Here is a 57,671-nt window from a genome sequence, read left to right as displayed (position 1 = left end):
TTCCCACTCAGTAGCAAGTCCTTCGATGATTTCGTTTTCGTCATTACGATTTACAAGTGTTTCATAAATATTATTTTGGACAACAGAAGATGGTACATCGTTTGAACCGGCTGGATCAAGCGATGATGCATCAGATAGAACTGCTAGTGTAAGATCTCCACCAGTTTCAGTTTCCGCGCCGCTTTCTTTCTTATCTTCGTTTTTGTCCTCGCCTTTTGAATCTGAACCGCCAGCGCAAGCTGCTAAAACTAGCGACATTGCAAAAACAATGACGAATAGCCATTTAAGATTGCCTTTTTTACTCATTTATTATTCCCCCCGTTACGTTTTCTCTATTGTAAAATACAATAGATACTAGAAATATAGCACATAACAAGAATTCATACAATCAGAAAATAAGGAAAACCCTGTTATATCGTCAAGAACGACATAACAGGGTTTTGCAAACGGTAAATTTAGTCAACGAACTCAACATTTTGTAGCTGATAATAACCCGAACTATCAATCCAATACCCTTTAATTTGATTGCTGACACCTGTTAAGAATGCTTGGTGATGCACATAAATCAATGGGGCATCTTCAATCAAAATACTTTGAATCTCATCATAAATAGCTAAACGTGCACTTTCATCTATTTCTTCGCGGGCCTCGTCTAGTAATTGATCTAGCAGTGGATTGTCATAAAATGAGTTATTTCCACCGGCTCCTTTGGATGCTGAATGGAATAAAGAACGTAGGAAGTAATCGGCATCGCCAACGGGATTTGTTAGTCCTAATATAAATAAGTCATGATCCCCACTATCGACTTTATCTAGATAAGCGCCCCATTCTAGGATTTCGATATCAACATCAATATTCGCTTCTTTTAGTGCTTGTTGAAGAACAACGGCGGTGTCAACACGTTGTGGATTATCATTTGTCCAAACAACTGTTTTAAAACCGTCTTCATAACCAGCCTCTTTCAGAAGCTCTAATGCTTTTTCAGGGTTATGAGAAATAGTTTTCTTATCTTCTATATATCCAAATACACCGGGTGCTAAAGGGCCATTGGATTCAAGGCCGAATCCATCATAAATACCTTCAAGGATTTCTTCTTTATTAACGAGCATTGAAATTGCTTGTCGTACTCGAACGTCGTTAAATGGTGCTTTGGTTACGTTAAATCCTATATATGAAAGGGAAGAGGAAATTTCTACATCAATCTCGGCTTGTTCCGATTCAGTTACAAGTGGAACTTCCGATGGTTGAACCGGTTCGATAATATGTGCAAAACCCGTTTCAAGCTCGGCTAACCGTGTTCCGCTTTCAGGAATGACTTTGAAAGTTACTATATCTACATGGGCAAGATCTCCCCAATACTCTTCATTTTTGACGAGAATGATTTTCTCACCTGGTTCCCAACTATCAAATTTAAAGTAGCCGGTTCCAATAGGATTCTCGCTAATGATGGAGCCAGATGTTGCGCCGTCTTCCATTGCCGCGTAATCTTCGTCAATTGACTTGGGACTTATAATGACTCCCGCCGGATGCGCTAAGTGAGAGAGTAGGGGTGCGAATGGATAGTCAGTTGTCATTTGGATTGTGAAATCATCAATAACTTCTATGTCAGAAATCATTTCAAATATAAAGAAACGTGGAGAAGCTACTTCGGGATCACGGATACGATCCAAACTTTTCTTAACTGCTTCAGCACTGAAGGATTCACCGTCATGAAACTTAACGTCTTCACGAAGTTTAAACTCCCAAGTTGTATCATCGATTGGTTCCCAACTTTCTGCCAAGCCGGGAATGATTTTTTGGTTTTCATCTTTTTTTACCAGAGTTTCAAAAATATTTGTTTGGATATTTGCAGATGGGACATCCGACGAATTTTGAGGATCAAGTACAGACGCATCGGATGTAACGTCAATGATTAGGTCGCCTCCCACGACTTCTTTGTTATCATCTGTTGTAACTTCCGTTTTCTTATCACTTTCACCTGCGCATGCAGTTAAAACAATTGAGAGAATGAGTGCAAGAGCGATGAAAAGTGCTGGTTTTCGACATATAAACATTAATAATCTCACCTTTTCCATTTATATTAAATGCATAATTATGCGGTATAGTGAATATTGTATCATGGTTGTTGGTCGAAGGCAAAAGAATCTAAAAATAATGCCCGTATATCCGGTATTAAACCGGTATACGGGCATTATTTGTTGTATAGCTAGTTAAATTATTTTACAAATTTGACATGTTGTAGTTGGGAATAACCTGAACTGTCAATCCAATAGCCTTCAATCTGATCGCTAACACCAGTTAGGTAGGCTTGGTGATGGATGTAAACCATTGGAGCTTCTTCAATTAGAATTTCTTGAACTTTTGTATATAGTACTTGGCGTTTACCTTCGTCAATTTCTTGACGTGCTTCTACGAGAAGTTCATCAACTTCGGCATTTTTATAGAATGTTCGGTTTCCAGCAACACCCATGTTTTCTGAATGGAACAATTGAGATAGGAAGTAATCGGCATCACCAACAGGGTTGGATAAACCAAGGATGAACATTTCGTGCTCACCACTTGCTGTCTTATCTAAGTATGCTCCCCATTCAACAACTTCAATAGCTACATCGATATTTGCCTTCTTTAATTCTTGTTGGACAATTACCGCAGTATCCATTCGCTGTTGGTTATCGTTTGTCCATATAGTTGTTTTGAACCCATCTTCTAAACCTGCTTCTGCAAGAAGTGCTTTTGCTGCATCTATATCATATGAAAGTGGTTTCATCGAATCGTCATAACCGAATACACCTGGTGCTAATGGTCCAACAGATGCAACACCATATCCGTCGTAGATTCCAGTAAGAATGTCTTCTACATTAATTAGCATAGAAACTGCTTGACGTACGCGTACATCGTCGAATGGTTCTTTTTCAAGGTTAAATCCAACGTATGAAAGGGAAGTTGAATTTTTCTCATCAACTTTGCCTTTACCAGAATCGTTGACAATGCCAACTTCAGCTGGTTGTACGGGTTCAATAATTTGTGCGTGACCTGTTTCAAGTTCAGCTAGTCTCGTTCCACCTTCAGGAATTGCTTTAAATGTTATCGAGTCTAGTATTGCTAGTTCACCCCAATAGTCTTCATTATTCACTAACTTAATTTCTGTACCAATGTCCCAGCTATCAAATTTCATAAAGCCAGTCCCAATTGGGTGTGGGTTAATAACGGAACCAGGCTCTTTTCCGTCTTTCATTGCTGCATAATCTTCGTCTATCGATTTTGGGCTAACCATTGCACCTACAGGGTGAGTAAGGTGTGAAAGTAATGGTGCAAATGGAAATTCTGTCGTAAGTTGAACTGTATATTCATCTAATACATCTATGTCAGTAATCATTTCAAAAATAAACGAACGAGGTGCTCCGATTTCAGGATCCAAAATTCGTTCTAAGTTTTTCTTTACAACCTCTGCGTTAAACTTTTCTCCGTCATGGAAAGTAACATCGTCGCGAAGTTCAAATACCCATGTCGTGTCATCAACCGCTTCCCATGATGTCGCAAGGTTTGGTATGATTTTCTCATTTTCATCTTTCTTAATAAGACGGTCAAAAATGTTTACGTTAATATTTGCTGAAGGTACATCAGTTGAAAGGTGTGGATCAAGCTTAGCGGCATCTGATAATGTCGCGAAAACTAAGTCTCCACCTGTACTTCCTTCTTCAGTCTTTGTTTTGTCGTCCGTTTTCCCTTCGTCCTTATTATCGCTTCCGCCGGCACATGCAGCCAAAAAAAGTGATAATACAAGGGTAAAGATAAACAGCAGTGAAAATTTACGATTGTTCCTCAATGATAATACTCCTCCAATAAACTATGTTCTTATTGTACCGTGAAAGTTCACAATACTATTGTAAACATAACATAATTCTAGTAATAGAACAATTTAATATTGGAGGAATAGTTGGAAAACAATAGCAATCTTTTTTTTGAGAGTAGTTAGTATTCAAGGACTCTCTTGTGTAGAATATTAAAAATAAACAATCAATTGATATACTAAGAAAGTTTCATTAGTATATAGAACAAGTAAATCAAATTATATGAAAATTAATTGATAAACTATTACGGTAGTTTGATTTTCATGGTATGCTTTTGAAGTAAAATAGAACAATGTAAGCGATGTCAGCTTATTAAGGAAAGGATGTACTGAAGCTATGTCTGAAAAAACGCTTGAGGCAGTTAACCAACCAAAAAGATCGAGTCCCCGAGTTGAGGCTTATAAAGCTTTTTGGAAAAGGTTAAGGAAGAATAAAGCAGCGGTCGTTGGTGGATTTTTCATTTTATTATTTATTGTAGTGTCCATTGTGGGCCCTTGGCTAACCACGTATGATCCAACGGAAGTAGTTGTACTAAATAAGTTACAACCGCCTTCAGCGGAACATTGGTTTGGAACCGATAATTTTGGACGAGATATCTTTACTAGAATTATTCACGGGATGAGCCTAACTTTGCAAGTTGGATTCCTTTCGGTTGGAATGGGTGGTTCAATTGGTGTTGTCTTAGGAATTGTATCAGGATATTATGGCGGTAAAATAGATACGATTATTATGAGAGTGATGGATGTTTTGTTAGCGTTCCCAGGAATTCTATTAGCACTTGCTATTGTTAGTGTGCTTGGTGGAAGTCTAACGAACGTAATCATCGCAGTTAGTATATTCTCTGTACCAGCGTTTGCTAGAATTGTACGGGGATCTACATTGACAGTACGTAAGCTTGAATACATAGATGCAGTGAGGGCACTAGGCGCATCAGATTTCCGAATTATTTTCAAACATATTTTACCAAACGTCATGTCGCCGATTATTGTTCAGGCAACATTACGTATCGCAACTGCAGTATTGACTGCGAGCGGACTCTCATTCCTTGGTCTTGGTGCACAGCCACCTGCGCCAGAATGGGGAGCAATGTTAAATGATGGACGAACTTATATGACGACTGCTCCGCATATTATTTTATTCCCGGGCATTATGATCGTATTAGTCGTATTGGCATTCAACATTTTTGGGGACGGATTGCGTGATGCACTTGATCCGAAGATGAATAGATGACGGAGGTGAAGGTGAATGGCTAAATATATATTCAGACGATTGTTGCAGACAATTCCGGTATTAATCGGTGTATCGATTCTTGTATTCTCACTAATGCACCTTATACCAGGGGATGCTGCGCAAATTATGGCGGGCGAAGCGGCTTCTGAAGAAACCGTCGAGCAAATTCGTGAAAAGTTAGGTCTAAATGATCCAAAACCTGTTCAATACTTTAATTATATTTCAGGCGCTGTCCAAGGTGATCTAGGAAACTCGATTCGAAGTGGACGACCTGTAATGGATGAAATAAGTGGAAGGTTCTGGGTGACCGCGGAGCTTGCGATTTATGCAACGATTCTAGCAGTCTTTCTTGGACTTATCGCGGGAATCATTTCGGCGGTTCGCCATTACACATGGGCGGATGTATCGATTATGATCGTTGCATTGTTCGGACTTTCTATGCCGAACTTCTGGCTTGGACTTGTGCTGATTCAATGGTTTGCAGTGGGCGGAGATTGGCTCCCAGAATTTCTGAAAATGAGACCATCCGGTTGGGGAGACAGTTGGCGACAAATCGCGCTTCCAGTCATTTGTCTTGGAACAAGTGGAGCGGCAATTATTGCTCGTATGACTCGTGCTTCTATGCTTGAAGTTATAGGTCAAGATTATATCCGAACAGCACGAGCAAAAGGTTTGAGCGAACGTGTCGTAACGTATCGACATGCGCTAAAAAATGCATTGATTCCAGTAATTACAGTGGTTGGGCTTGAATTCGGAGCGTTTCTTGGAGGCGCTGTTATTACAGAAACAATTTTCGCAATTAACGGAATGGGTCGTCTAACAATAGATGCAATACGGGAGAGGGATTTCCCAGTAGTGCAAGGAACAATCCTTATTATCTCTGTGTTGTTTGTATTAGTGAATATGCTCGTTGACATTTCATATCGTATGTTAAACAAACGAATTGATCTGAACTAATAGGGCTTCTAGAAGAGAGGGAATACTGAATGGAAACTAATTTATTGGAAGTGCAGGATCTTCGGACATCCTTTTATACAGATGACGGTGAAGTAAAAGCAGTCGATGGTGTAAGTTTTAAACTTCCAAAAGGAAAGACACTTGGAATTGTTGGAGAATCGGGTTCTGGTAAAAGTATTACAGCATTGTCGATTCTTAGATTACTAGCATCTAACGGGAAAATCATCGGCGGTGAGGTTAAATTTAAAGGTGAGAACCTAATCGATTACTCGGATAATCAAATGCGTAGCATTCGTGGGAACGCAATTTCGATGATTTTCCAAGAACCGATGACATCTTTAAATCCGGTGTTTACAGTAGGACAGCAAATAGGTGAATCCTTAATTAAACATAAAATGATGTCGAAACGCGATGCGCAAAATAAAGCGGTTGATTTGTTGAAACTTGTTGGAATTCCATCACCTGAAGCACGAGTGAAGAACTATCCATATGAGCTTTCAGGCGGAATGCGACAACGGGTCATGATTGCGATGGCACTTGCGTGTGATCCAGAAATGTTGATTGCAGATGAGCCAACGACAGCGCTTGACGTAACAATCCAAGCTCAAATTCTTGGCTTGATCAAAGAATTACAGCATCGTTTAGGCATGTCGGTTATCTTTATTACACACGATCTTGGCGTTGTTGCAGAAACATGCGATTATGTAGCGGTTATGTATGCTGGACAAGTTGTCGAATATACGGATGTATACTCGTTGTTCAGGGAGCCGAGACATCCTTACACGATTGGCTTGCTCAACTCATTGCCACGTCACGACGTGGACCAGGAGAAATTGGAGCCAATTCATGGCAATGTTCCGAACGTGAACGATATGCCTGTAGGCTGCCGATTTGCCCCACGTTGTCCAGCGGCAACGGATTTATGTCGAGCAGAATTGCCAGAGTTAATGAAGGATGACGATGGAAATGATGTCCGTTGTTGGATCTATTCCGACAAATGGGACGGCGAATCGGAGGTGACCGTTTATGGCAAAAAAAGAACTGCTCAGAGTTGAAGGGCTAAAACAATATTTCCCCATTAAAGGGGGTCTATTAGGTCGAACTGTAAATCACGTTAAAGCGGTCGATGATATTAGTTTTAAAGTTTACGCAGGCGAAACAGTGAGCATTGTTGGAGAATCCGGATGTGGAAAATCGACAACAGGCCGCGCAATTCTTCGTTTGGAAGAACCGACTGAAGGCAAGGTATATTTTGAAGACGTTGATTTAACCTCCCTTTCAAAAAAGGAAATGAGGAAACAACGGAAAGATTTACAAATTATATTCCAAGATCCCTATGCGTCGATTAACCCAAGACAGACTGTAGCGGATATATTGAATGAAGCAATGACAATTCAAAATTCGGTGCCGGCAAATAAAAGGCGTAAACGTATCATTGAATTACTCGAAACAGTCGGGCTCAATGAATACCAAGCCGATCGCTATCCACATGAGTTTTCTGGGGGCCAGCGACAAAGGATAGGAATTGCAAGAGCTCTTGCTGTAGATCCAAAAATGATCATTTGTGATGAGGCTGTATCAGCGTTAGACGTATCGATACAAGCACAAGTATTGAACCTACTTGAAGAATTACAAGAAGAGTTTAATTTAACTTATTTATTCATCTCACATGATCTTGGCGTTGTTCGTCATATTTCGGACCGCGTGATCGTGATGTATCTCGGGAAAATTGTTGAAATAGGCGACCGTGAAGCGATTTTTGAAAATGCAAGTCATCCTTATACGAAAGCGCTATTGTCAGCAATTCCAGTACCAGATCCAACGCATGAAAAGACACATATTGCATTAAAAGGAGACGTGCCATCGCCGATAGATCCACCGACCGGTTGCCGTTTCCATACACGATGTCCATTTGCTCAGGACAAATGTAAAACAGATGAACCACTTCTTCAAACGCACCAAACTATGGAAGGCGAACATAAAGCAGCCTGTCATTTTATTGAAGAAATTGCGAGTGGAGAACTTTTACCAAGAGACTATTCAATTAAGCCAGAAATGGTGTAAGAAAATTTAACAAAACGAACCCCCTTGCTATCCATTGCAAGGGGGTTCGTTTTGTTATTTAGCTTTATAGCCAACCATATTAATGGGATCTTTAGGTGAAGAGTAGGGCGGTGAATAGCTTAGTTCAAGCGCGGAAAGGTCGTCCACGGTCATCTTGCCCATAATCGCGGTAGCAATTACGTCAATCCGCTTGTCGACGCCTTTATCACCGACCGCTTGTGCACCTAGAATGAGTCGGGAATGCCGATCATAATGTACACGCAACAAAATCGTCCCGTGATCTGGATAGTATCCTGCGTTCGTTCTCCCGCTATGAGTAACGGTATCAAATTCGATGCCTTCATCATTCAGATCTTTTTCGGAAAGGCCTGTCATGCCGGCAGTTAATGTAAATAACTTTGTTATCGATGTGCTAAGGAATCCATTTATTTTGACCGGATTTCCACCAAGATGACTCGCGACGATGTAGGCTTGTCGATGCGCATGCCATGCAAGTTGAACCCGCTTCGGTTTTCCCGTGAACCAATCCGAACATTCTGCGACATCACCAATTGCGTAAATATCTGGATCATCGGTTTGCATGTACTCATTGACAATGATGCCGTTAGTAGAACCAATAGAGAGTCCCGCTTCTTCAGCAAGGCTTGTGTCCGGTATAATCCCGACGCTAGCCGCGATAAAGTCGACTTTAATATTAACACCATTTTTCATGATTAAGTTGTTTCCTTCAATCCGTTCAATTGCATCATTGAAATAAAGGTCGACGCCATTTTCTTTCATTTCTTCATTTAGGATATCAGTCACTGGATAATCCATGACCTTCATAACACGATCATTGCGTTCGATGAGCGCTGTTTTTATTCCTTTAAGAATAAAATTTTCAGCAAGTTCAATGCCTATAAATCCGCCGCCAATCACTGCGCATGATTGTGGTTTTTCACGTTCTATATAGTCTATTATATCTTCCATGTCCGAATAACTTTTTAAAGTAAGCAATGGAAGGTTTCCAAGTCCTTTAAATTCAGGTATCCGTGAATAACCGCCGGGTGAAAGAATAAGTTTGTCGTATGATTTGGTGAAAGTTTCGTTAGTGTCAATGTTGCGTACTTCTACAGTTTTGTTGAGGCGGTCGATTGTGGTTACTTCGTGGCCAGTCAAAGTGTTAATATCTCTTTGCTCACCAAAAGTTATAGGATCGGGGCCTCTTACTTTTGTTTTGTCTTCGATTAATCCACCTATGACATAGGGCAAACCGCATGTCCCGTAACCGATTTCGCGGTCACGGCCAATCAGCGTAATTTCGGCTTCTGGTACGGCTCGTCTAATTTGCGAGGCAACGGTGGAACCACCTGCAACGGCACCTATAACAATAATTTTCATGCAATCATCCTTTTTTAATTAGGTATGTTGAACTAGAGGTTTATACTAAAATAGGAAGTAGTTGATTTCCGTTCCGATTGGACAGTGCGGAAAGTTACAGTACGATCTTTCCCTGACGCTTTCCGCGGGCACGGCTTCAGTCTCCTCGTCGCAAAATACGCTCCTGCGGGGCCTTCAGCCGAGGAAGAGTGAAGTTTCTCTTCCTATCTTTGCACTGCTGTTCCCGCTGGAGTCGCCGATCTACACTCCAATCAACTAGATGTGATATTTTTAGCTCACTCCACTTTAGGTAGTTTATTCAAAAAGTAAACGGAGAATGTTCCGGGGCCGACGTGCGCACCGATAACGGATCCAATGAGGTGGACTTCAATGCTCTTTGGATTAAAGCGTTCTTCAATCAATGCTTTTAATTCGAGTGCAACTGCTTCGTCGTCTCCGTGGCTAATGGCAAGTCGTTGTTCTGACAAGTTGTCGCCGCGTTCTTCCATCAGTTCAAGAAAACGTCGTATGACTTTTTTGCGTCCTCGGTGTTTTTCTATCGGAACTAGTTTACCTTCCTCAACGTGAAGAATTGGTTTTATATTCAATAGACCGCCAACGAATGCGCTTGTTTTGGATACGCGTCCTCCGCGTGCCATATAATCCAAATCATCAACAGTAAAGAGGTGCTCCATGTGAGCTGCCATAAATCTGATTTTCTCTTCTATGGATAGGATACTTTCACCAGCACTACGTAGACGAACCGCTTCTTTGACGAGCAGCCCATAGCCAAGTGAGGCACATTTTGAATCAATAATGACAAGATTTAAATCAGGATATTCTTCTTTCACTTGGTCGCGAATCATGACAGCTGTATTATGTGTTCCAGATAATTCCGACGAAAAAGCGATGTAAATGCCCTCATCACCAGATTTTGCCAGTTCTGTCCACCTCTCTAAAAAGTTTTCAGGAGAGACTTGCGATGTCTTCGGTTGACCACCTTTACGAATGGCTTCATACACTTCTAACGAATCAATTTCAACGATATCTTGGTACTCTTTACCGTCAACCAAAACGTGTAAAGGAACTAATGATACATCGCTATTAACGAAGAAATCTTTTGGTAAATCGGACGCACTATCAGCAAAAATCCTCATTTTATAACCCCCCATAACTTAACTATTTTTACTTCAATTGTAGCTGTTCATTAAGTACTTGTGCAATGCCATCTTCGTTGTTTGAGAATGGCGTAATTATATCGGCAATCGATTTTAATTCGTCAATGCCATTTGCCATTGCGACGCCAAGACCCGCGTACTCAATCATTTCGAAATCGTTGTTTTCATCGCCAAATGCTATAATTCGGTTCTGCGGAATCGCCATGGACTTCGCGACACGGTCAAGTCCAGCGGCTTTGCTTAATCCTTTTTTGAAGACTTCGATGACATGACCCCAAGGAGAATTCCAGACGCGGTGTCCAACAACATTGGCGTGGACATGGCTAAGATGATCACAAATCGCTTTAACGTTGCCTTCATCTGCTTGAATAAGTAAGCTGGTTGGATCATCCTTAAGGAAGTTTTGGATTTCCCCTGTCGTTATTTTTGGTTTACCCATAGTGAAATTATTTAATACTTTTTCATCATGATAATGTACATAGACATCATCCATTACTTCGGCAACAATATTATTCCATGGGAACTCTTGCATCGCTTCCATAACTTCTTTAACAACTGAAAGTTCAAGTGTTTCGTGACTTGTTTTCCATTCACGGTTCCCTGGTTGGTGAACAAACGCACCGTTAAAGTTAACGATTGGCGTCGCCAAGCCAAGTTCATTATAATAAGATTCAGTTGCCCGGTACGGCCGTCCAGTAGCAAACATAACGTGGTGGCCATGCTCTTGAGCCTGAGTTAATGCTAGTGCTGTTTTTGGTGTTATTATTTTATTATCTGTCAGTAAAGTCCCGTCAAGATCAAGGACGATTAAATGTGGTTGCAAAACGAATCCCCCTTTGCTACCAAGTTTACCGTTAATTCAATATCCAAGTCAAAGAAGTCGGTCGTAGAATAAATCCTTTGTTTTTTTAGAATAACTTTGATACGCTCAAATATAATAGGAAAAGGTTGTGATCAAATGATAATAAAAGAAGAACAATGGGGTACAATACCAATCCTACATATAGTGGAAGATGAGTTTAAAGAACAGGATGTTCCAGTGGTCATATTCCATCATGGGTTCACGAGTGCAAAAGAACATAATTTACATTATGCCTATAACCTTGCGAAACAAGGTGTCAGAGTTTTATTGCCTGACGCTCACTTACATGGTGTACGCGATGAAGGTCTTGATGAGGTCCAACTAGCATTACGTTTTTGGGAAATAGTTATGACTTCAATTGAGGAACTAGGGGTTCTTCAACAAGAGCTTAGGGATCGTGGACTTGTGAAAACAGGGAAAATTGGCGTTGGAGGAACATCGATGGGTGGTATTGTATCACTTGGCTCTCTTACGCTATATAAGTGGATTGATGCAACAATTGTCATGATGGGTGCACCTGGTTTTGTAGAGTTAGCGAAAGCGCAAATTGGCAACTATGAAGATGCTGGTTATAAGTTGCCGGTGACAGATGCAGAAAAAGAACAATTATTTGCTGGGCTAGCAACACTTGATCTAACAAAACAAAGTGCTTCACTCGGAAAAAGACCGATTTACTTTTGGCATGGAAAAAAAGATCCTACGGTTCCTTACAAACCAACGTATGCATTTTATAAGTCTGTGAAAGCCGATTATGCCGATGTGCCGGACCGACTTGTCTTCGTTACGGATAAGCAAGCAGCGCACGCAGTAACACGCGAGGGAATGCTCGGAGCGGTAAACTGGCTTGCATCTAATTTGAATGAATGACCTCTGACTGTTATGATTGAAGTATCATCAGAATAGAAAGGGGTATGAACATGAGTCAAGCAATGAAAGATAGTATGATGGGTGCGATTGAAAACGTTATTGACCCTGAACTTGGAATTGATATCGTCAATCTAGGGCTTATCTATGATGTAGAATTAGATGAGGAAGGTACGTCACATGTAACAATGACACTTACTTCTATGGGCTGTCCGATGGGTCCACAAATTGTTGATAATATTAAACAAGAACTTAGGGAACTTCCAGAAGTGAAAGAAGTAGAAGTAAACGTAATTTGGAACCCACCATGGTCAAAAGATAAAATGTCACGCTATGCTAAAATGGCATTAGGCGTAAGATAAAGATAGAAATAAAATTGAGGACTGTATGACTCTTAACGGGGTTATACGGTCTTTTTTATGTAAACAAAAATCTTTACCAATAGAAAAAAACATTATATAATTTAATTAATCAAAGATAGTCAAAGTCAGAGAAGCGGAAGGTGAATTGATATGAGAATGCAAGGCGAACAAGCAGATGAACGGTCTCCATTGGAGAGATTCGGGCGCAATCTCGTTGAAGAAGTGAAAAATGGGAAAATGGATCCAGTAATTGGGCGTGATGATGAAATTCGGGATGTCATTCGGATATTGTCACGTAAAACAAAAAACAACCCGGTGTTAATCGGGGAACCGGGCGTTGGTAAAACAGCAATTGTCGAAGGACTTGCACAGCGAATTGTAAAAGGCGATGTGTCGGAAGGTTTAAAGGGACGCGAAATATTTGAACTTGATATGAGTGCGCTTATTGCAGGCGCTAAATATCGAGGAGAATTCGAAGAGCGCTTAAAAAGTGTCCTAAAGCAAGTGAAAGACAGCGAAGGACAAATCATTTTGTTTATCGACGAAATTCATACAATCGTAGGCGCTGGAAAAATGGACGGTGCAATGGATGCAGGCAACATGCTAAAACCTATGCTTGCACGCGGTGAATTGTATTGTATCGGGGCAACTACGTTAGATGAATATCGTATGTATATTGAAAAGGATCCAGCACTTGAACGTCGTTTTCAACAAGTGCTTGTAAGGGAACCTTCAGTGGAAGATACCGTGTCGATTTTACGGGGATTAAAAGAAATGTACGAATTGCATCACGGTGTACGTATTCATGACCGTGCGATTGTGGCGGCATCGACATTGTCGAATCGTTATATAACGGAGCGGTTTTTGCCTGATAAAGCGATTGATTTGATAGATGAAGCGAGTGCGATGATTCGAACTGAAATTGATTCAATGCCAGAGGAACTTGATGCGGTCACGCGGAGAATTATGCAGCTTGAAATCGAAGAGCAAGCCCTCCGAAAAGAAAAGGACGCAGTGAGCAAAACGCGTCTTGAAGCATTGCGGAAAGAACTACAAGAATTAAAGGATTCTTCCGAAGGCATGCGTTCACAATGGGATTCGGAAAAAGAAACGTTACGAAAAATCCAAGAGAAGCGTGGAGACCTTGATCGTTTCCGCCGAGAGCTTGAAGATGCAGAAAATCGCTATGATTTGAATAAGGCCGCAGAACTTCGGCACGGAAAAATACCTGCAGTGGAAGCCGAACTGAAAGAACTTGAAGCACCGTTACTGGATGGTAAAGAAAGTCGTTTATTGCGTGAAGAGGTAACGGAAGAAGAAATTGCGACAATTGTTGCTAGGTGGACGGGTATTCCAGTGACGAAGTTGGTCGAGGGAGAACGCGAAAAACTGCTTCGTTTAGGTGAAACGCTGAAGGAAAGAGTCATTGGTCAAGATGACGCTGTACAACTAGTTACTGAAGCAGTTTGGCGTGCACGAGCAGGCATTCAAGCTCCGAATAAGCCGATAGGTTCGTTTCTATTTTTAGGACCAACTGGGGTAGGTAAGACGGAATTGGCAAAAACGCTAGCCGCTACGCTATTTGATTCTGAAGATCATTTCATTCGTATAGATATGTCTGAGTATATGGAGAAGCATAGTGTGTCTAGGCTCATCGGAGCGCCTCCGGGGTATGTTGGTTATGAAGAGGGAGGTCAACTCACAGAAGCGGTCCGTCGCAATCCGTATTCGGTCCTGCTGCTTGATGAGATTGAAAAGGCGCACCCGGATGTAGCAAATATACTTCTACAAATTCTAGACGATGGTCGGATTACTGACAGCCCAGGGAGACTTGTAAATTTCACGAACACAGTTATTATTATGACGTCGAATATCGGTTCGTCTTATTTACTGCATGATTTAGGTGATACAGAAAATCATGCAGCAGAAGACTTAGTAATGGCTGAACTGCGGAATCATTTCAAACCCGAGCTGCTTAACCGAATGGATGACATTATTATATTTCATTCATTAACGGGAGATACATTTAAGCTAATCGCAAGGAAGATGTTGGATGATCTTGCGACAAGAATTCATCAACAAGAGGTATCTATGGAGTACACGGAAGATGTGCTTGACTGGATAGTTGAAGAGGGGACTGACGCCGATTTTGGTGCACGTCCATTGAACAGATTTATCCAGCGGCATGTGGAAACAGTTGTTGCAATAGAATTGATCAAAGGCAATCTTGGACCGAACGATACATTAGCGCTAACGATGAAAGACGGAAAACTTATTGTGACTAAAAGATAATCTACTGAAACCGCCCTAAGATAAATCTTGGGTCGGCTTCTTTTTTTTGCGGTTCTATAATAAATGTTGAGGTATGTAAACAATTCGTAAAAAAGGAAATGGACGGAATGACCCGTTCTTTTATACTTATGATTAACGAGATAAGCAGTACTTGTAAGTTTACATGTTCATCATCGGCAATTAAAATTTTTGTTTGCTTTAGGTTTCCATGACCTTTCTTAGCAGGTGACGTTTCCGCAAGAAAAACTCCTGGCTTTTCAATGTAAATTTCAGGTGCCAATGTCGGTTTATCCGCCTTGCAATACGAAAAGTTATGCTGAAGCGGTAATGTGAAAATAAAGGTGGTTCCAACATCGATTTCTGAATCTACATTAATATCACCTTCATGTATTTCGACAAGTTTTTTTCGATACTGAGGTCTAGTCCAGTACCACCAAAATATCTTGATAAAGAACTTCCGGCTTGTCGTAAAGGTTCGAAAATCATTAAAGTCTGTTCTTTCGTCATACCACTCCCCGTATCTGTCATGAATATTTTATATGCGGACTCTATTTTCGCCACCGAAATACTAATTTCCCCAGATTCTGTATGTTTGATCGAATTACCTACCAAATTATATAGGATTCGCATCAGTAAATTTTGAAGAGTAATGATTGGCGGAAATTCATCGGGGATTTTATTTTTTATATAGTGAAATTACTTGAAAATATCCATAAAAAAACATCCCCAGATAAAGGAGATGTTTGATTATTTTATTCGTGGTCTGAAATAGGACCTTCTGGTAGTGATTCTCCAAGCAAAATGACTAAGACCGCTAAAACCACTGATAAGATTGCACCTGTTTCAAAGTTAAATGGCACGTTTGCAATAGCTCCAACAACGTAGTTAAGCAAAGTGACTAACATAAGAGACCAAACAAAAGTTAATATATACCTCAATCTATCTCACCTCAACAATACTAATACTCAAATTATTATATCATAGGATGTACAGTTGGGAAACATTTAATCAGGAAAACAGAATTTAATTTGGCGAAATCGTGTCGGGCAGTTGTAAAATAGGTTCAAATCTCTTATGATTAACACCAGGTACTAATATTAGATGATAATGAGCGGAGGATGTTAAATGAACGCGGGTCTACTTGGAGTTGGGAAATACGTACCATCACATATATTAACTAATCAGGATCTAGAGAATCGTATGGATACATCTGATGAATGGATTCGGACTATGACTGGCATTGAAGAACGTCGAATTGCAGATGAAGAAACGGACACATCACATATGGCTCATGATGCGGCAGTTGAAGCAATAAAAGATGCTGGGATTAAACCTGAAGAAATCGGCTTAATAATTGTTGCAACAGTAACGCCAGATCGTCCATTTCCATCAGTATCGTCAATGCTTCAATATCAACTTGGTGCAGTAAATGCAGCTGCAATGGACGTTTCAGCTGCATGTGCAGGATTTATGTACGGAATTGTGACGGCGAAGCAGTTCGTTGAATCAGGAACGTATGACTATGTGCTAGTTGTAGGTGTTGAGAAACTGTCGAAGATAACGGATTGGGAAGATCGTAACACAGCGGTATTATTCGGAGATGGTGCCGGGGCAACAGTCGTTGGAAAAGTAAGCGAAGGTCGCGGCATTTTATCATTCGAACTTGGCGCTGACGGCTCAGGAGGAAAACATCTTTATCAAGATGATAAACTTAAAATGAACGGACGAGAGGTATTCAAATTCGCAGTTCGTCAAATGGGTCAAACAGCGCTGAATGTAATTGAGAAAGCTGGATTAGCAAAAGAAGACGTTGATTACTTGATTCCACATCAAGCTAATATTCGAATTATGGAAGCCTCACGCGAACGACTTGGATTGCCTGTTGAAAAGATGTCGAAAACGATTCATAAGTATGGGAATACGTCATCAGCATCGATTCCAATCTCACTTGTCGATGATCTTGCTGATGGAAAAATTAAAGATGATGATATTGTAGTATTCGTTGGATTTGGCGGAGGCTTAGTATGGGGCGGACTTTGCATGCGATGGGGTAAATAAGTTTGTTCAAACACTTCGTATTGATGAATTCTATTGTTACAAACTATATATAAGCGAATAAATGTATCAAAACATCATAAAAGTAAATTCTATTATAGAGTGAAGGGAAGTTCTAATCATGAGTATAAAACGCGTAGTAGTTACAGGAATTGGTGCTGTTTCACCTGTCGGCAACACAGCAGAGGAATCATGGGAATCTGTTATTAACGGAAAATCGGGAATAGGTAAGCTGACTAGACTAGACAGCGATAAGTTTCCAGTAAAAGTAGCAGCTCAAGTAAAAGACTTCGATATTGAGGATTATATAGAGAAGAAAGATGCACGTAAGATGGATAGATTTACACATTATGCACTGGCTGCATCTATTATGGCTATGAAAGATGCCGGTTTAGAAGAACTTAATGAAGAGCTGGGACTTCGTACAGGTGTGTGGATTGGTTCAGGAATCGGTGGAATGGAAACACATGAACAACAATTTTTGACATTCCAAGAGCGAGGCTACCGTCGTGTTAGTCCATTCTTTGTCCCGATGATGATTCCAGATATGGCGTCAGGACAAGTATCTATTCATTTCGGCGCGAAGGCCATTAACTCATGTACAGTAACAGCTTGTGCATCAGGAACAAACTCCATTGGAGATGCATTCGAGGTCATTCGTCGCGGTGAAGCAGATGTAATGATCGCGGGTGGTGCAGAGGCGCCGATTACTACTATGGCTGTTGCTGGTTTTTGTGCCAATAAAGCACTTTCTTTGAACCCAGATCCTGCAACGGCATCACGTCCGTTTGACGCAGAGCGTGACGGATTCGTTATTGGTGAAGGGGCTGGAATTATTATTCTTGAAGAATATGATCATGCAGTCGCCCGTGGTGCGAAGATTTACGCGGAATTAGTCGGTTATGGTTCAACAGGAGATGCATTTCATATTACAGCGCCAGCTCCTAAAGGTGAAGGTGCTGTACGTGCTATGACTCAAGCACTTGAACAAGGTGGCGTTGCTCCTGAAAAAATTGACTATATTAACGCTCATGGAACAAGCACGGCTTACAATGATGAATTTGAAACGATGGCTGCGAAAACTGTTTTCGGGGACCATGCACGGAAACTTGCGATGAGCTCGACTAAATCGATGACAGGGCATCTTTTAGGGGCAGCTGGTGGACTTGAAGCTATCTTTACGGTCAAGGCGATTAAAGAAGGTATTATCCCACCAACAACAAACTATGTGACTCCAGATCCAGAATGTGATTTAGATTATGTGCTAAATGAAGCACGCGAAGCAAACGTCGATTACGCAATGAGTAACTCGCTTGGTTTCGGTGGTCATAATGCAACACTAGTCTTTAAAAAAGTAAAATAAAAAAATGAAGACGTCCCGGTAAAATGGGGCGTCTTTTTATTCGGCATTAACTGGTCATACACTCCAATGAACTATGGGACCTTAGATAAAGGAGGTTTTTAGAGATTTCATTGTGTTAGGGAATAAATTTAAATGAAAACAGCCCCTCTCGTCTAAAAAGGGGCTGTTCATTCATATAATCAAAGAAAACGAAAAGGGCGATGTATCATCACACGATTCTTTTTATTTCTTATTAGCTATGGTTTGCTTGTTGTCAGTATTTCTCATGTAATCCTTTATTTTAACTATAGATCACTTGGCTATGAGTGGAGCCAAGTATTCTATTACATCATTCGCACAGCAGATTTCGCCTTACTTGTCGGATCGGCAATTACATTGCTTATTGTCGTCGTCTTCCGAGGCCCATCGCGTTCTCCATTCTTTTTAGAGTAGCAGATGCGATGGCGTTTGCCCTTTCAGCACCACTATCTAAAATGTCGTCAAGTTTAGGTGATTCAATCAAATCATAATATCTTTCTTGGATCGGGGTAAGATGATTCACGACGGCTTCTGCTACACCAGCTTTAAAGTCTCCATATCGCAGGCCGTCATATTTGGCGACAAGCGCTTCAATCGATTCTCCGCCCGTGGCAGATTCAATCGTAAGTAAATTGGCGACACCTGGTTTGTTGTCAACGTCGAACGTAACAATCCCTTCTGAATCGGTAACAGCACTTTTTATCTTCTTTTCGATTTGTTTTGGTGTGTCAAGAAGTGAAATAGTTGCTCTGCCATTAGGATCTGATTTACTCATTTTCTTTAATGGATCCTGCAGAGATTTAATCCGAGCACCGTGTTTAGGTATGCGGATTTCTGGAATTGTTAATGTTTTTCCGTATCGATTATTAAAGCGCTCCGCTAGGTCCCGTGTTAGTTCTAGATGTTGTGTTTGGTCATCGCCAACAGGGACAATATCGGTATTATAAAGTAAGATGTCAGCCGCCATAAGTGGCGGATATGTTAGTAGGGCCGATGAAACGCCATCCTTACCATCCGATTTGTCTTTAAACTGTGTCATGCGCTCGAGTTCACCAATATAGGACAAGCATTGCATCATCCAACCGGCTTGTGCATGTGCAGGAACTTCTGATTGAATAAACAAAATTGCTTTCTCTGGATCGATTCCGCTAGCGACATATAGTGCTGCAAGTGATCGGATCGTCTTACTTAATTCTTTTGGATCTTGTTGGACGGTAATAGCGTGCTGGTCGACGATACAAAAAAGGCAATCGTATTCGTGCTGCAACTCAGTAAATTGACGAAAAGCTCCGATGTAGTTCCCGATTGTTACAGTACCTGTAGGTTGAACACCTGAAAAAATTGTTGTCATAAATAAACTCCTCCTTATAATTTAAAACACAAAAAAAGTCAATCGTCCCCTAAAAAAGGGGACGATTGACTTTTAATCAACCGCGGTACCACCCGAATTGCCCGAAGGCCTCTCAAGCTCCTTAACGCGGAGAAACGTAACAGAGTAGTAAAGGTTTATCAAAAAAATGTACTACCTTTTTGAAAATACCTTTCCATAAAGGTTCTTCAATAAGAAAGTTCATCTATTAGTCAGTTATCAAAAAGAATGTACTACCCAAGTGATAACTTCAACCTTTTTCATCTATCAAGCTCAGGAATCCACTTCGTTCTGGATGGTTATCTGTTCACACCTTTACAGACTCTCTGGCAAACCAACACAGACGTACTCTTTCCTTCAACGCCGATTTCTTGTATATTTCCAGAAGTATAAAGCAAGAGATACTTAAAAGCAAGAGATGCTATTTAAAATAGCTCTTTCAATTAGGCTCAATCCTTGCTAAACTTAGGATAGTGAAGAAAGGATGCATAATATTATGAAGCAAATGAAATGGATTGCAGGTCTAATTCTTGCAGTAGGAATTACTATTCCAACTGTCGCATACGCTGAAACTAAGAACAAAGCAGACGATTTTGCAGAACGTACATATGGGTTTGAGGAGATCGACGAGAAGCTTGTCCTAACGTCAAAGCTGTTTAGTTATGATTCAGGGCTTTCATTCGACTATCCGGATGCAGTGCGTGGCGTATATGTCACGGGACATTCCGCAGGTGGAGCACGATTTTCAAAACTGGTTGATTTAATGGATACAACAGACTTGAATGCAATGGTCATCGATATTAAAGATGATTTTGGTAACCTTACATATGTTCCGGAAGACGATTCCGCGTTGAAAGCATTGGATATAGGTAAACCGTATATAAAGGATCCTCGAAAGATGTTAGAAATTATGGAAGAGAAAAAGATTTATCCAATCGGAAGAATAGTTGTATTTAAAGATAGCGTACTCGCAGAAAAACGTCCTGACTTATCATTTATGGATGGCGATAAGGTCTGGAAAAATGGACGTGGTGAAGCGTTTGTAAATCCATTTATGAAAGAAGTATGGGATCATAACGTCGACATCGCAATCGAAGCGGCAAAAATGGGGTTCAAAGAAATTCAATTTGACTATGTTCGTTTTCCAGAAGGATTTGAAAAGCGTCATGATCAGTTGAAATATACTTTTGAGAAGTATGAGGAATCAGATTTAGATCCCGTAAAACGCAGGGTTGACGCAGTAACAGATTTTGTTGAATATGCACGCGAACAATTGAAGCCATATGGTGTGGAAGTGTCCGTTGATATATTTGGCTATGCGGCTACTCTAGAAGAGGCTCCAGGAATTGGACAAAACTTTTCGCGGATTTCGGAAAACGTTGACGTAATTTCATCTATGATTTATCCGAGTCACTGGACATCTTACTTTGGTGTTGCAAAACCAGATTTAGAACCGTACAAAATTGTTGCCGAATATTCAAAAATTGAAAATGAGGTACTAGGTGCGCTTAAAAATCCACCAGTGTCAAGACCTTGGATTCAAGACTTCAGTGCACCTTGGCTTGGTTCTGGAAACTATTTGAAATATGGTAAAGCAGAAGTTGAGGCACAAATCAAAGCTTTAAAAGATAATGGTATCGATGAGTATCTCCTATGGAATGCGGGTAATACTTACACTACGGGTGTCAATTACAAGCCGTGAACCATTACCGAGGCATTTTATTTAATTAGAAAAAATGAATATAAGGGAACCTTTATCTCCGCAATACGTACTAATAGGGAGTGGATCGATTTTTTCAATGAAATCAAGCCAATTGAGAAAACGAAATAAAAAAGTTCCCATGTTTAATTTGATCCACCGAAGGGTATAACAATAGATAGGACGAAAAATATTTAGTGAGTCCACGTAACCCATGTCATATTGCGGAATTGTGACAAGTTGTTAATAATTTTCAAGTAATTTCAAAAAAGTGTTTTTTTCATGACTAAAGTTGTGTATACTTAAAGAAGAACGAAATAGTTTACAATTATTCTAATGTAAGATTTATCATAATATAGATTTAAAAATGAACCGATTTGAAAGGAAGTGTCAGTGTATGATGGTCACACTATTTACATCACCTAGCTGTACGTCATGTAGAAAAGCGAAAGCATGGCTGGAGGAACATGAAATTCCGTACACGGAACGTAATATTTTTTCAGAGCCTTTAAATATCGATGAGATAAAAGAAATACTCAGAATGACTGAAGATGGAACTGATGAAATTATTTCAACTCGATCTAAAATTTACCAAAAACTGAATGTTGATGTGGAAAGTCTTCCATTACAACGCTTATATGAATTAATACAAGAGCATCCTGGATTGCTTAGAAGACCAATCATTCTAGATGAAAAACGACTTCAAGTAGGATATAATGAAGATGAAATTCGTCGTTTCTTACCAAGGAAAGTAAGGGCCTATCAGCTGTTAGAAGCCCGTCGAATGGTCAACTAATTATATGAATTGAAAAAAAGCTGATAGGGGACATTGGAAAATGCCTTAAACCTATCGGCTTTTGCCTTTCTCTTGCTTTCCTGACGAATGTTATCTACAATAACTTTTACTATCAAAAATTAATTGCTCTGTGTAGAAACCCTTACAAAACGTTCAGCATGGACATATAATAAGTATAAGCATTGTAGGATTATTTCATTCAACTAAGGGGAACTGTTACAAATCCTATTTAATAGGGAGGGAGAGAATGAGATGGAAATAGAACGTATAAATGAAAATACTGTTAAGTTTTTCTTGTCATATATGGATATTGAAGAGCGTGGTTTTACTCGCGAAGAAGTTTGGTATAACAAAGAAAAAAGCGAAGAACTATTCTGGGATATGATGGACGAAATAAACGATGAAGCTGAATTTGAGGCTGAAGGTCCATTATGGATTCAGGTCCATTCAAAAAATAACGGAATTGAAGTTACCGTCACGCGTGCTAACTCAGCAGACGGCAATATGGGTGAGTCTCCTTATGATCAGGAAGATTCGCAGAGAGCCTTCCAGCAACCGGATGACGAAGGTTATGAGAGACTTGAAGATGTGATGAAATCTTCTGGAGAAAATAGGAAAGTTGCAACCACATTTATTTTCGATGAATTTGAAAATGTTATTCGATTATCAAGCCGAATGCATGGATTCGATGTTAATTCATCCTTGTATTCATTTGAAAATAAATATTATATACACTTATCCTACGACGACGAACTTACTGATGAACAAAAAGAGAATATCGTCAGTGTGTTATTAGAATTTGGAAAACCTTCACCCAATACAATTCATATTTTAGAGGAGTATGGGAACGTCGTTATGAAATCAGATGTTTTCACGCAAATAGAAAAATATTTTTGAAAAAAATTTGTAAAGAAAACGCAACAACCTCAATGGGTTGTTGCGTTTTTGATTCTATAAAACTTAAATGGTAGTTGCATATCGACTGGAGTATTTGTAAGATTATGAAAAGGAGTGATTTTTATACTAACAGCAAAAAAGTTTGATGGATCGATTATTATTCTTTCGTCCAAGATGGAAAAAGAGCAGTTACGAGAATGGAGAAAGACAGCAAGGTTTTTATGTCCTCAGTGTGATGATTTGGTCCACCTAAAGGTAGGCGAAATCATTATCCCTCACTTTGCGCATAAAAAAAATGCGTCCTGTACCGCCTCATTTTCTGAAGGAGAGTCAAAAGAGCATCTTGAAGGTAAGCGACAACTCTATGAGTTTCTTCGCAGTATTGGAAAAGAAGTCGTATTAGAACCTTATTTTAAATCGTTGGCTCAACGTCCAGATTTACTCGTAACTAGTGATCTTGGGCAAGTGCCAATTGAGTTTCAATGCAGTACAATCCCTGTAAAACAGATAGAGTTAAGGACCAGAGGTTATGAAAGTGCAAGTATGAGACCAGTCTGGTTGTTAAGAACTCCCTCAAAATTAATGGCACTCCCCCAAGGTGTCGGCGTATTTCATTTCTCCCGATTTGAAAGAAGTTTTTTTACCCACCAAATCCCAGTAGGACTGGTATTCCTCACGTATGACCCCAAATTTGAACAATTTCATTACTTCAGCAATCTTTTTCATGTGACGGGCAAGCAGTACATCGGTACTCACCGCATATTACCTATATCGAAGCAAATATTTCCTTTTGCACGTCCAAAAATTCCAACCGAAAAAGAATTGCAGCAATACGTGCATAGTTATTTATCCATGCGAAAAAAAATTTTGCGAACGAGGATTTTATTCAACAGAAGGGGCATTAATGATTCTTTTCTTCGTGGATGTTATGAACTGCGAATTACACCAGAGCAGTTGCCGTTGTGGATTGGGGTGCCAGTTAAGTATATGGGATCCTTTCATGAAAATGCATGTGAATGGCAACTTGATTTTCTATTCTTTATGCGTAAACATCGACTGAAATCTAGCAATCTAACTGAAGTAGAAATCCATAATTTTATACAAGGATATGAAGGGCCGTCGGAGAAACTACTGAAAGCTTGTGTCTGTTATCGGAACTTTTTGCTAGATGTTGGCATCGAATCCTTAGACGATAAGCTGAAATTGGATGAAAAAGAATTGGTTAATAAAATAACCACAATCCTTGCAAAGTCTAATGAAAATTGAGAAAATAGAAGTGATTCGTTACTCGAAGTAACGATAAAAGGGGGATTTAGAATGACGGGTGAAACAACTAATAAAGTACTAACACGCGATGAGGTAGAGGTAGAAGAAACGTGGCGCCTTGAGGATATATTCGCAACTGATAAGGCTTGGGAAGAAGAGTACGTTGAAGTGGAAACGTTTTCTGAACAAGGTGAGTCATACAAGGGAACGTTAGGTAACGGTCCAGAAGCACTTCTCGAAGCGCTAACATACCGTGATCAGCTTTCAGAAAGGCTACATCGCCTCTATACGTACGCACATTTAAAGTTAGATCAGGATACATCGAATAGTTTTTATCAAGCTGTTGACGGACGAGTAAAGACACTTCTTGTCAAGGTATCAACTACGCTGTCATATTTCTTACCAGAACTATTGACAATTGATGAAGATAAACTCAATTCTTGGGTTAAGGAAAATGAGGACCTAGGATTGTACAAACAGGAACTTGAAGAAATAAACAAACAACGTCCACATGTATTGCCTGCTGAACAGGAAGCATTACTGGCGCAGCTGTCTGAAGTAACTGGGAAATCATCTGAAACCTTTAGCATGTTAAATAATGCAGATCTTAAATTTCCAAAAGTGAAAAATGACGAGGGAGAAGAAGTTGAATTATCCCATGGCCGATACATTGGCTTCCTTGAAAGTAATAAGACTAGTGTTAGGGAAGAAGCGTTCAAGGCGATGCACGCGACCTATGGTAAGTTTCAAAACACATTTGCGTCCACGTTATCTGGAAATATTAAAGATAACAACGTGAATGCAACAATTCGTAACTTTTCATCTGCCCGTGAAGCGGCGATGTCGAATAACCATATTCCGGAGCAAGTATACGAAAATCTTGTCACAACGATAAATAAGAATGTTCATTTATTACAAAGATACGTTGCATTACGGAAAAAAGTATTTGCACTTGATGAGCTTCATATGTGGGATATGTATGCACCGCTCGTTCAGGATGCTGACATGAAATATAGTTACGAAGATGCGGCAGAAACGATGCTTGAAAGCTTCCATCCATTGGGCGAAGAATATGTTTCGATTGTTAAAGAAGGTCTGGAAAATCGTTGGGTAGATGTGCGTGAAAACGTTGGAAAGCGCTCAGGAGCCTATTCTTCAGGTGCATACGGGACCAATCCGTATATCTTAATGAACTGGCAGGACAGCGCGAGTAACTTGTTTACATTAGCGCATGAGTTTGGCCACAGTGTTCACAGTTATTATTCTCGTAAGCATCAGCCATTTGTGTATAGTGGCTATTCAATTTTCGTTGCAGAGGTAGCATCGACAGTAAATGAGGCTATTTTAAACGAACATTTATTGAAGACAATTGATGATGAGCAAAAACGAATATACCTACTTAACTACTGGCTAGATGGATTCCGCGGTACAGTTTTCCGGCAGACAATGTTTGCTGAATTTGAGCATTTAATTCACGAGCTTGATCAGCAAGGTGTGTCATTGACAGCTGAAAAGTTAACTGAAGAATATTATGCACTTAATAAAAAGTATTTCGGCGATGACATTGTTGTAGATGAGGAAATCGGTATGGAGTGGGCTAGAATTCCACATTTCTACTATAATTATTATGTTTATCAATATGCAACAGGTTATAGTGCGGCAGTTGCACTTAGCAATCAGATTTTAACGGAAGGTGAACCGGCAGTTGAGCGATATATTAACAATTTCCTGAAAGCTGGTTCATCCGATTATCCAATCGACGTCCTTAAAAAGGCGGGAGTAGACATGACAAGTGCTGCACCGATTGAAGAAGCTTGCAGGGTTTTTGAAGAAAAACTAAATGAGCTTGAGTCACTTCTATTGAATAAATAAACTAAAAACAATCTCGTTCAACTGGTTAGTGACTAGTTGAACGAGATATTTTATTTCAAAATGTGACAATCATGTTAAGTCGATTGTGAATTGTTGCTGTTACTATTATTTCGTGATAAGGTAAGGATGTGAAATAAATCACATACCAAACATACACCCCCTTTTGTTTGAACGTGAACATTTCTCCCATTCCCTTTGTAAAAGAGCATCCACTCCCCCCCAGGAGTAGGTGCTCTTTTCTTGTTCCATTAAAGAAGATTTCTCTCCCCATGCTAATGTACGAAATGCCCCTCCAAATAAAAAAAAAGCTGACCAATCTGTCCAATTAAGTTGGGTGATCAATCAGCTAATCTATATTAATTACATTTTTTACGCCATAATGTTGTGTCCTTAAAGGATAAACGTTCCACATATTGTTGTAGGAGACGTTTTTTTAATTCGCGTTCCGCAGACTTTTCACTAATTCTGTAGATTTCCGCGATTTCTTTTGTAGTCAGCGCATCAAATCGACCAAATAAGTTTTCCAGTGGAGGAGGTGAGTTGGGAATAATCGTTTGACCGATGAGTTCCTCAAGAATCTGCTCATATACTTCATATGAATATAGTCCACTAACTTTTAATCCTTCGTCTTCAATGTTTTCGTTGAAGAAAACGAAAGTAGGTGCGTTATCAACTTCCATTTCTTTTGCCATTGAAAGATCAACTTGTAATGAGCGGTGCACGTTTTTTGAAGAGAAGTCACGAATAAATTCATCAACATCTAGAAGAAGAAGTTCAGCGATTTCTACAAGTACGGAAAAAGATGTGACGTTTCGTGATTTTAAATATGAGTACTCAAACATTTTTGAAATAAATCGTTGTCCCGCACGCTTTCCTTGGAATTCCGCGGCTCTTATAGCGATTGACGGAAAGGACGCATGATGTTTCTCACAATCTTCGGTTGAATATTCATCATTGACACATTGCAAATTCATAGACGGGAGTGATGTCCGTAAAACTGTGCGCAGTGTAAAGTATCGTTCATAATCCACCTGCAGCTTACGGAGGATTGTTTGAAGCGACCAGCTTGCATCGCATGCTGGATCGATAAAAGCATATAATTCAATCGGTCTAGTTACTAGGAAGGGAGATGGGGCAATCCGGTTTTCCATCGACCTGCTTGGAATCACGTGTCTTCCCCCTTATTCACCATATGTTTGGCTGTTAACGCCAAACGTTTAAAGTAAAACTCCCGGATTCTTCCTTCTAGTTGGACCTCGTCCATTGCTTCTGACATGCAGGCAAGCCATGCATCCGCACGTAGCGGGGTAATTGGAAAAGGATTATGGCGAGCTTTCATCATAGGGTGTCCGTGTTCTTCGCTGAATAGATTCGGTCCACCTAAATATTGAGTCATAAATTGTTTTTGTTTACGGGCTGTTTCAGAAAGGTCAGCCGGGAATATCGGGAATAGGTCTGGATGAACGGCAACTTTTGAGTAAAATAGGTCGATCAATTCCGACAGCTTTTCTGCACCGATCTCCTCGTAAGGGATCAAAGGTTTTTGTATCATATCATTTTGGCTCCTTTACTCTGACTGTACTAATATTCTACCAACCGATTGCTACTTTCACAACTGAATCGCTTCTGAGATGAAGTATGGATAAGGATAACTAAGTTAAGCGTTATAGGTATTGAACGCTTTTTCAACGTAGTATTAAGTCTCTTTAAATGTCGATATATCATTATATATTCTTGGATTTTCAGGACCTGCATTATATGTGGCAAGAGTGTGTTCGACATTACTGGTCAACTCGTTAAGCATTTTGCGCAAATATTTTGAATGGACTTTAATATTCTTTACCGAATCAAAGCTATCCTTAACCCCCGATAAATTTAGCAGTGCCAGGCATTATTTGCATGTGGCTATATGCGATGGCGTGATTAACCAAGTTGGAATTTAAATTAGACTCATGCTGAATGACTGATGAAATTAAATGGCTAGGTGGGTTATTTTATTCGGCAACATCATTAATAATGTCTTCATATTGATCATTTTAATAGTTGTCCCTTAGGCATACCCGTTTAAAAGATTCGTAGTTTCTGTGTGATAAATAGGCAAGATGGATTGATTGGAATTATAATGATTGCTCTCGGGTAATTCCCCTCGAATCGCTGTATTTCCGAGCAAGGTACCTGATGCTGATGATTGACCGAGAACGTTCTCGAGCATACTGGAAAATAATGAAGAAGATGGGCTGTTTTTTTTGCAAAACTTTGAACAGCTCAGAAGTTTTGTAGTAAATTTATATCTATTAAAATTTATGAAATATGGGCATCTATTGAAATCATTTCATTCAAATGAGAGCTTGAGCATCAGGTTAAGACTTATACTTTAAATGCTATACTAATAACTACTTGAAATCACACTATACGACTGCAAGACTGCGCTGCTTATGATAAACTAAACGTAGCGAAACTTGAAGGGATGAAATATAAATGACAACGAAACTTCAAATTGATGGTGGCATTCAAAACGATTTAGAAATCTGTTTTACAGTAATAGGTACACCAAAAACGTTTCGTTTTACTCCAGCGGGTAAGATGATTACAGATTCTAAAGAAATGACTTTTGTTTATTTATTAGACGAAGAGGAAGAGTACGGCTACATACATTTTCCACAATCGGTTTGGCCATTAATGGTCGATGTATTAAAAGGTAATAAAGATCCGGTTATATTTTATAACGATGTTCGCGTGCCACTTATCGGTTTTGTCGAAGAGCTGACCATGCTAATTTTTAATATTGAAGGAAATGATAATTACGGCGAGGAATTTACTACAGTAGTTGAAAAAGCGTTTAAAGAAATTCTAACAAGTAGCGAGTAGGTAAGGGGGAAGTCGAATGTCGCAGTGGGATCAATTTATAGAACCGTATAAACAGGCGGTAGACGAATTGAAAGTAAAACTCAAGGGAATTCGTTCACAATATGAATTGGAAGATGTACATATGCCGGTAGAATTCGTTACAGGAAGAGTAAAGCCACTGGCGAGCATTTATGACAAGACGCTAGAAAAAGGAATTCCGTTTGAACCATCAAAAGAATTAGCGGCGGAGCTTCCCGATATAGCGGGATTAAGAATAATGTGTCAGTTTGTAGATGACATCGAGTCGGTCGTGGAAATATTACAACAACGAAATGATCTGGAAGTAATTGAAGAGCGCGATTACATTTCAAATAAAAAAGCGAGTGGTTACAGATCTTACCATGTCATCGTGAGTTATCCTGTCGAAACAATTAAAGGGGAAATGACAATTTTAGCGGAAATTCAAATACGGACACTGGCTATGAATTTTTGGGCTTCAATTGAGCACTCATTAAATTATAAATATGAAGGCGAAGTACCGAAAGAGATTAATGACCGTTTAGAACGAGCAGCCGAAGCTGCATTTCGATTAGATGAAGAGATGTCGCTTATTCGCGATGAAATACAGGATGCCCAACAATACTTTAGCGCATTTAAACAAACTGCGACAAGACATTCGGGTAAAAGTAAAAGAAGAAGAAAAGGGGAGGGAGAAACAAAATGAAGTATACAATTCAATCGAGAAATGATGAATTATCAAATAGACTTATGGATGAAGCAATCGATTATTTAAATGGATTCGGGCTTGTCTATAATGAGGATGAACCGGATGTAGTTTTATCAATAGGCGGAGATGGTACGTTACTCCACGCATTTCACAAATACAGTCATCGATTAAAAGAAACTGCATTTGTAGGGATTCACACAGGTCATCTTGGTTTTTATGCGGACTGGAAGCCGTCGGAAATTGAAAAGCTTGTCATATCGATTGCCCGTAAAGAATTCGACGTTATTGAATATCCACTTCTTGATGTCGCAATTAATTATCGAAGTAATAAGGAGAGTTCTCATTACTTGGCGCTCAATGAATCATCTGTTAAATCGCCAGAAGTTACACTTGTCATGGATGTCGAATTGAACGGCAATCATTTTGAGCGATTTCGTGGGGATGGATTATGTATGTCAACACCTTCTGGCTCAACGGCATATAGTAAGGCGTTGGGGGGCGCACTCGTTCATCCGTCGCTTCCTTCAATGCAACTTACTGAAATGGCCTCCATTAACAACCGAGTTTTTCGAACAGTAGGCTCACCTTTAATTTTGCCAGCTCATCATAAATGTGTGTTGAAACCAGTAAAAGGACCAGATTTCATGGTGACGGTGGATCATCTACAGTTGCTTCATAAAGATGTGAAATCAATTGAGTATATTGTGTCTAAAGAAAAAGTACGCTTCGCTAGATTCCGCCCATTCCCATTTTGGAGACGGGTTCGAGATTCGTTCATAGAAAGTAATGGTCGAAACATAAGTGGATGATCAACGGTTTCGTTTAACATTTACAGTTGATCGAGACAATATAAAACTTCGTGAGTTTTTAAACGAGAAGATGATTTCAAAAAGAACTTTAGCCGCAACGAAATATGAAGGCGGTTTGTTATTAGTTAACGGTATCGAACGTGATGTACGCTATTTGTTGCGCGAAGGAGATGAAGTTAAGATACTTTTTCCTCCGGAGATTCCAAGTAAAGGGTTAGTTGTGGAGCACGGTGATTTGGCTATTGTTTTTGAAGATGAGGCCATCCTCATACTTGATAAACCACCAGGTCAAAGTACAATGACTTCACAAAATCATCAATCAGGAACGATTGCGAACTACGTCGCAGGAAAGTTTTCTGGTGAAAGAATCCCGGCAACGGTTCATATCGTTACGAGGCTGGATCATAATACATCAGGGCTTGTTTGCATAGCCAAAAATCGACATATCCATCACTTATTTGGGGATAAAATTATAAAGTCTGGGTTTCATCGGGAATATGAAGCAGTTGTTGAAGGGCATATTCAGGAAGATATATTTAGTATTACTGAGCGGATTGGTCGAAAAGATGGCAGTATTATTGAACGGATTGTCCGAGAAGATGGCCAAGAAGCGAGAACAGATGTTCGAGTGATTCAACGGTATACAAAAAACGGCCATGATTTGACCCGAATTAGACTCATCCTACATACAGGGAGAACGCATCAAATACGGGTTCATATGCAGTGGCTGGGACATCCAATTGCTGGAGATGACTTGTACGGTGGAAGTCAAATACTTATAGCGCGACAAGCCCTTCATTGTGCATTGCTTGAATTTACTCATCCGATTACAGGTGTGAAGCAAACTTTTCGAGGTGAATTAGCGGATGATATGGCTTCGATGCTTATGGAAAGGTTGTAAACCGATCAGCAATAAAAGGCTGAAAGGAAGGGACTGAAACAATTTCTTTTTCGGGGTATCGCAGCGCAGAAAGCCTACCGCCAAAAACACATCCGGTGTCGATATTTACTGTATTGTTGATGAAGCGTGCGTGCTCTACAGGTGTATGTCCATATACAATAAAAGCTTCGCCGGTATATTGCTTTGCCCAATCCCGACGAAGAGGACGCCCATTAGGCAAGATTTCCCCGGTTACATCGCCATACAAAACAAATGATCTTAATTTTTTTGTATGAGTCGTGCCAATTAAGTCCTCTCTAATTCCAGCATGGGCTATGATAAGTTTCCCATTATCTAAGGAATAGTATAAAGGAAGCGCCTCATAAAATTTGATGTAGCGTTCAATAAATTTTAACCTACTCTTATTTGAAAGTGAATTGAGTTCAGCAACCGTTGTCTCAATACCGTATTGCAGTTGGATTTTATTCCCTTTTACGTAGCGGTATAGTTTATTGCAATGATTTCCTGGGGAATATATGAGCTGGTTTTCATCTTGCAGACGAAACATAAGTTCTATTGTTTGGATAGATTCTGGTCCTCTGTCCGCAGCATCTCCGACAAATGCAATGGAACGACCACTTGGGTGTAGAGGAATCCCTTTATCCATTGTATAGCCAAGTTTTTTTAGTAACTGGCATAGTTCGTTATAACAGCCGTGTATGTCACCAATAATATCGTATTTCATAAATCTTCACCCTTTTTCATGAATTAGTACTTCTATTGTAACCATAAGACGCAAGTAAAAGGAAAGGATGGTGACGGCAATGGTTGAGAAAGTCGGAAATCACGAAGAGATTATTTACGATGAGGAACAGCTAATTGAAATTCTTCTGAATAAAGACATCGAATTATTTCGCACAGGTTTTTTAGCACTTCATCCGTATGACCGAGCCTCATTTTATAAAAAAGTTGAACCAGAATTAAGAAAGATTATGTATTACTACCTGTCACCTAAAGAACTTGCCGAGATATTTGAACTAACTGAAATAGACGACAATGACTATAAGAAGTTCCTTCAGGAGATGGACTCTAAGTATGCAGCGGATATGTTTTCCTATATGTTTGCGGATAACGCGGTCGATGTCCTGAATGAATTAGACAAAGCACAAGTCGTTAGTTATTTGACGCTCATGAATCAAGAAGCAGCTACTGAAATAAAGGCTCTTCTTCATTATGAGGAATTTACAGCCGGTTCAATCATGACAACGGAATTCGTCGTTGTCCCACAAAATTCAACAGTTCGTTCGGCGATGACAATATTACGAAATGCGGCTCCAAATGCAGAGACTATTTATTATATATTCGTCGTTGATGAAGATGAGCGGCTCACGGGTGTTGTATCTCTTCGTGATTTGATCATTGCGCATGAAGATACGCTAATTATTTCGATAATGAATGATCGTGTGGTTAGTGTGCTTGTTAGTGAAGATCAGGAGGAAGTCGCTCGGATGATTAAAGATTATAATTTCCTTGCGGTTCCGGTTGTCGATTTTCAACAACATATACTCGGTATTATTACGGTCGATGATATTCTCGATGTAATCGAAGAAGAAGCATCTGATGACTACTCCAAATTCGCTGGTGTATCTGATATGAGTACATTTGATAAAAACTCACTATCTGCGGCCAAAAAGAGGCTTCCATGGCTTTTGATTTTATTGGTTTTAGGAATGTTGACCGCGAACTTAATAGGCGCGTTCGAAGCAACAATTGAGAAAGTTGCGCTTCTTGCTGCCTTTATCCCCTTGATTGCTGGAACTGCCGGGAATAGTGGGACGCAAGCTCTTGCTGTAGCCGTCCGTGGAATTGCAACGAAAGATATCGAAGAGGAAAGTAAGGTTAAATTACTATTTAGAGAAGCTGGAACGGGACTCATTACCGGATTTATTTGTGCAATATTTGTAGTTGGACTTATTTACGTGTGGAAACAGGAATTCCTGCTGGGTCTTCTCGTGGGTGCTGCAATTTTTGTATCGATTTTTGTTGCAACAATTTCGGGCTCGTTCATCCCACTGTTCATGCACAAAATGGGTGTGGATCCAGCAGTTGCATCGGGTCCTTTTATCACAACATTGAATGATTTACTCAGTACACTTATTTATCTCGGATTAGCAACAACATTCATTAGCGGTCTTTAATGCTGCAACTTAAGTGAACAGTAAACGGATATATGCATATAATGTGGAAAAGGATGTGCATTTTATGTCACTACCCGTTCCGTTGATGTTCGTCAGCGGCCCGCCCATTTTTATTGCGGTTCCATTTATCGAAGAGGAGAGTACGTCAATATTTGTAATAGATGTGGATGAACAAAAAGAAATAGCCGAGGGATTGCCTGTCGAAATAAATGAGACGAAACCAGCAATCATTGCTAAACTAAACCGAATTCAAACTTCGTTTGGTCAACAAATCTATCGCCCGTTAACTTTTCATCTGGATGAGGATGAAAGAATTACGGGAAATGTATCGAAGTTTGAAGGTAATACAATCGTTGTTGAAATTGATGGTGATGAGGATACTATTGTTTCAATCGACCTTAGTGAGATACAAGATGTGAAATGGCGTGGAAAATCATTACCGGAGAACTGAATCATTCAGTTCTCCGTTTTTTTGTTTTTAAAAACTGTTGGAAAAGGGAAACGTCCCCTTTTCCAACAGCTCAGGCATTGCAGGTTGTATCAATTAAATTAATTAGCAAATATTAAGGAATACATCATCCACACACTGTACTCCACAGAAGCAGCTTAAATCGACAGTAATACAACTGTCAGTTGCTTTGAATTTACACACAGCACAAATGTTGTTTAATTTAAGTGTTGTACCTGTTGAATCAAGAAGATTAGCCTCAGTTTTATCTTTTTTAAGCGGTTCTAGCACTCTTAATGTCGCACAGCAGTTTCCGAAAACCTCTTCTACTCGGAAAAATACCGAATAGCAATTCGTATCGGGACAATCTCCATCACGGTAAAACGCTTTAAACGGATCGCCATTTTTCGTCAAAAGCATGAAAACGCGTGTATCGATAGGTTTTCTTTTACCGGGATTTGAAATACCACCCAGTGGCTCCATGAAGCAGCTTGTGGTACATTCTCTGCACTCTTCATCCGCGCCATTATCTTGAATGTCTTTTATCGCGCGAAGAACGTCGCAAACACAATGTGTTGAATGTCGATCATGACCAACATTATCACCTTTTCCACAGCCCATTATTTCCACCTCCTTTTCTCAGTTCTTTATACTTTATGCGACAGTCTCTGCAGGGTGCGGGCATACTAATTAGTTTTGAATAAAAAGTGTCATACTTTGGCATGCTATAAGAAAAGGTGGCGAAAGCATATCCGTAGATTTATTATATATAGCTCAATATTTCTATTGCTCTCGGGTTGTGTTCGGCCTACAAGCGGCATTCGTATTCAAAATGAAACGAATGCTGACATAGGAAAAGCAGAAGAAGTATTTAAAGATGATGAGCGCTTAGCGAGTGCAGTCGCGATATTTCATGAAAAAGAGATTATAGCAGGGGTATCTGTAAAAACATTTTCGAGGTTCCATAAAAATAAAATTGAAGAAGAACTAACTAAGAGGATAGAAGAACTTTATAAGGACTTTGATGTGACGGTATCAGCTGACGGAAAGTTTATCTACGAGACGACTAAGATGATGAACGGAGAAGCAAAAGACAAGGAATTGTCGAAAAGCATCAAAAAGTTGAAATCATTATCGGAGGAAGAAACATGATGGATGAAAAGAAGTATGCGAAATTGGAGGCCAAAGTGTCTCCGAAGGTCCCAATACTACGTAATGTTTTCACTGCATTTATTACCGGGGGAACAATTTGTTTAATTGGACAGGGAGTATCTCTCTTCTATATGTCTTTCTTTGATTTCACTGAACGCACATCAAGTAATCCAACAGTCGCAACGCTCATATTTTTCGCCATGCTACTAACTGGTTTTGGGAAATATAAGAAGATTGCACAATTTGGCGGTGCTGGAGCCTCTGTTCCGATTACGGGGTTTGGAAATGCTGTAATTTCAGCATCTATCGAGCATAAAAGTGAAGGATATGTACTTGGTGTTGGTGGAAATATGTTTAAGCTCGCGGGATCCGTCATATTATTTGGAGTTACCTCCGCATTTGTCGTTGCACTTATTAAGTTGATACTTGTAAAGTTAGGTGTTGTCTCATGGTAACTAAAGGTCTTTTAACATTTGCTTCGCATCCTATAATTGCAGCCACTGGTGTGGTGACGGGGCCACTTGAGAATAAGAGTCCATTCGTGTCGTTATTTGATAAAGTGTATGACGATGAGCGGGGGAAACTTACAACCAATGAACAGGGGCATGCAAAATTGATGGAAGATGCTTGTATGATTGCCTTAAGTAAAGTGGATAAGTTACCAGCCGATGCGGACTTTCTTCTAATTGGAGATTTAATTAATCAAATGACTCCTTCCAGTTTCTGTGCTTCTTCCTTACAGATCCCATATATCGGTATGTTTTCTGCCTGCGCAACGTCTGTTTCATCCTTGCTGACAGCTGCACTATTAACTGAGGTTGGCATGTCTAGTTGCTCGATAGCGGGTTCAGGTAGTCAACACAACGCAGTTGAACGTCAATTCCGTTATCCGGTAGAGTATGGATCGCAGACGCCTGCGACGGCGCAGTGGACGGTTACAGCGGCCGGAGTTGCTGCGGTAACCCCAAACAAAGAAGGCTTTCCTTCTATTGTAAGTGGAACAATTGGTCGCGTGGTAGATCTGGGGATAACAAATCCTTTCAAAATGGGAGCTGCAATGGCACCAGCTGCGGCCGACACATTACTACGTCATCTAAAAGGGCATGGCAGAAAAGTGAATCACTACGATGCGATTATAACAGGAGATCTTGGAAAGATAGGCTTTGAACTGTATAAAAAACTTCTTGAAAAAGAGAAGTTCGATACAACCTCTAATTTACGGGACGCAGGTGCAGAATTCTACGGGGGCAATCCGGATTTCCAAGCCGGTGCAAGTGGGGCGGGTTGCTCCGCTGCAATTTACTTTTCAGATGTTTATGCAAAACTGATGGCTGGTGAATACAAGCGCGTTCTTCTTATTGCAACAGGTTCCCTGCTGTCGCCGGTAACTTTCCAACAAGGTGAAACTATTCCGTGCATCGCGCACGCAGTCGAATTAATGATGAAATGAGTGGGTTAAATAATGTCGATATTTATAACAGCATTTGTTGTTGGTGGGCTGATCTGTGTGATAGGACAATTGCTATTTGATGTAGCGAAACTAACACCGGCACATACGCTTTGTATATTGGTCGTATCTGGTTCAATAATGGATGGCTTTGGAATTTATGAGCCTTTAATTGATTTTGCAGGTGCTGGCGCTACAATCCCAATTACATCTTTCGGTAATGCATTAACACATGGTGCGATGGCTGAGGCTGAGAAACATGGATTTGTTGGCGTACTTACAGGAATGTTTGAAGTAACTAGCTCAGGTATTAGTGCTGCTATTTTATTCGGTTTTATTGGAGCCCTGCTATTTAAGTCAAGAGGGAAAATCTGAAAAATAAATACTAAATGGCAAGCGCCCTTTCAACCTCTCTTTCCCCTGCATACACTATGTAGAAGGGAAGGAGGGGTTTTCTATGTATGGAAGCAATCCTTATGGAGGCGGCGGTTATCACCATGGCTGTGGACACGGGTGTGAACAAGAAAGAGGGAATGAAGGTGGCTCAACATTTGTTCTTATCGTTGTTCTCTTCATCCTACTCATAATTGTCGGCAGTACTTTTGTATAAGAGGGAGGAATAGCGGATGAATGATTCATTTTTCCGAAGTATAGAATCTAAAACAGGGGTTCCGATGGAAGAAGTTTTCGCGCTTGCAAATGCAATTCAATTCGCGGATTTCAGTGATGAACGCCAAGTGCGAAAAATTATACGAAACGTTGGCAAACTGGCGAAAAAGAAAGTTCCTTTGCATATGGAGGATGAACTCGTTAAGTCAATTGTAAATGACGGGAAATCAGTTAACTTTCAGGATATCGAGAAAATGCTCGGTGGAAAGGGTTAATTGATTGAATAATCGATATTAGTATTTGTGTCGAAGTATAGTATGGTATATAAGTAGTATAAGAAGAGTTGAGGTGGAGACGATGGTTTATCTGTTACGAGTTAGACCATTACAATCAGAGCAATATGCAAACGGCATAAGTAAAACGTCATATAACTTTGGTAGAAATGGAAGATTACAGCAGGTGAAACTGAAGCTGGGTTTTCAGAAAAAGAATGAGGGAAGGCTTCATTTTCAATTTGAAAATAATGATACAAGAAGAGACAATAATCCGTTTGTCGTTGTTTATCCACCTCGGTTATCTAAAAGATAAATTCAACTAAATTATGTAAACTTATCACCGGCAATATCTGAAATATTTGGATATGGAATTTCCGTAAATGCTTATATATAGGTAAATCAACTAGTACCAATAGGTGGTTTCCAGAACTTTTGAAAACAGCAGAATCCTTGCTACACTTACAGGGTCTACCGAAAATACATCTTTTGACGTTATAAAAGGAGTGTGTGCATTTTAGAAAAATGCGCACATCTCCTTTTTTGTAAACAAAAAATAGCTGAAATTCATCTGCTCTGTAAGGAGGAGACAATTCAGCTATCTCTTATTCTGTTATCCTTTTTTCCATTGCCCGATGTGGGATATCGGCATCCATAAACTCGGGCGAAGTAATTACATAACCAATTTTTTCGTAAAAAGGAATGGCATATGATTGTGCGTTAAGGATAATTTTTTTGAATCCTTTTTTTGCTGCATGATCTTCAAGTGCTTGCATAACTAGAACACCAATATGTTTTCCCCGGTATTCGGGAAGAACACAAACTCTCTCAACCTTACCAATACCTTCATTGGATTCGCGGATTCTACCTGCCCCGATAGGGATATCGGTCGTGTAGACGATAAAATGATCTGCTGTTTCGTCAAGTTCATCAAGTTCTAAGTTAAGTGGAACACCTTGTTCCTGGACAAACACTTTACGTCTTACAGAAAAAGCATCTTCTCTTTCGCGATCTGAAGTCGCAATATTTACGTGGAACAAAATTTACTTGTTTCCTTCAAGATGTAATGTTTTAAACTCAGCCCATGATCCATCTTCAAGTTGCTTGACTAGGTGCAGGGTTTCAATCGTTTCGGTATGATCGACACCAATCATTTTCAACTGGCCGATAATGTCGTCGTGTTCACCGGATGTGAGTTTTTGTGCAATTGTAACGTGTGGAACAAATGCATAAGGTGGTTCTTCTCCGAAGAAATCGAAGTTCAAACTCTTATGCAAGCTTGATAATTCTTCGCTCGGCGTTGCTTTGAAGTAAATGGCATTTGTAATGGGTGCAAAAGTGCCTACCTTTGCAATGTTTAGTTCGAATGGAGCGTGTTTGATAGTAACTTCTTTAATAGCTTTTACAACTTCTTCAATTTCTTCATCGTTTGCATTAAAGACGCCCTTGATAGTCATATGTGGAGAAATAAGCGCATAATGTGGGTCATATCTCTTGCGATACCCATCTGCAATTTCTTGAAGTTCTTTTGATGGGAATGCTACAATACCGTATTTCATAACAAAAGCCTCCTTATATAATTAAAAAATTATAGTGATCATATTAATTGTAACAGAAATAACGCTTGTCTGTCATTATTCTAAAATTATTGACCGTAAACCATTGCAAGCGCTCGGCGGACATCCGGCTGCCAATACTTCCAAGTATGGTCACCTTTAAATTCATCATAAAAGTATAGGAATTCTTGTGATTCGATTACCTTTTTTAGTTCGCGGTTAGGCGTCAGGAAATCTTGAACCCCGTCAACTTGGGTATTCACTTCCGTTTCTCCTTCACCGATCACATGATAAATCGAAAAGGCAGAAGAGTCTTTTACTGACTGAACCTTCTCGAGAACAAAGTCGTCAACATATGGGGAATGTAGAATAACTTTTCCGAATGTATGAGGATATTTTACAGCAGTAAGTAATGAAATCGTAGCCGCAAGAGAATCGCCGATTAAGCCTCTTCCCGCCCCGATTTGGAGAGTCGGGTAATGCTCATCAATGTATGGGACAAGTTCGTGTGCCAGGAAGCGTGTGTATGCCTCGCGCTTGTCACCTTCGGGATGGTACATACGTCTCCGTTCACTTACGCTTTTGTATGGGACCCCGAAGAAAATGACATCCTCAATATCACCTGATTCGATAAATTCATCAATCACGCGTCCAACACGTCCGTATTGTATATAGTCTTTTCCATCTGATGCTATGAGTACATTATATTTATAAAGGGGGGTGTAATTATGCGGTAAGTGGACGATTACCTGCATATCCTCGCCTAGTTCTTTACTCTGAATCGTGAATTCTTCAACTTTACCTTGCTTCATAATGTTATGGCCTCCTCGTGTAGTTGGTAGTGAAATTGTATCATATCCTAATTAATAGGTATAATAGTTGTAGTGCTTGACTTAAAGAAATTAGGGGGATGTTAGATATGGTAAGTAAAAAGAAAGTAGTACATTCAAAGACAGTGGAAGACGCTACAAAGGCTGCATTAGCACGTAGAAGGGTTACAATCCAAGACATTGCAGACATTGTTTATGAAATGCAGTTGCCTTATAATCCGGAGTTAGAAATGAGTTATTGCGTTGAATCGGTTAATAGTGTGCTGGAAAAACGGGAGTTGCAGCATGCAATTCTTGTCGGAATTGAACTAGACGAACTTGCGGAGCAAGGAAAATTATCTGCTCCCTTGCAACAAATTGTTGAATCAGACGAAGGATTATTTGGTGTTGATGAAACAATAGCGCTTGGAGCAGTATTCACATATGGCTCGATTGCGGTTACAACATTTGGCTATTTGGATAAAAACAAAATCGGCATTATTAATGAACTAGATACGAAAAAAGGGCGAGGTATCCATACTTTCCTTGATGATTTAGTCGCAAGTATCGCTGCATCAGCAGCCTCGCGTATCGCGCATAAAACGCGTGATAATGAAGAAGCTAGTGGAGAAATAAGTGAGGAAATAACAGAAGACAAACCTTGAGACAAGCATGAAATAGTCAGGTATTATTCGACAGATCAAGATGTCTTGGTTTAGATTAATTAGAAATGATATCTGGAGTAAAGGATGTTACCTTTAAAATACTTGGAGTTTAAATTTAATCACTCATTAAATAATAATTATTTAAAAAGTTTGTTTAATTAGGTTTAACAACCTTAAACTGGGGTATATATTAAGTACAAGGCTAAACAACTAAGAAAGAAAGCTTGTAGACGAGTAACCTACAGTTGACTTTCGATGATGATTTGCACAGCCTTGGCGGAAAATTTGCTTTACTGGCAAAAGAAAATCTCGTCAGGAACCAAGAGTTTAGGTTTCAGGAGGCTCAGTCCGTAAAAGTGAGCCGATCGTGTATCATCTAGCAGTAGGCGGTAAGTTTTTTGTTTTAAGTGCAACTTGAAGGATGGCTGTGGAAGGTGAGATTCACACAAAGTAAGATGTGATCCCCTAGCCGAAATTTGGCTTAAGAAGACAGTCGTACCAGTCAAACTGCATTGACGAGGTTGATAGTTAGTCGTCAGAAAGAACAGTTTGTGAATGTGAAATGAAGAACTAACAAATTTTCCGTGCGAGACCCCATTAGTATTGGGGCAGAAAAAAGCATGATCCTCCGGGATCATGCTTTTTTCGTATTTATATGAGCTTGTAACTCAAGAAATTTACATACAATTAAAGTGGTTTTATAATAAGAAGTTTTTTATATTCCGCAACAATAACAAGCCTATTTCCAACCAGAGCCAGCAATAGAGTAGTGAGAAGCTAAAGATAAATGCCAAAACAGTCATGTTAAACGAAGAGAGAATTGTGGGGCCGAAAACGGGAAAGGCGAATAGATATAATGGGATACACATACCGAGAAATAATAAGGTACCACTCGAAACGATAATTTCTATTCGTCGGTTAAATAAAAGTAATGTCCATCCGAGGAATAGTCCGAGCAATCCTGTTGTGAAGGGGAAAAATATTAACTCGCTTGGTTGTATGATCAATAATAAAAAAGTCGTCAACATATAAATCATTGCGCCCAATCTAAATGAAATGAGTGAGCCTATCAATATAGGAGCTGTTGTAAGAAGGCTTATAAGAAAACTAACCCCTGGAAACATTCCCCCAGCAGATTGTAAAACCGTTGCAATTGCAGCCATTAAAGCTGCGAACATTAACTTATGTGTAGCTGTCCACGTATCGAAAAATTGACGAATATCCTTAGGATGTGAAGGTATTTCTTTAGTGAAATACACCGTAATCGCTCCTTTTCGCTATTTTTCAAGATCTTTAGTCTTTATATGATATGAAGAAAAAAGTAATAGGCTTCCTATTATTATTATTAAGTATTTTGCATTAAAATCTGAATAATATAGATTTGCGTTCCAGGTCGACTGTGCGGAGAGTTATAGTTCGATCTTTCCTTGGCGCTTTCCGTAGGGCCAGCCGAACATGAATTTAAAGGTCGCAAAAAGATGCTCCTGTGGGGTCTCAACTGCCCGCTAATCCCACAGGAGACGCCTCCTTCCACAGTAGACAAATAGTTAGCAGTAAAAAAACCTTGACGTTCATATTTATTATTAAAATAAGTAAATTTAAATTGTTTCACGTAGTAAATATAATAAATAAAAAGTAATTTAAAAATTTATTTAAAAGTAGGTTTAGAATATTGAGGGGTGGGTATATACTAACTACAAGGTGAAACAACTGAAGAATGAAACCAGTAGACGAGTAACCTACGGTGGACTTCCGAAGATGAAATGCACAGCCTTGGCGGAAAATTTGCTTTGCTGGCGGGGTGAAAACTCGTCGGGAACCAAGAGTTAGAGGTTTCGTTAAGAACAAGTAAGAATTTAACAGCAAGCAGTATCGGTAAAGTTTTTTGTTTTAAGTGCAATATGAAGACTGGCTGTACAGGGAGAAAGCTACACTAGAACGATGTGAACCCCTAGCTAGAAGAAAGTTTATTAAAACAGTCAGAGAAGTGGAACGTCACTGACGAGATATTCGTTTTAATCGTCAGCAAGTAAAAGAACATTTTTAAAGCAGCATAGCAGTACGGTAAAGTAGTATTTGAAAAACAAAAATTTTCCGTGTGCAGCCTCCATAACTATTTGGAGGAAGAAAAAAGTATGGTCCGTTATGGATCATACTTTTTTCGTTTTCAATAATAAAACAAGAACCTGAAAACTAGCAAGTTTGATTTTGAAGATAATTTTTTGCCTAATTAGATAGATTAAGTAAATACACAATTCAATATTCACATCGGAAAAGGGCTCGAAAATCGATTTTCTGCATTTTATATATTCGCTTAAACGTAGTAGAGTTAGCTTATGGATAATGTATTAATAAAGAAAAATGGGGGAGATAAAGATGAAAGAAGATTTCAATGTAATCATATCAGATTGCCTTTTGGAAAATATGCAGATATATACGGGAATAAAAAACGAGAATATGGAGGATTTGGGATTTTTAATTCTTACTAGAAATATGGACCCTGTTGTGGATTTTGCGGAGCCATTCATTATTAAGATTTATTTGTTAGAACAAATTGGTTCGGAATTTCATGTTGAAGGGGAGATTAAAACTTTTGAATTTAAAATTTTTGAATCTGCGATGATCTTATTGGAAAGTCTGCCGACAATGAGTGCTCTGGAACTACTCCTGTTAATAAAGGAACTCGAAGAAGATACTCCTGTGGAAAAAAATGTGGTATACCAATAAAAAACTAAGCGTATTCATAAATCGATTGGGTAAATACTTCACGATAACTGAAGGTCGTTTCGAAAAACAACAATTAGTTCAACTAAATTATCACTTGGATTAATTGAAATCGATAACCCTTTAATAACTTTATTTAAATAAGGTGTTGGGTGGGACGATTAATAAATAAACAACAAAAAACACCACCTCCGAAGAGGTGGTGTTTTTACAAGAAAACCGTGTTCCTACAGCGTTCTTGAGGGTCTAAACCCTATGGTCTCGGAGGGGCTCGAACCCCCGACTTCTACCTTGTCGAGGTAGCGCTCTCCCAGCTGAGCTACGAAACCGACATTAAAATGTTTATGTCCTGCTTACTGGACAAACTCTATTATAGCAAACCCACTCAGTAAGTCAACCCTTTTCCGTAATAACTTTATTAGTAGTATAATAACGGCACAAATAGTAAACAGAAAAGGTGAAAGTAATAGAAACTAAAATAATACTTCCATTTAAATATGACTTTGATCGTGCTCTTGAGCGACTTTCTGGTGATCCTTTGAATTCAGTCGATGTCTTGAATCGTTCTATACGTATTCCTATGGAAGAGGGGAATATTGTAAAACTACTGGCAACGGGTACGAATGAGCTTCCTTCATTTATCTTAGACGGGGCACTGGACGAAATGCAAATCGAGAAAGTAAAAACAAACTTCCACTTCAATCAATCTCTCGAAGGAATCAGTTCGCACTTTATGGAAACAGACTTGGCCCCGATATTTAAAGAACATGAAGGTACACCGCTTGTCCGAAGTTTCTCGCTTTATGGAACATTAATAAGAAGTATTATTCACCAACAGCTGAATATGTCGTTTGCGAATACATTGTCGATGCGTTTTGTTGAAACTTTTGGAACCGAAACGGATGGTGTATGGCGATATCCGTCGCCTGAAATAACTGCGGAACTGGACGTTGCTACGTTGCGTGAGATGCAGTTCAGCGCGCGTAAAGCAGAGTATATGATTGGGGTGTCACAAGCGATAGCAAGTGGTGCGCTAGATTTAAATAAGTTCAAGTATCTAGGAGACGATGAAGTAACAGCAGAGTTAACATCGTATCGTGGGATTGGTCCATGGACTGCCCAAGGATTCCTTATGTCTGGCCTAGGACGGCCAAATCTTTTTCCACTTGCGGATATTGGCTTGCAAAATGCACTGAAAACTTTATGGGAAATGGATCAGAAACCGTCAAAAGAAGAAATTGCGGCTCACTTTCCAGATTGGACACCGTATCTGAGCTATGCGGCACTTTATCTTTGGAGAAGTATAGAATAAGAGAACAGCCTGGCCCTACTTGCAATAGGTACAGGCTGGATTGTTAACGTTACGAATACAGTTTATCTTCTTCAATTTCTTCCCCTTCAAAATAGAGGAAATTCTCATTTTCTAGTTCAGCAAATCTCTCCTTGTTAATGCCAAGGGCGAGGTCTCCTTCGAAAATTTCTTCCCACCAAGTTTCTGTAGTTGTCATTATATTTCCTCCTCAATCGCTTGTTGTAGTAAACATGATTTAACCCTAAGTGTTATAATGAAAACCATAATCGGGCAAAAAAGATTTGGAAGGCCTACTTTTTTTAGTAACCATTTAATTTCATTTAGCAGAAGCGTAACTACGGTATAATAGGCAACGCTTAGGCATGTTTGTTTAATCAATAGAGTTATTAACACGAAAGTCTTTACTTGATTATAAAACTGTATATGTTGAGCTAATGAATACGATTTCTAGTTGATTGTAGTGGAAAGCGTCCGCTCGGAACGAAAATCAACGGTTTGTATAGATGCTCATTAATACTTGTCAAAATCATATTTCGGTGTTGATCCCAATAAATAGGAGTGATTCTTTTGACAAAAATTACATTTGCAGTAGTTGGAACCGGAATTGTCGGTGAACGAATTATTAAGCAACTTATGGAGAACAATAACGCTGACATCGTTGTGTTATTTGATGAAAACAGGCAAAGGCTAACTGAAATGGCTGATACATATAATCTTCGCGTGGCATCTTCATATGAAGAAGTGTTATCTCTAAAACCGAACTGGGTATATATCGGTACACCACCAGTGTCTCATGCATCGCTTAGTGAATTAGCGATTCAGGCAGGCTTAAATGTTCTTTGCGAAAAGCCACTCGCACATGATGAAATTGATGGAGAAATCATGGCACAAGTTGCAGAAAAAAGTCAGTGTCAAACCGCGATGCATTTTCCACTCATGTACAGTCCGTCGGCAAGGCATATGTTAGAACTTGTCAATAAGGGAACTGTGGGCGATATCGTTCGTGTCGAACTGAGTACATACTTTCCACATTGGCCACGACTTTGGCAACAGAATCCGTGGATTGGTTCGCGTGAACAAGGTGGATTTACACGGGAAGTTTTCCCGCATTATTTTCAACTTATGTACAGAATGTTCGGGAACATATCGATCCATGAACATAAAACGATTTACCCGGGTGATCAGCTGTTGTCCGAAACAAGCGTCCTTGCAATTGGCGAAACAGAAAATCAGATTCCAGTCCTATTAAATGGACTAACCGGCATTGGACAGCAAGAAGAACTGTCTTACACAGTATATGGAACTGAAGGCGTTTTAAAACTGCGCAATTGGTCCGAACTTAGTGTGGCACTAAAAGACAGTCCTTTCGAGATATTGACTTCCTTTGATTCAGTAAAGAACCTTGTGGAAGAGTGTATTTCATCAGCACGAGGAGAAGAAGCACTTTTAGTACCTTTCTCAGAGGGACTAGTTATCCAAAGGCTTATTGATGAGTTACTCACGTAATATAAAAAGTTGAATCACATGTGAAATTATATAATGGTATAACATTTTGTCTTTTTCTAGGAGTCTAGTAAACAATGTAACGTACAAATAGAATGGAGGAGAGACGATGAATTTCACGAGTAAAGATGTTGAATTAATGATTGCCGCACAGCACGAATTGTATTTCACTGGGGTGACAAAGAGTCCGGAATTTCGTAAGGAAATGCTTATAAAATTACGAGACGCAATTGTTGAAAATGAGGAAGAAATTATTGAGGCGCTACAAAAGGATTTGGGAAAGAGCCCATTTGAATCATACGTAACCGAAATTGGATTTGTTCTATCAAGCATTAAGGAAATGCTTAATAATATAGATGTATGGATGAAGCCTAAGTCTGCAAAGACGCCTGTTCATCTACAACCGGCCAAAAGCTTTGTTGTGCGCGAACCCTACGGATCGGTCCTAATTATAGGCCCATTTAATTATCCATTTCAACTTCTAATGGAGCCACTTGTCGGTGCGATTGTCGGCGGTAATTGTGCAATTGTAAAGCCTTCTAAGGCAGCAATCCACACAGTAAAGATTGTGAATAAAATAATTTCAGAAACTTTTTCTCCTTCATATATTCGGGTTGTTGAAGGGGAACGAGAAGAGACTTCTGCACTCATTCATGCACCTTTTGATTATATATTCTTCACGGGCAGTGTTGCAGTTGGAAAAGTTGTAATGAAGGCCGCTGCAGAAAGATTGACGCCGGTAACGCTTGAACTAGGCGGGAAAAGTCCGACGATAGTGGACCAAACTGCCAATCTCACAAATGCAGCTGAACGGATTGTATGGGGAAAGTTTCTAAACACTGGACAGACCTGCGTTGCACCTGATTACCTACTTGTTCATCATTCAGTGAAGGCTGAATTTATCGACAAAGTAATTGAAACGATTCAGAAGTTTTATGGCGAAAGACCTTCCAAAAGCCAAGACTACGGCCGTATTATCAATGAACGTCAATTTGATCGCCTTGTAGCAATAATTGAGAAGGAGTGGCCGAAAGTTATTCATGGCGGTGATTTTGATCGCTCGAGTTTATATATTGAACCGACGATACTCGACAAAGTGACCTGGGAAAGCCAATCGATGGAGGACGAAATCTTTGGGCCAATCTTACCCATATTAGAATACGACAATCTCGCTGAGGCCATACATCGTATTCGTCAGTTACCGAAACCGTTGTCCGCGTATATGTTTACTGAAAATGAGGAAGCAGCAAATTATTTCATTGAAAGTTTACCGTTTGGCGGCGGATGTATTAATGATACGGTGTCTCATGTCGGCAATACGAATTTGCCTTTTGGTGGTGTTGGAACTTCTGGGATAAATGCATATCACGGTAAATATAGTTTTGAAGTTTTCACTCATGCAAAGGCAATTATGCAGCGAAGCACGAAGATTCCAATGCGACTCGCGCTACCTCCATATGGAAATAAACTAAAGTTTGTAAAGCCGCTACTTCGATAATGTAGTGCGGCTTTTCTTTTCTTTTATTGTCAATAAAAAGTATACTGTACTTATAGAGAAGTATTCAGGTATGAAAAGGGGAAATGACCATGTCAGTTATATTTAAAAAAGAGCAGACAATTGAACTACTCAAAAGGCTTGTCGAAACACCAAGTCCTTCTGGTTACACTGCTAATGTAATGGCGTTAATTGCGAAGGAATTTGATGAGATTGGCGTTTCTTATAAAAAGACAAATAAAGGTGCTGTAATCGCAACAATTGAAGGAACTGATACGTCACGGCATCGTTTACTTACTGCTCATACGGATACACTAGGTGCAATGGTAAAAGAAGTTAAGTCGAATGGTCGCTTAAAACTAACGACTATTGGTGGATTTAATTGGAACGCGGTTGAAGGCGAGTATTGTGTCATTCACACTGCTGGTGGAAAAGAAGTGCGCGGGACAATCTTAATGCACCAGACTACCGTTCATGTGTATAAGGACGCGGGAAGCGCCGAACGAAGCGCAGATAATATCGAAGTGAGAATTGACGAAAAAGTATTGAATGCAGAAGATACGCGTGGAATAGGTATTGAGGTAGGGGATTTCGTATCGTTTGATCCTAGATTTGAAGAGAGCGATAACGGCTTTGTTAAATCACGCCATCTTGATGATAAGGCGAGTACTGCATTATTAGTAGAGCTGATACGTACGTTAGTCAATGACGACGTTAAACTACCGCAGACTACACATTTTTATATTTCAAATAACGAAGAAATCGGGTATGGCGGAAACTCCAATATTCCGGACGAAACTGTTGAATACATCGCTGTCGATATGGGTGCGATTGGTGATGGTCAAACGTCGGACGAATACACTGTGTCAATTTGTGCAAAGGATTCAAGTGGACCCTATCATTATGCGTTAACACAGCATCTAGTAGGCCTTGCAAAAGGGAATGACATCGCGTATAAACTTGATATTTATCCGTATTATGGATCGGATGCATCGGCTGCAATTCGGGCGGGATTTGATGTGCGTCACGCTTTGTTTGGACCAGGAATTGAGTCATCCCATGCACTCGAACGGACACATACGGATTCGTTAGAGGCCACTGCAGATTTACTTTACGCTTATGTTACATCTCAAATGATGGATTGAACGGAGGATTTTGATGGATACAAACCAATTACTTTCAATTTTACCAGTGAAAAAAATAGATGGTGCAGTCCCTGAAGTAGTGACTGATCTGGCGGTAGATTCGCGTGCAGTAAGTGCCGGAGGGATGTTTATCTGTATTGTGGGACATACAGTCGACGGGCATGATTATGTTCAGCAAGCGATCAATAACGGGGCAAGGGTAATTGTTGCATCACGGCCAGTTACCGTAAACCTAGAAAAAGTCGCTGTTGTAACAGTCGATAATACGTCACGTGCAATGGGATTATTAGCGCCCCGCTACTATGAGTATCCATCGAAGAAAATGTCAATGATTGGCGTGACAGGAACTAACGGGAAAACAAGCGTTAGCGGAATCATTCAAGAAATTTTAAAAATTGCTGGAGAAAAGTCGGCGGTTTCGGGAACAATTGGATTTGAATTAGATGGAACGCTTTATGAAACAGAAAACACTACAGGTGATGCGTTAACAACACAAGCCATGATTGCGCAAGCTGCGAACGAAGGGTGTCAGACGATGACGATGGAAGTTTCTTCTCATGGACTTGTTGAAGGAAGACTTGCCGGAACAGAATTTGATATTGCTGTGTTTACGAACTTAACGCATGACCATCTTGATTTCCACGGTACGATGGACAACTACGGCGAGGCAAAAGGGCTTTTGTTTTCACAACTAGGACAAGATGTGGAAAAGAGAAAGTTTGCAGTGATTAACGTGGATGATCCGTGGAGTGAAAAATTGTTGGAGAAAACAAGTTTTCCTGTAATGACTTATGGCATTAATAATGAAGCAATCTTCCGCGGTGAAAATATTATCTTAACGGCAGACGGTACAACATTTACACTTATTGCCCCCGATGGGAAATATGAAGTTGAAATGAGTTTAATCGGGGAATTCAATGTGTCAAATGTACTTGCGGCAACAGCGGCATTGTTTGCAAAAGGAATGTCGACTGCTGATATTGTTGGATATCTTAGTGAAATCGCTACTGTAAAAGGTCGAATGGAAAAAGTAGAGACAGAGTTGCCACTAACGATGTATGTGGATTATGCACATACGGCGGATGCAATTAAAAAAGCTATCGAGGCCGTCCTTCCATATAAAACAAATAAACTGATTGTGCTTATTGGAACAGGTGGTGGTCGGGACCGTGAGAAACGTCCGATTATGGCGCAGGAGGCTTCCGAAGCGGATTATGTTGTGATAACGACAGACGATCCTCGACATGAAGCATATGAAACCATTTTGCAGGAACTTGAAGAAGGTATGACTCATAAGCAATACGCTTGTATAGGCGACCGTGAAGAAGCGGTACGTCATGCAATATCCGTGGCAAACCCCGGGGATATAATCATATTTATGGGTAAAGGACATGAAGACTTTCAAATTGTTGGTACTGTAAAAGAACCGCATTCAGATGCCAATATTGCAATTGAAGAAGCTCAGAAGAAATTTGGAACAATTGAAGCGGATAACTAAGTAAGACAAACGGGGCTATTCTAGTTGCCGATTATTTGGCAAAAGGATGGCTCTTTTTGAGTTTACAGTGGTGAAGTGGACGGTATATGTCGTTCATCAGTAAAAAACAGTTGTAATATAGGTTGCATCTCTTTATCATTAAAAATGCAACACAGAAGGAGTTAACGTTAAATGAGCAACTCAATAAATGAACAAATCGATTCAAGGCGAACTTTTGCAATCATATCTCACCCTGATGCAGGGAAAACAACAATTACAGAGAAGTTACTTTACTTTGGTGGAGCAATTCGAGACGCCGGAACAGTAAAAGGCCGTAAAACTGGAAAATTCGCAACATCAGACTGGATGGAAATTGAAAAGCAACGTGGAATTTCAGTTACTTCTTCCGTTATGCAATTCGACTATGATGATAAAAGAATAAATATTTTAGATACACCAGGGCATGAAGACTTCAGTGAAGATACTTATCGTACACTTATGGCGGTAGATGCGGCTGTGATGATGGTCGATGTTGGTCGAGGGATTGAACCCCAGACAATTAAGCTATTTGAAGTGTGTAAAATGCGTGGAATTCCAATCTTTACATTCATTAATAAAATGGACAGAGAAGGAAAAGAACCGCTTGATTTGATGGAGGAGCTTGAAGAAGTTCTAGGCATCGAATCTTATGCAATGAACTGGCCAATCGGAATGGGCAGGGATTTTCTAGGTATTTACGACCGATTTAATAACCGGATTGAACAAGTAGGTGCCGAAGGAGATGACCGTTTACTTGCGTTAAACGAAGACGGCGGTCTCGCTGAACCCCATCCGATGATCGATACACCTTACTATAAGCAAACGCTTAATGATATTGAACTATTAAATGAGGCTGGCAATGAATTCGATGAAGAACGTGTAGCAAAAGGGGATTTGACGCCTGTATTTTTTGGTAGTGCGTTAACAAACTTTGGTGTGCAGACATTTTTGGAAACCTTTTTAAAGTTTGCCCCACCTCCACAACCACGATTGACGATGGAAAAAGTGGAAGTAAATCCAAAGTCGGAAGAGTTTTCGGGATTCATCTTTAAAATCCAAGCAAATATGAATCCAAAACACCGAGATCGTATCGCCTTTGTCCGGATTGTATCTGGCGTTTTTGAACGGGGAATGTCGATTACAGTGCCTAGAATTTCAAGGGTGTTTAAATTGACTCAGACAACGCAGTTTCTTGCAGATGATAGAGAAACGGTTGATCAAGCAGTTGCAGGTGATATTATAGGGATTCATGATACTGGTAATTATCAAATTGGGGATACAGTTGTTGGCGGAAAATCATCATTTATTTTTGATGCACTCCCACAATTCACACCTGAATTATTTGTCCGGGTATCGGCGAAAAACGTTATGAAATCCAAGCATTTCCATAAAGGTATTTTGCAACTAGTTCAAGAAGGTGCAATACAGTATTACCGAACGCTTCACACGGAAGATGTGTTACTAGGTGCAGTTGGGCAACTTCAATTTGAAGTGTTCGAGCATCGTATGAAAAATGAGTACAATGTTGAAGTGCAGATGGAATACCTTGGTTCTAAAGTTGCCCGTTGGATTGAAAACGAAGGCGACGTCCAAGAATCAATGGCGGGTCAAAGGGCGATGCTCGTGAAAGATCGCTTTGAGAAACTTGTCTTCTTGTTTGAAAATGAGTTTGCAATGCGCTGGTTCCATGACAAGCATCCGACAATAAAATTGTATGATTTGCTATAAGTATTATAAATTGCTGCACTACCTCAGTTGTACTTATAGGTACCTTTTATAAAATAAAACCCAGCAGGACGAATTTACCGTCACTTGCTGGGTTTTGTTTTATAGTAGAAACTTTGTAAGAATGCTAAAAGGAAAGATGCTCTTATTTGAAGTAGGAAGAAATCTTCTTTATGATTGGGGTAATGCATTTGTTTAAGAAGGAGCGTATTAATGAAGATAAGTAACTTTTCAATTAAAAGACCCGTATTTACAATTATGCTAATGTTTCTAGTAATTATTCTCGGTGCGGTGTCTTTTTTCCGTATTCCAGTGACATTAATACCGGAACTAAATCCACCAGTTGCAATTGTTGTAACTAGTTATCCAGGTGCTTCACCGACTGAAGTAAATGAAAAAGTTACGAAGCCGTTAGAAGATAGCTTGTCGACGGCCCCTGGGCTGAAGACGATTCAATCCTCTTCAGAAGAGGGAGCAAATTTCGTACTCATGATGTTTGATTGGTCAACGAACATTGATGATGTGCAATTAGATATTATGCAGCGGATGGATCAAGTACCAATGCCGGACGGCGCAAATAAGCCGCGATTACTAAAATTCGACCCTGCACAGTTTCCTGTTATTCAACTATCGCTTAATGCAACGGATAATGAAGCAGATATTCGTGTAATTGCGGAGCAGTTAGAGCAGGAGCTTAGACGGACAAAAGGCGTAGCAAGTGTGACGGTTTCCGGCGAGCTTGTTGAAGAAGTAAAAATTACGCTTGATGAGAAAAAATTGGAGGAAAATGGGCTTGCACAAGAGGATATCGTGCAGCTTATTCAATCGAACAACGTTTCAATGCCGGGCGAACCGATTGAAACGGATGGCGGCAAGCAATTAACCACTCGGATTATTAGTATGTTAACGTCTGTTGATGATATTCGTGATTTAACAATCATGGAAAATCCACTTGATGGAAAAAAACTTAAAATAGGTGATGTAGGAAAAGTAGATCTTGCCGAGGTAGATTCACCCACAGAGACGCGTGCAAATGATAAGCCAGCAGTTCTCATGTCGGTCTTGCAAGAATCGGGTGCAAATACAGCGGATGTATCTGCATCGTTTAAAGAAGCGCTAGATGACCTTCTACAGACTGAGAAATATGAGCAAATTGAAACGAATATTTTATTTGACCAAGGAGATTACGTTAAGTTAGCCATTGGCAACATTGGCCAATCGCTAATTCTAGGTGGCATATTCGCCATGATTGTTTTATTCTTTTTCCTTCGCGGAATAAAGAGTCCAATTATCATTGGGATTGCGATTCCTTACTCGGTTATTGTCACATTTGTGTTGATGTATTTTGCAGAGTTCTCGCTCAATATTATGACATTAGGTGCATTGGCACTTGGGATAGGAATGCTTGTAGATAACTCAATTGTAGTTATTGAAAATATAGAACGCCATTTAGCAATGGGTAAAGAGCCGAAAAAAGCAGCATCTGAAGGCTCTAAAGAAGTAGGCGGCGCAATTATTGCTTCGACATTAACGACGCTCGCAGTTTTTGTACCAGTTATTTTTATAAGCGGACTGATTGGTGAGATATTCACTGAGTTTGCGCTCACGATTTCGTTTAGCTTATTTGCTTCACTTGTAGTTGCCTTAACAGTTGTTCCAATGATGGCGGCGCACATGTTGAAAAAGCCAAAAGGAAATAATGAAGCAAAGTTACGTCGTTCGAAATCATTGAATCGATTTGAACGTTCAGTCAGATGGGCATTGCGTAATCGAATTGCGGTCTTGTTGATTACTGCAGTTCTGATTGTAATAAGCGGTTTTGGTTTATCTAAAGTGGGAACTGAATTTTTGCCAGCTACTGATGAAGGGTTTGTCAGTATCGGTATAGAATTACCCAACGGTTCTTCACCTAAATCGACCGATGAAGTCGTTAAGCGGATTGAAGGTGAATTGAAAGAACATGACGACGTTGAAGTATATGTCAGTCTTATAGGTGGGACCCAACAGAGTTTATCGCAAGGGTCTTCTGAAGCGAATCGGGCTGAGCTTTCTGTGAAACTAGTTCCGCTTGCAGACCGCACGCGTTCTGTTTTTGAATTTGTTGATGATGTTCAACCTAAAGTTTTAAAACTTGTTGGTGAAGATGCAGTAATCAGTTTCGACATGCAGAACGCATCCGGGTCAACACCGAATACGCTCACATTTTCACTTAACGATACAAATGAAAAGAGACTTAATGAAGCAGTCACAGACTTGAATAAGGAACTAGAGGGATTAAGTACCGTTCAAGAAGTGTCGAATTCGCTTGGGAATACTGTGGAGGAAATACGTATCGAAGTGAACCGGGAAAAAGCTGCTGAGTATGGCCTTGCCCCTTATCAAATAGCGCAAACAGTTACCGACATAACACGCGGTGAGTTTGCGACACAGATAATTGGAGAAAATGAAGAAGTACTTGGTGTTATGGTGCAATACGCAAAACAATATCGAGACAGTACGAATCAGCTAAAGAAACTAAGATTACGCACTCAAGATGGGCAATTTATCGCGCTTGGCGATGTTGCAAAAATTGAAATTGCGGAAGGTCCAGTCTCAATTCAACGAGTTGACCAAGCGCATTCTGTCACTTTTGATGTGAAGTATAAATCGACTGAATCACTTGGTCAAATGACGAAGACGGTAAATGATCTACTAGATTCTATGACATTGTCCGAAGAGATTGAAGTATCCTTCGGTGGAGATCGTGAATTATTTGAAAGTGCAATCGATGATATGTTACTTGCACTTGTGCTTGCAGTTGTACTCGTTTATATCGTTATGGCGGCACAGTTCGAATCGTTTAAATATCCATTAGTAATAATGTTCTCCGTACCACTTATGATTATTGGTGTAGCAATTGGTCTATTTGTAACAAATACGCCAATTAGTGTAACTGCAATTATCGGGATATTGGTTCTCGTTGGGATTGTAGTAAACAACGGAATTGTTCTCGTCGATTATATTAATCAACGGAAAGCCGCAGGACTAAGTTCATTTGATGCGATTGTTTCTTCCGTCAGAGATCGGGTTCGTCCAATACTCATGACGGCGTTAACAACGATTCTTGGGTTACTACCACTTGCGCTTGGCCTCGGTGAAGGTACTGAAATGAATCAGCCGATGGGAATTGCGGTTATTGGTGGATTAATCAGTTCAACGTTCCTTACGCTCTATATCATTCCAGTAATTTATAGTTTATTTGACAGACAGACAAGAAAGCGTGCAAGACCTAGAAGAAGATAAATAAATGGAGGCCTTCTTAATTGAAGGTTTCCTTTTGTCTGAAAATTCACCCAACCACTCAATCAAATGGTATACTGAAATAAAAAGGGGGGAATTAGATGAGTACACACTTTTTCACGGGGTTTCCTGGCTTCATTGCTACTGAACTAATTAAAGGATTAATTGAAAAAGAGAAATTAACTAAGCTATATGCATTAGTTCAGAAAAATGAGTTGGAACGTGCTGAGAATCAATCCGAAGCAATTATGAAGGAATTAAAGGTTGATATTCCTTTTGTAATTATTGAAGGGGATATTACGCTTTCAAATTTAGGAATAGAAGATGAAGCAATAGCAAAACTTCAGAATGAAAAAATTACAATGTGGCATCTTGCTGCAATTTATGATTTAGCGGTGAAAGAGGAAATAGCGCGGAAGGTAAATGTGGAAGGAACAAGAATGGTTTGTGATTTTGCCAGAGACCATCAAGCGATAGAACAATTAATTTATTTCAGTACGGCGTATGTTGCAGGAACTAGAGAAGGAAGGTTACTTGAAACTGAACTAATTCGTCCAGTGACTTTTAAAAACCATTATGAAGAAACAAAATATGAAGCGGAACTAATCGTTGAGAATCTTAAGGATGAAGTTGCAGTTACAATTATTAGACCGGGCATTGTTCGAGGACATTCGGTAACGGGAAAAACGATTAAATTTGATGGTCCCTATTTCTTTATGAATATGATTGACCGATTAAAATGGATGCCTTTTATTCCTTATGTAGGAAAGTCGAATGCCCATATAAACGTTGTGCCAATCGACTATATTATTGACGCATCAGTTTATCTTTCTGACCATAAAGGAGCGGTAGGAGCTACAGTCCATTTGACAGATCCTTCTTCGCATTCGGTCGAGGAAGTATACCGTGCGATGGTTATCGAACTTACTGGAAAAGAACCTAAAGGGCGGCTGCCACGTACAATTGCCAAGACGGGACTGATGTCTAAGCGCCTTCAGAGAAAGCTTGGTGTGGAAGAAGAAACTCTAGATTACTTAACTTGGAATGCGGTATTTGATACGGAGATTGCGGAACGATTGCTAGAAGGGAGTGGAATACAATGCGCAGATTTTCTTCATTCTATTCCATCGATGGCAGCATTTTACAACGAACATAAAAGTGATATGGATTATCATATATCAATTGGATAAAAGACGTTTACATTTTAGGCGTGGGTGGTATACTAAGATTTAAAGACACTGAACTTAATATACTTTTGACTGTTGTCAAAGGGGAGTAGCTTTAGGGAAACCTATTTCATAATCGTCAATACGTGGCTTTGCCATCGGTTATGATAGTTGAAATCTGTCGCAACAAATTTCAACTTTGCGAGACCTTTGCCTATTTATTAGGTGAAGGTCTTTTTATATGAAAAATGTAGGGGGAATTATTTTGGAAGCAATATTACTCGAATATGCTTGGGTACTCATCGTACTTATTGTACTTGAAGGGCTACTCGCCGCAGATAATGCGGTTGTTATGGCGGTTATGGTTAAACATTTACCCCGTTTGGAGCAGAAAAAAGCGTTGTTCTATGGTTTACTAGGTGCGTTTGTGTTCCGTTTTGCAGCTCTATTTATGATTACATTTTTAGTGAATATGTGGTGGATTCAGGCGCTTGGAGCTGCCTATCTATTATTTATTTCAATTAAAAATATTTACGATCAAAAGAAAAAAAATCAAACAAATGTAGACATTAAACCTGATAAAGGTTCAGGTTTTTGGATGACTGTTTTCAAAGTCGAATTGGCAGACATTGCTTTCGCACTCGATTCCATGCTTGCTGCCGTAGCATTAGCAGTGACACTTCCAGAACTAGGGAATTTTCAAATAGGTGGTATAAATGGTGGACAGTTTACGGTTATGTTGCTAGGTGGTTTAATAGGACTAGTAATCATGCGTTTTGCAGCACGTAAGTTTGTTGTTTTATTAGAAAAATATCCTTCGCTTGAGACGGCTGCGTTTCTCATTGTCGGTTGGGTAGGCGTAAAATTAGTTGTTATGACCCTTTCTCATACCGAACTTCAAATACTTGATCCTGGATTTCCACACTCAACGATTTGGAAAACGACATTCTGGACTGTGCTTGTCGGAATTGCGTTGTACGGGTACTTAAAAGGGGTAAGGAATGAACGTAGGAAGACTATATAAAGTTCTATG

At 39.7% G+C, this 57,671-nt stretch carries 59 protein-coding genes and 1 tRNA gene (1 of these 60 running past the window's edge); 38 read left to right on the top strand and 22 right to left on the bottom strand.

The window, feature by feature from the left end; all coding sequences use genetic code 11:
* The 3 genes from KSU66_RS01905 to KSU66_RS01895 form a co-directional block, all read right to left on the bottom strand.
* Positions 1-306, bottom strand: the start of a protein-coding gene (locus KSU66_RS01905; RefSeq protein ID WP_269049705.1) for a glutathione ABC transporter substrate-binding protein. It extends 1,308 nt beyond the left edge of the window; only the first 306 of its 1,614 coding nucleotides appear in the window; the start codon lies at positions 304-306; its stop codon lies beyond the left edge, outside the window.
* Positions 307-455: 149 nt separating this feature from the next.
* Entirely contained in the window at positions 456-2,054 is a 1,599-nt protein-coding gene (locus tag KSU66_RS01900) for a glutathione ABC transporter substrate-binding protein (protein ID WP_269049704.1), read from the bottom strand.
* Positions 2,055-2,215: 161 nt separating this feature from the next.
* Complete coding sequence (locus KSU66_RS01895) at positions 2,216-3,826, bottom strand: glutathione ABC transporter substrate-binding protein (protein WP_269049703.1); 1,611 nt, start codon at positions 3,824-3,826, stop codon at positions 2,216-2,218.
* A gap of 361 nt (positions 3,827-4,187) precedes the next feature.
* Between KSU66_RS01895 and nikC the strand changes: the two genes are divergently transcribed.
* From nikC to KSU66_RS01875, 4 genes are read left to right on the top strand one after another with little or no spacing between them, the layout of a single operon-like run.
* The gene (nikC, locus tag KSU66_RS01890) at positions 4,188-5,081 is read left to right on the top strand and encodes a nickel transporter permease (protein ID WP_269049702.1); all 894 of its coding nucleotides are present in this window, start codon (positions 4,188-4,190) and stop codon (positions 5,079-5,081) included.
* A gap of 15 nt (positions 5,082-5,096) precedes the next feature.
* A complete protein-coding gene (locus KSU66_RS01885) occupies positions 5,097-6,038 on the top strand; it encodes an ABC transporter permease (protein ID WP_269049701.1) in 942 nt (313 codons plus the stop codon).
* A 29-nt stretch (positions 6,039-6,067) separates the two neighbouring features.
* On the top strand, positions 6,068-7,093 hold the full coding sequence (locus KSU66_RS01880; RefSeq protein ID WP_269049700.1) for an ABC transporter ATP-binding protein: 1,026 nt from the start codon (positions 6,068-6,070) through the stop codon (positions 7,091-7,093).
* Positions 7,065-8,102 carry an ABC transporter ATP-binding protein gene (locus KSU66_RS01875; RefSeq protein WP_269049699.1) on the top strand — a complete coding sequence of 346 codons (1,038 nt, stop codon included), beginning with the start codon at positions 7,065-7,067 and terminating at the stop codon, positions 8,100-8,102. Before KSU66_RS01880 ends, KSU66_RS01875 begins: the two co-directional genes overlap by 29 nt.
* Positions 8,103-8,156: 54 nt before the next feature.
* Here the strand turns inward: KSU66_RS01875 and KSU66_RS01870 are convergent, their stop codons facing one another.
* The 3 genes from KSU66_RS01870 to KSU66_RS01860 all read right to left on the bottom strand — a co-directional run bounded on the left by KSU66_RS01870 (position 8,157) and on the right by KSU66_RS01860 (position 11,462).
* Positions 8,157-9,482: a CoA-disulfide reductase gene (locus KSU66_RS01870; protein WP_269049698.1), complete on the bottom strand. Its 1,326-nt coding sequence runs from the start codon at positions 9,480-9,482 to the stop codon at positions 8,157-8,159.
* Positions 9,483-9,757: 275 nt separating this feature from the next.
* Positions 9,758-10,618, bottom strand: a complete 861-nt coding sequence (locus tag KSU66_RS01865) for a DegV family protein (RefSeq protein ID WP_269049697.1) — start codon at positions 10,616-10,618, stop codon at positions 9,758-9,760.
* Positions 10,619-10,646: 28 nt separating this feature from the next.
* Complete coding sequence (locus tag KSU66_RS01860; RefSeq protein WP_269049696.1) at positions 10,647-11,462, bottom strand: Cof-type HAD-IIB family hydrolase; 816 nt, start codon at positions 11,460-11,462, stop codon at positions 10,647-10,649.
* Positions 11,463-11,597: 135 nt separating this feature from the next.
* Between KSU66_RS01860 and KSU66_RS01855 the strand changes: the two genes are divergently transcribed.
* The 3 genes from KSU66_RS01855 to KSU66_RS01845 all read left to right on the top strand — a co-directional run bounded on the left by KSU66_RS01855 (position 11,598) and on the right by KSU66_RS01845 (position 15,019).
* The gene (locus KSU66_RS01855) at positions 11,598-12,368 is read left to right on the top strand and encodes an alpha/beta fold hydrolase (RefSeq protein WP_269049695.1); all 771 of its coding nucleotides are present in this window, start codon (positions 11,598-11,600) and stop codon (positions 12,366-12,368) included.
* 50 nt (positions 12,369-12,418) lie between these two features.
* Complete coding sequence (locus KSU66_RS01850) at positions 12,419-12,727, top strand: metal-sulfur cluster assembly factor (protein WP_269049694.1); 309 nt, start codon at positions 12,419-12,421, stop codon at positions 12,725-12,727.
* A gap of 156 nt (positions 12,728-12,883) precedes the next feature.
* Positions 12,884-15,019, top strand: coding sequence for an ATP-dependent Clp protease ATP-binding subunit (locus KSU66_RS01845; protein ID WP_269049771.1), 2,136 nt, complete (start codon positions 12,884-12,886; stop codon positions 15,017-15,019).
* A gap of 1 nt (position 15,020) precedes the next feature.
* Here KSU66_RS01845 and KSU66_RS01840 read toward each other — a convergent pair whose 3' ends face one another.
* The 3 genes from KSU66_RS01840 to KSU66_RS01830 form a co-directional block, all read right to left on the bottom strand.
* The gene (locus KSU66_RS01840; RefSeq protein ID WP_269049693.1) at positions 15,021-15,299 is read right to left on the bottom strand and encodes a hypothetical protein; all 279 of its coding nucleotides are present in this window, start codon (positions 15,297-15,299) and stop codon (positions 15,021-15,023) included.
* An 86-nt stretch (positions 15,300-15,385) separates the two neighbouring features.
* Complete coding sequence (locus KSU66_RS01835) at positions 15,386-15,649, bottom strand: ATP-binding protein (RefSeq protein WP_269049692.1); 264 nt, start codon at positions 15,647-15,649, stop codon at positions 15,386-15,388.
* Positions 15,650-15,771: 122 nt separating this feature from the next.
* Entirely contained in the window at positions 15,772-15,957 is a 186-nt protein-coding gene (locus tag KSU66_RS01830) for a DUF2929 family protein (RefSeq protein WP_269049691.1), read from the bottom strand.
* Between the two features lie 187 nt (positions 15,958-16,144).
* Between KSU66_RS01830 and KSU66_RS01825 the strand changes: the two genes are divergently transcribed.
* Positions 16,145-17,077 carry a beta-ketoacyl-ACP synthase III gene (locus KSU66_RS01825; RefSeq protein WP_269049690.1) on the top strand — a complete coding sequence of 311 codons (933 nt, stop codon included), beginning with the start codon at positions 16,145-16,147 and terminating at the stop codon, positions 17,075-17,077.
* Positions 17,078-17,195: 118 nt separating this feature from the next.
* Positions 17,196-18,437 carry a beta-ketoacyl-ACP synthase II gene (fabF, locus tag KSU66_RS01820; protein WP_269049689.1) on the top strand — a complete coding sequence of 414 codons (1,242 nt, stop codon included), beginning with the start codon at positions 17,196-17,198 and terminating at the stop codon, positions 18,435-18,437.
* A 379-nt stretch (positions 18,438-18,816) separates the two neighbouring features.
* Here fabF and trpS read toward each other — a convergent pair whose 3' ends face one another.
* Positions 18,817-19,806: a tryptophan--tRNA ligase gene (gene trpS / locus KSU66_RS01815; protein WP_269049688.1), complete on the bottom strand. Its 990-nt coding sequence runs from the start codon at positions 19,804-19,806 to the stop codon at positions 18,817-18,819.
* Positions 19,807-20,320: 514 nt separating this feature from the next.
* On the opposite strand from trpS, the gene KSU66_RS01810 reads away from it, so the two are divergent.
* The 5 genes from KSU66_RS01810 (at position 20,321) to pepF (ending at position 26,354) form a co-directional block, all read left to right on the top strand.
* Complete coding sequence (locus KSU66_RS01810) at positions 20,321-21,526, top strand: putative glycoside hydrolase (protein WP_269049687.1); 1,206 nt, start codon at positions 20,321-20,323, stop codon at positions 21,524-21,526.
* 397 nt (positions 21,527-21,923) lie between these two features.
* A complete protein-coding gene (spxA, locus tag KSU66_RS01805) occupies positions 21,924-22,319 on the top strand; it encodes a transcriptional regulator SpxA (protein WP_166739594.1) in 396 nt (131 codons plus the stop codon).
* Positions 22,320-22,571: 252 nt separating this feature from the next.
* Positions 22,572-23,216: an adaptor protein MecA gene (gene mecA / locus KSU66_RS01800; protein ID WP_269049686.1), complete on the top strand. Its 645-nt coding sequence runs from the start codon at positions 22,572-22,574 to the stop codon at positions 23,214-23,216.
* Positions 23,217-23,330: 114 nt separating this feature from the next.
* Positions 23,331-24,482: a competence protein CoiA gene (locus KSU66_RS01795; RefSeq protein ID WP_269049685.1), complete on the top strand. Its 1,152-nt coding sequence runs from the start codon at positions 23,331-23,333 to the stop codon at positions 24,480-24,482.
* Positions 24,483-24,533: 51 nt separating this feature from the next.
* Entirely contained in the window at positions 24,534-26,354 is a 1,821-nt protein-coding gene (gene pepF / locus KSU66_RS01790) for an oligoendopeptidase F (protein ID WP_269049684.1), read from the top strand.
* Positions 26,355-26,710: 356 nt separating this feature from the next.
* Here the strand turns inward: pepF and KSU66_RS01785 are convergent, their stop codons facing one another.
* The 4 genes from KSU66_RS01785 to KSU66_RS21390 all read right to left on the bottom strand — a co-directional run bounded on the left by KSU66_RS01785 (position 26,711) and on the right by KSU66_RS21390 (position 28,327).
* On the bottom strand, positions 26,711-27,523 hold the full coding sequence (locus KSU66_RS01785) for a DsbA family protein (protein WP_329958757.1): 813 nt from the start codon (positions 27,521-27,523) through the stop codon (positions 26,711-26,713).
* The gene (locus KSU66_RS01780) at positions 27,520-27,906 is read right to left on the bottom strand and encodes a globin domain-containing protein (protein WP_269049683.1); all 387 of its coding nucleotides are present in this window, start codon (positions 27,904-27,906) and stop codon (positions 27,520-27,522) included. Before KSU66_RS01780 ends, KSU66_RS01785 begins: the two co-directional genes overlap by 4 nt.
* A gap of 144 nt (positions 27,907-28,050) precedes the next feature.
* Positions 28,051-28,236, bottom strand: coding sequence for a lytic transglycosylase domain-containing protein (locus KSU66_RS21395; protein ID WP_443028925.1), 186 nt, complete (start codon positions 28,234-28,236; stop codon positions 28,051-28,053).
* Entirely contained in the window at positions 28,214-28,327 is a 114-nt protein-coding gene (locus KSU66_RS21390; RefSeq protein ID WP_443028924.1) for a transglycosylase SLT domain-containing protein, read from the bottom strand. Before KSU66_RS21390 ends, KSU66_RS21395 begins: the two co-directional genes overlap by 23 nt.
* A gap of 505 nt (positions 28,328-28,832) precedes the next feature.
* On the opposite strand from KSU66_RS21390, the gene KSU66_RS01775 reads away from it, so the two are divergent.
* The 4 genes from KSU66_RS01775 to KSU66_RS01760 are packed head-to-tail and all read left to right on the top strand — an operon-like array spanning position 28,833 to position 31,638.
* Complete coding sequence (locus KSU66_RS01775) at positions 28,833-29,222, top strand: hypothetical protein (RefSeq protein ID WP_269049682.1); 390 nt, start codon at positions 28,833-28,835, stop codon at positions 29,220-29,222.
* A gap of 16 nt (positions 29,223-29,238) precedes the next feature.
* Positions 29,239-29,925, top strand: coding sequence for a GTP pyrophosphokinase (locus KSU66_RS01770; RefSeq protein ID WP_269049681.1), 687 nt, complete (start codon positions 29,239-29,241; stop codon positions 29,923-29,925).
* The gene (locus tag KSU66_RS01765) at positions 29,922-30,737 is read left to right on the top strand and encodes an NAD kinase (protein WP_269049680.1); all 816 of its coding nucleotides are present in this window, start codon (positions 29,922-29,924) and stop codon (positions 30,735-30,737) included. The genes KSU66_RS01770 and KSU66_RS01765 overlap by 4 nt, the downstream gene beginning before the upstream one ends.
* Positions 30,730-31,638, top strand: coding sequence for an RluA family pseudouridine synthase (locus tag KSU66_RS01760; protein WP_269049679.1), 909 nt, complete (start codon positions 30,730-30,732; stop codon positions 31,636-31,638). Before KSU66_RS01765 ends, KSU66_RS01760 begins: the two co-directional genes overlap by 8 nt.
* Here KSU66_RS01760 and prpE read toward each other — a convergent pair.
* Entirely contained in the window at positions 31,622-32,362 is a 741-nt protein-coding gene (gene prpE / locus KSU66_RS01755) for a bis(5'-nucleosyl)-tetraphosphatase PrpE (protein WP_269049678.1), read from the bottom strand. The genes KSU66_RS01760 and prpE overlap by 17 nt on opposite strands.
* 79 nt (positions 32,363-32,441) lie before the next feature.
* On the opposite strand from prpE, the gene mgtE reads away from it, so the two are divergent.
* Together mgtE and KSU66_RS01745 are read left to right on the top strand one after the other, a co-directional pair.
* Complete coding sequence (gene mgtE, locus KSU66_RS01750; RefSeq protein WP_269049677.1) at positions 32,442-33,815, top strand: magnesium transporter; 1,374 nt, start codon at positions 32,442-32,444, stop codon at positions 33,813-33,815.
* Between the two features lie 64 nt (positions 33,816-33,879).
* Entirely contained in the window at positions 33,880-34,266 is a 387-nt protein-coding gene (locus KSU66_RS01745; protein ID WP_269049676.1) for a hypothetical protein, read from the top strand.
* A gap of 102 nt (positions 34,267-34,368) precedes the next feature.
* Here KSU66_RS01745 and KSU66_RS01740 read toward each other — a convergent pair whose 3' ends face one another.
* Positions 34,369-34,884, bottom strand: coding sequence for a CotY/CotZ family spore coat protein (locus KSU66_RS01740; RefSeq protein WP_269049675.1), 516 nt, complete (start codon positions 34,882-34,884; stop codon positions 34,369-34,371).
* A gap of 165 nt (positions 34,885-35,049) precedes the next feature.
* Here KSU66_RS01740 and KSU66_RS01735 point away from each other — a divergent pair, with 165 nt between their 5' ends.
* The 7 genes from KSU66_RS01735 (at position 35,050) to KSU66_RS01705 (ending at position 38,059) form a co-directional block, all read left to right on the top strand.
* Complete coding sequence (locus KSU66_RS01735; RefSeq protein WP_269049674.1) at positions 35,050-35,415, top strand: hypothetical protein; 366 nt, start codon at positions 35,050-35,052, stop codon at positions 35,413-35,415.
* Positions 35,415-35,870, top strand: coding sequence for a stage V sporulation protein AC (gene spoVAC / locus KSU66_RS01730; protein ID WP_269049769.1), 456 nt, complete (start codon positions 35,415-35,417; stop codon positions 35,868-35,870). The genes KSU66_RS01735 and spoVAC overlap by 1 nt, the downstream gene beginning before the upstream one ends.
* Positions 35,864-36,865 carry a stage V sporulation protein AD gene (locus tag KSU66_RS01725; protein ID WP_269049673.1) on the top strand — a complete coding sequence of 334 codons (1,002 nt, stop codon included), beginning with the start codon at positions 35,864-35,866 and terminating at the stop codon, positions 36,863-36,865. Before spoVAC ends, KSU66_RS01725 begins: the two co-directional genes overlap by 7 nt.
* Before the next feature lie 12 nt (positions 36,866-36,877).
* Positions 36,878-37,237: a stage V sporulation protein AE gene (gene spoVAE, locus KSU66_RS01720; RefSeq protein ID WP_443028919.1), complete on the top strand. Its 360-nt coding sequence runs from the start codon at positions 36,878-36,880 to the stop codon at positions 37,235-37,237.
* Between the two features lie 82 nt (positions 37,238-37,319).
* The gene (locus tag KSU66_RS01715) at positions 37,320-37,472 is read left to right on the top strand and encodes a YjcZ family sporulation protein (RefSeq protein WP_269049672.1); all 153 of its coding nucleotides are present in this window, start codon (positions 37,320-37,322) and stop codon (positions 37,470-37,472) included.
* A gap of 16 nt (positions 37,473-37,488) precedes the next feature.
* Positions 37,489-37,746, top strand: coding sequence for a stage VI sporulation protein F (locus KSU66_RS01710; protein WP_269049671.1), 258 nt, complete (start codon positions 37,489-37,491; stop codon positions 37,744-37,746).
* 82 nt (positions 37,747-37,828) lie between these two features.
* Positions 37,829-38,059: a hypothetical protein gene (locus KSU66_RS01705; protein WP_269049670.1), complete on the top strand. Its 231-nt coding sequence runs from the start codon at positions 37,829-37,831 to the stop codon at positions 38,057-38,059.
* Between the two features lie 289 nt (positions 38,060-38,348).
* On the opposite strand, the gene KSU66_RS01700 is transcribed toward KSU66_RS01705, so the two are convergent.
* From KSU66_RS01700 to KSU66_RS01690, 3 genes are all read right to left on the bottom strand, one after another.
* Positions 38,349-38,783 (bottom strand): GNAT family N-acetyltransferase, encoded by a 435-nt coding sequence (locus KSU66_RS01700; protein WP_269049669.1) that lies wholly within the window; start codon positions 38,781-38,783, stop codon positions 38,349-38,351.
* Positions 38,784-38,786: 3 nt separating this feature from the next.
* Positions 38,787-39,302, bottom strand: a complete 516-nt coding sequence (locus KSU66_RS01695) for a 2'-5' RNA ligase family protein (protein ID WP_269049668.1) — start codon at positions 39,300-39,302, stop codon at positions 38,787-38,789.
* A gap of 86 nt (positions 39,303-39,388) precedes the next feature.
* On the bottom strand, positions 39,389-40,111 hold the full coding sequence (locus KSU66_RS01690; RefSeq protein ID WP_269049667.1) for an alpha/beta hydrolase: 723 nt from the start codon (positions 40,109-40,111) through the stop codon (positions 39,389-39,391).
* 107 nt (positions 40,112-40,218) lie between these two features.
* Between KSU66_RS01690 and KSU66_RS01685 the strand changes: the two genes are divergently transcribed.
* The gene (locus tag KSU66_RS01685) at positions 40,219-40,773 is read left to right on the top strand and encodes a phosphatidylglycerophosphatase A family protein (RefSeq protein WP_269049666.1); all 555 of its coding nucleotides are present in this window, start codon (positions 40,219-40,221) and stop codon (positions 40,771-40,773) included.
* Between the two features lie 698 nt (positions 40,774-41,471).
* Here the strand turns inward: KSU66_RS01685 and KSU66_RS01680 are convergent.
* Positions 41,472-42,032 carry a hypothetical protein gene (locus KSU66_RS01680; protein WP_269049665.1) on the bottom strand — a complete coding sequence of 187 codons (561 nt, stop codon included), beginning with the start codon at positions 42,030-42,032 and terminating at the stop codon, positions 41,472-41,474.
* 1,117 nt (positions 42,033-43,149) lie between these two features.
* On the opposite strand from KSU66_RS01680, the gene KSU66_RS01675 reads away from it, so the two are divergent.
* Entirely contained in the window at positions 43,150-43,500 is a 351-nt protein-coding gene (locus KSU66_RS01675; protein WP_269049664.1) for a hypothetical protein, read from the top strand.
* 253 nt (positions 43,501-43,753) lie between these two features.
* Here KSU66_RS01675 and KSU66_RS01670 read toward each other — a convergent pair.
* Positions 43,754-43,826: transfer RNA gene (locus KSU66_RS01670), tRNA-Val, on the bottom strand.
* Positions 43,827-43,954: 128 nt separating this feature from the next.
* Here KSU66_RS01670 and KSU66_RS01665 point away from each other — a divergent pair.
* The gene (locus tag KSU66_RS01665; protein WP_269049663.1) at positions 43,955-44,809 is read left to right on the top strand and encodes a DNA-3-methyladenine glycosylase family protein; all 855 of its coding nucleotides are present in this window, start codon (positions 43,955-43,957) and stop codon (positions 44,807-44,809) included.
* Between the two features lie 49 nt (positions 44,810-44,858).
* Here the strand turns inward: KSU66_RS01665 and KSU66_RS01660 are convergent, their stop codons facing one another.
* Positions 44,859-45,005, bottom strand: a complete 147-nt coding sequence (locus KSU66_RS01660; protein ID WP_269049662.1) for a hypothetical protein — start codon at positions 45,003-45,005, stop codon at positions 44,859-44,861.
* Positions 45,006-45,376: 371 nt separating this feature from the next.
* Between KSU66_RS01660 and KSU66_RS01655 the strand changes: the two genes are divergently transcribed.
* The 8 genes from KSU66_RS01655 to KSU66_RS01620 all read left to right on the top strand — a co-directional run bounded on the left by KSU66_RS01655 (position 45,377) and on the right by KSU66_RS01620 (position 57,662).
* Positions 45,377-46,315: a Gfo/Idh/MocA family protein gene (locus KSU66_RS01655; protein ID WP_269049661.1), complete on the top strand. Its 939-nt coding sequence runs from the start codon at positions 45,377-45,379 to the stop codon at positions 46,313-46,315.
* Positions 46,316-46,421: 106 nt separating this feature from the next.
* Entirely contained in the window at positions 46,422-47,810 is a 1,389-nt protein-coding gene (locus KSU66_RS01650; RefSeq protein ID WP_269049660.1) for an aldehyde dehydrogenase, read from the top strand.
* A gap of 89 nt (positions 47,811-47,899) precedes the next feature.
* Positions 47,900-48,952 (top strand): M42 family metallopeptidase, encoded by a 1,053-nt coding sequence (locus tag KSU66_RS01645; protein WP_269049659.1) that lies wholly within the window; start codon positions 47,900-47,902, stop codon positions 48,950-48,952.
* A 13-nt stretch (positions 48,953-48,965) separates the two neighbouring features.
* Positions 48,966-50,450: a UDP-N-acetylmuramoyl-L-alanyl-D-glutamate--2,6-diaminopimelate ligase gene (locus KSU66_RS01640; protein ID WP_269049658.1), complete on the top strand. Its 1,485-nt coding sequence runs from the start codon at positions 48,966-48,968 to the stop codon at positions 50,448-50,450.
* A gap of 171 nt (positions 50,451-50,621) precedes the next feature.
* Complete coding sequence (locus tag KSU66_RS01635; RefSeq protein ID WP_269049657.1) at positions 50,622-52,196, top strand: peptide chain release factor 3; 1,575 nt, start codon at positions 50,622-50,624, stop codon at positions 52,194-52,196.
* 210 nt (positions 52,197-52,406) lie between these two features.
* On the top strand, positions 52,407-55,475 hold the full coding sequence (locus tag KSU66_RS01630) for an efflux RND transporter permease subunit (protein ID WP_269049656.1): 3,069 nt from the start codon (positions 52,407-52,409) through the stop codon (positions 55,473-55,475).
* 98 nt (positions 55,476-55,573) lie between these two features.
* Positions 55,574-56,662, top strand: a complete 1,089-nt coding sequence (locus KSU66_RS01625) for an SDR family oxidoreductase (RefSeq protein ID WP_269049655.1) — start codon at positions 55,574-55,576, stop codon at positions 56,660-56,662.
* A 241-nt stretch (positions 56,663-56,903) separates the two neighbouring features.
* Positions 56,904-57,662 (top strand): TerC family protein, encoded by a 759-nt coding sequence (locus tag KSU66_RS01620; protein ID WP_269049654.1) that lies wholly within the window; start codon positions 56,904-56,906, stop codon positions 57,660-57,662.
* Positions 57,663-57,671: the final 9 nt, after the last annotated feature.

This window comes from Sporosarcina sp. G11-34 (assembly GCF_026931025.1).
This window is presented reverse-complemented; position numbering and strand designations above follow the sequence as displayed.

Bases quoted from the DNA above. Each gene is read 5' to 3' on its own strand.
- pepF (WP_269049684.1), top strand. From the start codon at position 24,534: ATGACGGGTGAAACAACTAATAAAGTACTAACACGCGATGAGGTAGAG.
- KSU66_RS01850 (WP_269049694.1), top strand. From the start codon at position 12,419: ATGAGTCAAGCAATGAAAGATAGTATGATGGGTGCGATTGAAAACGTT.
- KSU66_RS01645 (WP_269049659.1), top strand. From the start codon at position 47,900: ATGTCAGTTATATTTAAAAAAGAGCAGACAATTGAACTACTCAAAAGG.
- KSU66_RS01625 (WP_269049655.1), top strand. From the start codon at position 55,574: ATGAGTACACACTTTTTCACGGGGTTTCCTGGCTTCATTGCTACTGAA.
- KSU66_RS01660 (WP_269049662.1), bottom strand. From the start codon at position 45,005: ATGACAACTACAGAAACTTGGTGGGAAGAAATTTTCGAAGGAGACCTC.
- KSU66_RS01690 (WP_269049667.1), bottom strand. From the start codon at position 40,111: ATGAAGCAAGGTAAAGTTGAAGAATTCACGATTCAGAGTAAAGAACTA.
- KSU66_RS01650 (WP_269049660.1), top strand. From the start codon at position 46,422: ATGAATTTCACGAGTAAAGATGTTGAATTAATGATTGCCGCACAGCAC.
- KSU66_RS01770 (WP_269049681.1), top strand. From the start codon at position 29,239: ATGTCGCAGTGGGATCAATTTATAGAACCGTATAAACAGGCGGTAGAC.
- KSU66_RS01745 (WP_269049676.1), top strand. From the start codon at position 33,880: ATGTCACTACCCGTTCCGTTGATGTTCGTCAGCGGCCCGCCCATTTTT.
- KSU66_RS01705 (WP_269049670.1), top strand. From the start codon at position 37,829: ATGGTTTATCTGTTACGAGTTAGACCATTACAATCAGAGCAATATGCA.
- KSU66_RS01630 (WP_269049656.1), top strand. From the start codon at position 52,407: ATGAAGATAAGTAACTTTTCAATTAAAAGACCCGTATTTACAATTATG.
- KSU66_RS01880 (WP_269049700.1), top strand. From the start codon at position 6,068: ATGGAAACTAATTTATTGGAAGTGCAGGATCTTCGGACATCCTTTTAT.
- KSU66_RS01835 (WP_269049692.1), bottom strand. From the start codon at position 15,649: ATGCGAATCCTATATAATTTGGTAGGTAATTCGATCAAACATACAGAA.
- KSU66_RS01740 (WP_269049675.1), bottom strand. From the start codon at position 34,884: ATGGGCTGTGGAAAAGGTGATAATGTTGGTCATGATCGACATTCAACA.
- KSU66_RS01885 (WP_269049701.1), top strand. From the start codon at position 5,097: ATGGCTAAATATATATTCAGACGATTGTTGCAGACAATTCCGGTATTA.
- spxA (WP_166739594.1), top strand. From the start codon at position 21,924: ATGGTCACACTATTTACATCACCTAGCTGTACGTCATGTAGAAAAGCG.
- KSU66_RS01780 (WP_269049683.1), bottom strand. From the start codon at position 27,906: ATGATACAAAAACCTTTGATCCCTTACGAGGAGATCGGTGCAGAAAAG.
- KSU66_RS01855 (WP_269049695.1), top strand. From the start codon at position 11,598: ATGATAATAAAAGAAGAACAATGGGGTACAATACCAATCCTACATATA.
- trpS (WP_269049688.1), bottom strand. From the start codon at position 19,806: ATGACAACAATTTTTTCAGGTGTTCAACCTACAGGTACTGTAACAATC.
- mecA (WP_269049686.1), top strand. From the start codon at position 22,572: ATGGAAATAGAACGTATAAATGAAAATACTGTTAAGTTTTTCTTGTCA.
- KSU66_RS01685 (WP_269049666.1), top strand. From the start codon at position 40,219: ATGGTAAGTAAAAAGAAAGTAGTACATTCAAAGACAGTGGAAGACGCT.
- KSU66_RS01640 (WP_269049658.1), top strand. From the start codon at position 48,966: ATGGATACAAACCAATTACTTTCAATTTTACCAGTGAAAAAAATAGAT.
- KSU66_RS01810 (WP_269049687.1), top strand. From the start codon at position 20,321: ATGAAGCAAATGAAATGGATTGCAGGTCTAATTCTTGCAGTAGGAATT.
- KSU66_RS01765 (WP_269049680.1), top strand. From the start codon at position 29,922: ATGAAGTATACAATTCAATCGAGAAATGATGAATTATCAAATAGACTT.
- KSU66_RS01865 (WP_269049697.1), bottom strand. From the start codon at position 10,618: ATGAGGATTTTTGCTGATAGTGCGTCCGATTTACCAAAAGATTTCTTC.
- spoVAE (WP_443028919.1), top strand. From the start codon at position 36,878: ATGTCGATATTTATAACAGCATTTGTTGTTGGTGGGCTGATCTGTGTG.
- prpE (WP_269049678.1), bottom strand. From the start codon at position 32,362: ATGAAATACGATATTATTGGTGACATACACGGCTGTTATAACGAACTA.
- KSU66_RS01775 (WP_269049682.1), top strand. From the start codon at position 28,833: ATGACAACGAAACTTCAAATTGATGGTGGCATTCAAAACGATTTAGAA.
- KSU66_RS01695 (WP_269049668.1), bottom strand. From the start codon at position 39,302: ATGAAATACGGTATTGTAGCATTCCCATCAAAAGAACTTCAAGAAATT.
- KSU66_RS01675 (WP_269049664.1), top strand. From the start codon at position 43,150: ATGAAAGAAGATTTCAATGTAATCATATCAGATTGCCTTTTGGAAAAT.
- spoVAC (WP_269049769.1), top strand. From the start codon at position 35,415: ATGGATGAAAAGAAGTATGCGAAATTGGAGGCCAAAGTGTCTCCGAAG.
- nikC (WP_269049702.1), top strand. From the start codon at position 4,188: ATGTCTGAAAAAACGCTTGAGGCAGTTAACCAACCAAAAAGATCGAGT.
- KSU66_RS01715 (WP_269049672.1), top strand. From the start codon at position 37,320: ATGTATGGAAGCAATCCTTATGGAGGCGGCGGTTATCACCATGGCTGT.
- KSU66_RS01870 (WP_269049698.1), bottom strand. From the start codon at position 9,482: ATGAAAATTATTGTTATAGGTGCCGTTGCAGGTGGTTCCACCGTTGCC.
- fabF (WP_269049689.1), top strand. From the start codon at position 17,196: ATGAGTATAAAACGCGTAGTAGTTACAGGAATTGGTGCTGTTTCACCT.
- KSU66_RS01845 (WP_269049771.1), top strand. From the start codon at position 12,884: ATGCAAGGCGAACAAGCAGATGAACGGTCTCCATTGGAGAGATTCGGG.
- KSU66_RS01725 (WP_269049673.1), top strand. From the start codon at position 35,864: ATGGTAACTAAAGGTCTTTTAACATTTGCTTCGCATCCTATAATTGCA.
- KSU66_RS01710 (WP_269049671.1), top strand. From the start codon at position 37,489: ATGAATGATTCATTTTTCCGAAGTATAGAATCTAAAACAGGGGTTCCG.
- KSU66_RS01825 (WP_269049690.1), top strand. From the start codon at position 16,145: ATGAACGCGGGTCTACTTGGAGTTGGGAAATACGTACCATCACATATA.
- KSU66_RS01635 (WP_269049657.1), top strand. From the start codon at position 50,622: ATGAGCAACTCAATAAATGAACAAATCGATTCAAGGCGAACTTTTGCA.
- KSU66_RS01875 (WP_269049699.1), top strand. From the start codon at position 7,065: ATGGCAAAAAAAGAACTGCTCAGAGTTGAAGGGCTAAAACAATATTTC.
- KSU66_RS01900 (WP_269049704.1), bottom strand. From the start codon at position 2,054: ATGTTTATATGTCGAAAACCAGCACTTTTCATCGCTCTTGCACTCATT.
- mgtE (WP_269049677.1), top strand. From the start codon at position 32,442: ATGGTTGAGAAAGTCGGAAATCACGAAGAGATTATTTACGATGAGGAA.